The 57,671-nt window shown below is 59.4% G+C and carries 51 protein-coding genes and 1 tRNA gene (2 of these 52 only partly in view); 29 read left to right on the top strand and 23 right to left on the bottom strand.

Annotation, left to right across the window (positions count from 1 at the left end; genetic code table 11):
- A protein-coding gene (locus tag SLH49_RS05860) for an efflux RND transporter periplasmic adaptor subunit (protein WP_320268207.1) crosses the window boundary here: on the bottom strand, nt 1–265 show its start. 1,079 nt of this gene lie to the left of the window's left edge; the window shows 265 of its 1,344 coding nt (coding positions 1–265); the start codon lies at nt 263–265; its stop codon lies beyond the left edge, outside the window.
- 405 nt (nt 266–670) lie between these two features.
- The gene (locus tag SLH49_RS05855) at nt 671–2,899 is read right to left on the bottom strand and encodes an NADP-dependent isocitrate dehydrogenase (RefSeq protein ID WP_320268206.1); all 2,229 of its coding nucleotides are present in this window, start codon (nt 2,897–2,899) and stop codon (nt 671–673) included.
- A 235-nt stretch (nt 2,900–3,134) separates the two neighbouring features.
- On the opposite strand from SLH49_RS05855, the gene SLH49_RS05850 reads away from it, so the two are divergent.
- On the top strand, nt 3,135–3,398 hold the full coding sequence (locus tag SLH49_RS05850; RefSeq protein ID WP_320268524.1) for a DUF1289 domain-containing protein: 264 nt from the start codon (nt 3,135–3,137) through the stop codon (nt 3,396–3,398).
- Between the two features lie 7 nt (nt 3,399–3,405).
- Here SLH49_RS05850 and SLH49_RS05845 read toward each other — a convergent pair whose 3' ends face one another.
- From SLH49_RS05845 to SLH49_RS05820, 6 genes are all read right to left on the bottom strand, one after another.
- Entirely contained in the window at nt 3,406–3,876 is a 471-nt protein-coding gene (locus SLH49_RS05845; RefSeq protein WP_320268205.1) for a DNA starvation/stationary phase protection protein, read from the bottom strand.
- Between the two features lie 152 nt (nt 3,877–4,028).
- The gene (locus SLH49_RS05840; protein ID WP_320268204.1) at nt 4,029–6,125 is read right to left on the bottom strand and encodes a S9 family peptidase; all 2,097 of its coding nucleotides are present in this window, start codon (nt 6,123–6,125) and stop codon (nt 4,029–4,031) included.
- A 258-nt stretch (nt 6,126–6,383) separates the two neighbouring features.
- Nucleotides 6,384–7,019, bottom strand: coding sequence for a hypothetical protein (locus SLH49_RS05835; RefSeq protein ID WP_320268203.1), 636 nt, complete (start codon nt 7,017–7,019; stop codon nt 6,384–6,386).
- Nucleotides 7,020–7,106: 87 nt separating this feature from the next.
- Nucleotides 7,107–7,192: transfer RNA gene (locus SLH49_RS05830), tRNA-Leu, on the bottom strand.
- A gap of 45 nt (nt 7,193–7,237) precedes the next feature.
- Nucleotides 7,238–7,777 (bottom strand): hypothetical protein, encoded by a 540-nt coding sequence (locus tag SLH49_RS05825; RefSeq protein ID WP_320268202.1) that lies wholly within the window; start codon nt 7,775–7,777, stop codon nt 7,238–7,240.
- Between the two features lie 36 nt (nt 7,778–7,813).
- Nucleotides 7,814–8,287, bottom strand: a complete 474-nt coding sequence (locus SLH49_RS05820; RefSeq protein ID WP_320268201.1) for an Lrp/AsnC family transcriptional regulator — start codon at nt 8,285–8,287, stop codon at nt 7,814–7,816.
- Between the two features lie 103 nt (nt 8,288–8,390).
- Between SLH49_RS05820 and putA the strand changes: the two genes are divergently transcribed.
- Both putA and SLH49_RS05810 read left to right on the top strand, forming a co-directional pair.
- Nucleotides 8,391–11,849, top strand: coding sequence for a bifunctional proline dehydrogenase/L-glutamate gamma-semialdehyde dehydrogenase PutA (gene putA, locus SLH49_RS05815; protein WP_320268200.1), 3,459 nt, complete (start codon nt 8,391–8,393; stop codon nt 11,847–11,849).
- A 32-nt stretch (nt 11,850–11,881) separates the two neighbouring features.
- Complete coding sequence (locus tag SLH49_RS05810; RefSeq protein ID WP_320268199.1) at nt 11,882–12,655, top strand: rhomboid family intramembrane serine protease; 774 nt, start codon at nt 11,882–11,884, stop codon at nt 12,653–12,655.
- Here SLH49_RS05810 and SLH49_RS05805 read toward each other — a convergent pair.
- On the bottom strand, nt 12,621–13,409 hold the full coding sequence (locus SLH49_RS05805) for an inositol monophosphatase family protein (protein ID WP_320268198.1): 789 nt from the start codon (nt 13,407–13,409) through the stop codon (nt 12,621–12,623). The two genes, SLH49_RS05810 and SLH49_RS05805, sit on opposite strands and share 35 nt — an antisense overlap.
- Nucleotides 13,410–13,582: 173 nt before the next feature.
- On the opposite strand from SLH49_RS05805, the gene SLH49_RS05800 reads away from it, so the two are divergent.
- Nucleotides 13,583–15,526, top strand: coding sequence for a putative bifunctional diguanylate cyclase/phosphodiesterase (locus tag SLH49_RS05800; protein WP_320268197.1), 1,944 nt, complete (start codon nt 13,583–13,585; stop codon nt 15,524–15,526).
- Here SLH49_RS05800 and SLH49_RS05795 read toward each other — a convergent pair.
- Entirely contained in the window at nt 15,523–16,428 is a 906-nt protein-coding gene (locus SLH49_RS05795; protein WP_320268196.1) for a LysR family transcriptional regulator, read from the bottom strand. The genes SLH49_RS05800 and SLH49_RS05795 overlap by 4 nt on opposite strands.
- Before the next feature lie 91 nt (nt 16,429–16,519).
- Here SLH49_RS05795 and metF point away from each other — a divergent pair, with 91 nt between their 5' ends.
- The gene (metF, locus tag SLH49_RS05790; protein WP_320268195.1) at nt 16,520–17,386 is read left to right on the top strand and encodes a methylenetetrahydrofolate reductase [NAD(P)H]; all 867 of its coding nucleotides are present in this window, start codon (nt 16,520–16,522) and stop codon (nt 17,384–17,386) included.
- Between the two features lie 40 nt (nt 17,387–17,426).
- The gene (locus SLH49_RS05785) at nt 17,427–17,912 is read left to right on the top strand and encodes a PaaI family thioesterase (RefSeq protein ID WP_320268194.1); all 486 of its coding nucleotides are present in this window, start codon (nt 17,427–17,429) and stop codon (nt 17,910–17,912) included.
- Here the strand turns inward: SLH49_RS05785 and SLH49_RS05780 are convergent.
- Both SLH49_RS05780 and SLH49_RS05775 read right to left on the bottom strand, forming a co-directional pair.
- Nucleotides 17,874–18,941, bottom strand: a complete 1,068-nt coding sequence (locus SLH49_RS05780; RefSeq protein ID WP_320268523.1) for a DUF2235 domain-containing protein — start codon at nt 18,939–18,941, stop codon at nt 17,874–17,876. The genes SLH49_RS05785 and SLH49_RS05780 overlap by 39 nt on opposite strands.
- Nucleotides 18,928–21,228, bottom strand: a complete 2,301-nt coding sequence (locus tag SLH49_RS05775; RefSeq protein WP_320268193.1) for a xanthine dehydrogenase family protein molybdopterin-binding subunit — start codon at nt 21,226–21,228, stop codon at nt 18,928–18,930. The genes SLH49_RS05780 and SLH49_RS05775 overlap by 14 nt, the downstream gene beginning before the upstream one ends.
- Nucleotides 21,229–21,513: 285 nt before the next feature.
- Between SLH49_RS05775 and SLH49_RS05770 the strand changes: the two genes are divergently transcribed.
- The 6 genes from SLH49_RS05770 (at nt 21,514) to SLH49_RS05745 (ending at nt 27,360) form a co-directional block, all read left to right on the top strand.
- A complete protein-coding gene (locus SLH49_RS05770; protein WP_320268192.1) occupies nt 21,514–21,675 on the top strand; it encodes a hypothetical protein in 162 nt (53 codons plus the stop codon).
- Nucleotides 21,676–21,710: 35 nt separating this feature from the next.
- Nucleotides 21,711–22,088, top strand: coding sequence for a hypothetical protein (locus tag SLH49_RS05765; RefSeq protein ID WP_320268191.1), 378 nt, complete (start codon nt 21,711–21,713; stop codon nt 22,086–22,088).
- A gap of 168 nt (nt 22,089–22,256) precedes the next feature.
- Complete coding sequence (locus SLH49_RS05760; protein WP_320268190.1) at nt 22,257–25,358, top strand: valine--tRNA ligase; 3,102 nt, start codon at nt 22,257–22,259, stop codon at nt 25,356–25,358.
- Nucleotides 25,351–25,866, top strand: coding sequence for a GNAT family protein (locus SLH49_RS05755; RefSeq protein ID WP_320268189.1), 516 nt, complete (start codon nt 25,351–25,353; stop codon nt 25,864–25,866). Before SLH49_RS05760 ends, SLH49_RS05755 begins: the two co-directional genes overlap by 8 nt.
- Nucleotides 25,867–26,007: 141 nt before the next feature.
- Nucleotides 26,008–27,126 carry a pyridoxal phosphate-dependent aminotransferase gene (locus SLH49_RS05750; protein WP_320268188.1) on the top strand — a complete coding sequence of 373 codons (1,119 nt, stop codon included), beginning with the start codon at nt 26,008–26,010 and terminating at the stop codon, nt 27,124–27,126.
- 48 nt (nt 27,127–27,174) lie between these two features.
- Nucleotides 27,175–27,360 (top strand): hypothetical protein, encoded by a 186-nt coding sequence (locus SLH49_RS05745; protein ID WP_320268187.1) that lies wholly within the window; start codon nt 27,175–27,177, stop codon nt 27,358–27,360.
- A gap of 24 nt (nt 27,361–27,384) precedes the next feature.
- Here SLH49_RS05745 and SLH49_RS05740 read toward each other — a convergent pair whose 3' ends face one another.
- Nucleotides 27,385–27,756, bottom strand: coding sequence for a helix-turn-helix domain-containing protein (locus SLH49_RS05740; protein WP_320268186.1), 372 nt, complete (start codon nt 27,754–27,756; stop codon nt 27,385–27,387).
- Between the two features lie 108 nt (nt 27,757–27,864).
- Between SLH49_RS05740 and SLH49_RS05735 the strand changes: the two genes are divergently transcribed.
- Nucleotides 27,865–28,581 (top strand): glutathione S-transferase family protein, encoded by a 717-nt coding sequence (locus SLH49_RS05735; protein ID WP_320268185.1) that lies wholly within the window; start codon nt 27,865–27,867, stop codon nt 28,579–28,581.
- 28 nt (nt 28,582–28,609) lie between these two features.
- Here SLH49_RS05735 and SLH49_RS05730 read toward each other — a convergent pair whose 3' ends face one another.
- On the bottom strand, nt 28,610–29,803 hold the full coding sequence (locus tag SLH49_RS05730) for a pyridoxal-phosphate-dependent aminotransferase family protein (protein WP_320268184.1): 1,194 nt from the start codon (nt 29,801–29,803) through the stop codon (nt 28,610–28,612).
- Nucleotides 29,804–29,934: 131 nt separating this feature from the next.
- Between SLH49_RS05730 and SLH49_RS05725 the strand changes: the two genes are divergently transcribed.
- Both SLH49_RS05725 and SLH49_RS05720 read left to right on the top strand, forming a co-directional pair.
- Complete coding sequence (locus SLH49_RS05725) at nt 29,935–31,725, top strand: ABC transporter ATP-binding protein (RefSeq protein ID WP_320268183.1); 1,791 nt, start codon at nt 29,935–29,937, stop codon at nt 31,723–31,725.
- Nucleotides 31,718–32,452 (top strand): folate-binding protein, encoded by a 735-nt coding sequence (locus SLH49_RS05720; protein ID WP_320268182.1) that lies wholly within the window; start codon nt 31,718–31,720, stop codon nt 32,450–32,452. The genes SLH49_RS05725 and SLH49_RS05720 overlap by 8 nt, the downstream gene beginning before the upstream one ends.
- 34 nt (nt 32,453–32,486) lie before the next feature.
- Here SLH49_RS05720 and efp read toward each other — a convergent pair whose 3' ends face one another.
- Nucleotides 32,487–33,050 (bottom strand): elongation factor P, encoded by a 564-nt coding sequence (gene efp / locus SLH49_RS05715; RefSeq protein WP_320240665.1) that lies wholly within the window; start codon nt 33,048–33,050, stop codon nt 32,487–32,489.
- A gap of 219 nt (nt 33,051–33,269) precedes the next feature.
- Here efp and SLH49_RS05710 point away from each other — a divergent pair, with 219 nt between their 5' ends.
- Entirely contained in the window at nt 33,270–33,593 is a 324-nt protein-coding gene (locus SLH49_RS05710) for a DUF6280 family protein (protein ID WP_045998630.1), read from the top strand.
- Between the two features lie 54 nt (nt 33,594–33,647).
- On the opposite strand, the gene SLH49_RS05705 is transcribed toward SLH49_RS05710, so the two are convergent.
- Nucleotides 33,648–34,229 (bottom strand): cobalamin biosynthesis protein CobQ, encoded by a 582-nt coding sequence (locus SLH49_RS05705; protein ID WP_320268181.1) that lies wholly within the window; start codon nt 34,227–34,229, stop codon nt 33,648–33,650.
- Between the two features lie 52 nt (nt 34,230–34,281).
- Between SLH49_RS05705 and SLH49_RS05700 the strand changes: the two genes are divergently transcribed.
- Entirely contained in the window at nt 34,282–35,733 is a 1,452-nt protein-coding gene (locus tag SLH49_RS05700) for a cobyric acid synthase (protein WP_320268180.1), read from the top strand.
- On the opposite strand, the gene SLH49_RS05695 is transcribed toward SLH49_RS05700, so the two are convergent.
- The 4 genes from SLH49_RS05695 to SLH49_RS05680 form a co-directional block, all read right to left on the bottom strand.
- Entirely contained in the window at nt 35,730–36,467 is a 738-nt protein-coding gene (locus tag SLH49_RS05695) for a hypothetical protein (protein ID WP_320268179.1), read from the bottom strand. The two genes, SLH49_RS05700 and SLH49_RS05695, sit on opposite strands and share 4 nt — an antisense overlap.
- An 89-nt stretch (nt 36,468–36,556) precedes the next feature.
- The gene (locus SLH49_RS05690; RefSeq protein WP_320268178.1) at nt 36,557–37,930 is read right to left on the bottom strand and encodes a TolC family outer membrane protein; all 1,374 of its coding nucleotides are present in this window, start codon (nt 37,928–37,930) and stop codon (nt 36,557–36,559) included.
- Between the two features lie 58 nt (nt 37,931–37,988).
- Nucleotides 37,989–38,642: a protein-L-isoaspartate O-methyltransferase gene (locus SLH49_RS05685; protein ID WP_320268177.1), complete on the bottom strand. Its 654-nt coding sequence runs from the start codon at nt 38,640–38,642 to the stop codon at nt 37,989–37,991.
- A gap of 92 nt (nt 38,643–38,734) precedes the next feature.
- On the bottom strand, nt 38,735–40,141 hold the full coding sequence (locus tag SLH49_RS05680; RefSeq protein ID WP_320268176.1) for a helix-turn-helix domain-containing protein: 1,407 nt from the start codon (nt 40,139–40,141) through the stop codon (nt 38,735–38,737).
- 176 nt (nt 40,142–40,317) lie between these two features.
- Here SLH49_RS05680 and SLH49_RS05675 point away from each other — a divergent pair, with 176 nt between their 5' ends.
- From SLH49_RS05675 to SLH49_RS05650, 6 genes are all read left to right on the top strand, one after another.
- Complete coding sequence (locus SLH49_RS05675; RefSeq protein ID WP_320268175.1) at nt 40,318–41,295, top strand: tripartite tricarboxylate transporter substrate binding protein; 978 nt, start codon at nt 40,318–40,320, stop codon at nt 41,293–41,295.
- A gap of 78 nt (nt 41,296–41,373) precedes the next feature.
- Nucleotides 41,374–41,865 (top strand): tripartite tricarboxylate transporter TctB family protein, encoded by a 492-nt coding sequence (locus SLH49_RS05670; RefSeq protein ID WP_320268174.1) that lies wholly within the window; start codon nt 41,374–41,376, stop codon nt 41,863–41,865.
- 12 nt (nt 41,866–41,877) lie between these two features.
- Nucleotides 41,878–43,404 carry a tripartite tricarboxylate transporter permease gene (locus tag SLH49_RS05665; RefSeq protein WP_320268173.1) on the top strand — a complete coding sequence of 509 codons (1,527 nt, stop codon included), beginning with the start codon at nt 41,878–41,880 and terminating at the stop codon, nt 43,402–43,404.
- Between the two features lie 15 nt (nt 43,405–43,419).
- A complete protein-coding gene (locus tag SLH49_RS05660) occupies nt 43,420–44,949 on the top strand; it encodes an acyl--CoA ligase (RefSeq protein ID WP_320268172.1) in 1,530 nt (509 codons plus the stop codon).
- Nucleotide 44,950: 1 nt separating this feature from the next.
- Nucleotides 44,951–45,931: a 2-dehydropantoate 2-reductase gene (locus tag SLH49_RS05655; RefSeq protein WP_320268171.1), complete on the top strand. Its 981-nt coding sequence runs from the start codon at nt 44,951–44,953 to the stop codon at nt 45,929–45,931.
- Nucleotides 45,928–46,758: a universal stress protein gene (locus SLH49_RS05650; RefSeq protein WP_320268170.1), complete on the top strand. Its 831-nt coding sequence runs from the start codon at nt 45,928–45,930 to the stop codon at nt 46,756–46,758. The genes SLH49_RS05655 and SLH49_RS05650 overlap by 4 nt, the downstream gene beginning before the upstream one ends.
- 79 nt (nt 46,759–46,837) lie before the next feature.
- Here SLH49_RS05650 and SLH49_RS05645 read toward each other — a convergent pair whose 3' ends face one another.
- The 3 genes from SLH49_RS05645 to SLH49_RS05635 all read right to left on the bottom strand — a co-directional run bounded on the left by SLH49_RS05645 (nt 46,838) and on the right by SLH49_RS05635 (nt 50,143).
- The gene (locus SLH49_RS05645; protein WP_320268169.1) at nt 46,838–47,425 is read right to left on the bottom strand and encodes an NYN domain-containing protein; all 588 of its coding nucleotides are present in this window, start codon (nt 47,423–47,425) and stop codon (nt 46,838–46,840) included.
- A 112-nt stretch (nt 47,426–47,537) separates the two neighbouring features.
- The gene (gene cueR / locus SLH49_RS05640; RefSeq protein WP_320268168.1) at nt 47,538–47,924 is read right to left on the bottom strand and encodes a Cu(I)-responsive transcriptional regulator; all 387 of its coding nucleotides are present in this window, start codon (nt 47,922–47,924) and stop codon (nt 47,538–47,540) included.
- Nucleotides 47,921–50,143 (bottom strand): heavy metal translocating P-type ATPase, encoded by a 2,223-nt coding sequence (locus SLH49_RS05635; protein WP_320268167.1) that lies wholly within the window; start codon nt 50,141–50,143, stop codon nt 47,921–47,923. Before SLH49_RS05635 ends, cueR begins: the two co-directional genes overlap by 4 nt.
- A 218-nt stretch (nt 50,144–50,361) precedes the next feature.
- On the opposite strand from SLH49_RS05635, the gene SLH49_RS05630 reads away from it, so the two are divergent.
- The 6 genes from SLH49_RS05630 to SLH49_RS05605 form a co-directional block, all read left to right on the top strand.
- Nucleotides 50,362–51,744, top strand: a complete 1,383-nt coding sequence (locus tag SLH49_RS05630) for an aspartate aminotransferase family protein (protein ID WP_320268166.1) — start codon at nt 50,362–50,364, stop codon at nt 51,742–51,744.
- Between the two features lie 75 nt (nt 51,745–51,819).
- Entirely contained in the window at nt 51,820–53,280 is a 1,461-nt protein-coding gene (locus tag SLH49_RS05625; protein ID WP_320268165.1) for a PLP-dependent aminotransferase family protein, read from the top strand.
- Nucleotides 53,281–53,438: 158 nt separating this feature from the next.
- Nucleotides 53,439–55,211: a sulfoacetaldehyde acetyltransferase gene (xsc, locus tag SLH49_RS05620; protein ID WP_320268164.1), complete on the top strand. Its 1,773-nt coding sequence runs from the start codon at nt 53,439–53,441 to the stop codon at nt 55,209–55,211.
- A gap of 3 nt (nt 55,212–55,214) precedes the next feature.
- On the top strand, nt 55,215–55,961 hold the full coding sequence (locus SLH49_RS05615; RefSeq protein ID WP_320268163.1) for a TSUP family transporter: 747 nt from the start codon (nt 55,215–55,217) through the stop codon (nt 55,959–55,961).
- 1 nt (nt 55,962) lies between these two features.
- Nucleotides 55,963–56,898: a phosphate acyltransferase gene (locus SLH49_RS05610; protein ID WP_320268162.1), complete on the top strand. Its 936-nt coding sequence runs from the start codon at nt 55,963–55,965 to the stop codon at nt 56,896–56,898.
- Nucleotides 56,895–57,671 carry the 5' portion of an acetate kinase gene (locus SLH49_RS05605; RefSeq protein ID WP_320268161.1) on the top strand. 288 nt of this gene lie beyond the right edge of the window, so 777 of the gene's 1,065 nt are visible here — the first part of the coding sequence; it begins with the start codon at nt 56,895–56,897; its stop codon lies off the right edge, out of view. The genes SLH49_RS05610 and SLH49_RS05605 overlap by 4 nt, the downstream gene beginning before the upstream one ends.

Below are 57,671 nucleotides of genomic sequence, written 5' to 3'. Positions count from 1 at the left end.
CCACTGTACCAACAGACAAATCAGTATGCGTCTGGGTCACGCGCCCATCCACCTGAGAGATGGCCGACCACGACCGCACAGCCTCGACGCGGCCAAAGCCCGTCGCCGACACCACATGCGCCGAAGGTTCGACGGTCATCACACGGACCGCCAACTTCGCCTCTTCAACCGGTTGCGCAGCGGTCGCATCTGGTTGTGTCATCCAGATGTAACCCGCAACACCCAAGATAAGCGGTGGCAGGATCAGAAGCGGTTTCAAATTCATTCGTGGCTCCCCGGGAACGTGACCTGTAGACAGCGCAACGCAAGAGCGCTTTTGCAACGTTTTTTGATTGCTCGTTGCAAAAGCACCCGCATGCGCGTGGCGTTGGTTAGGTTTAACGCAGCAGCCAGCAAGTTCCGCCGCGAGAAGTGACGATTTATGAATTTGAAGCGCAGAGCGCGAGCTAGGTGGCAAAACCACATCTTCGCCCTGCGATCCACGCGAGTTCATTTGCATTATCGCGCCGTCCGAATTGTAGAGGCTTGCTGGCGCACTTAGTGCCTTTTGCAGGGTTCCATTTGCCCTGGTCCATGCGCACTACTGCGCAGCTTGCAGATATCGCGGCGACGTCGCCGGAAGGGAGATACGCCGGGGCAACCTTTCTTGGCTGCCCCAGCCGACGTGCGCTCAGCCGTCCATCAGGCCATTCAACGTTGAAGATGGGCGCATGATACTGGCCGTTTTCGCGTCCGATGTGTTGTAGTAACCACCGAGATCGACAGCGTTCCCGCGTGCCGATGACAATTCCGCAAGGATCGCGGCCTCGTTCGCCTTTAGCGCCTCAGAGAGGTCTTTGAACTTTGCCGCAATCTCGGCATTGGCGGTTTGGGTGGCGAGCGCCTCGGCCCAATACCGCGCGAACCAGAAATGGCTGTCGCGGTTGTCGGGCTGGCCGACCTTGCGCTGGGGAGAGCGGCCTTCGGTCAAAAGACGCTCGGTCGCGGTATCTACGGCATCGCCCAGCACGGCGGCGACCGCGTTGGATTGGGCTGCGGCGAGGAAACGCAGCGCCTCGCCCAAGGCGCAGAACTCGCCTAGCGAGTCCCAGCGCAGGTGGTTTTCTTCGACAAGCTGCTCGACGTGCTTGGGGGCAGAGCCGCCGGCGCCGGTTTCGAACAAGCCCCCACCCTGCATCAGTTTGACGACCGAAAGCATCTTGGCCGATGTGCCGACCTCCAGGATCGGGAAGAGGTCCGTCAGGTAATCGCGCAGCACGTTGCCGGTGACGGCGATTGTGTTCTCGCCTTTGTAGATGGTTTCAAAGGATGCGGTAGTCGCGGCTTCGGGGGCCATGATCCGCACCTTGTCGGCCACACCGGCTGCGGTCAGCGCCGGTTCGACATATTTCAAAAGCTCCGCATCATGGGCGCGGCTGCGGTCGAGCCAGAAGATCGTGTCGTAGCCGGTGGTCGCCATCCGGTCGAGCGCGAGGCCGATCCAGTTTTCAATCGGTGCCTTTCTGGTGGAAGCCATGCGCCAGATGTCACCGGCGGTGACGGCGTGTTCATGCAGCACATCGCCATTCGCGGCCACAACACGCACCACCCCATCAGCGGGGATTTCAAAGGTGGTCGGGTGTGAGCCATATTCCTCGGCCTTTTGTGCCATCAGGCCGACATTCTGCACGGTGCCAGAGGTGACGGGGTCAAGCGCGCCATTGGCTTTGCAGAACTTCACGGCGGCATCATAGACGGGCGCGTAAGAGCTGTCGGGGATGACGCAATTCGTGTCATCTTCGTTTCCGTCAGGGCCCCAGCCCTTGCCACCCGCCCGGATCACGGCGGGCATGGAGGCATCGATGATCACGTCTGAGGGGACATGCAGGTTGGTGATGCCCCGGTCCGAATTAACCATGTAAAGCGGCGGGCGTTCGGCGAGGAGCGCGTCAATCTCGGCGCGGATTTCGGCCCCGTTTGGCAGGGCGTCGATGGCGTCAAAAAGCGTGCCAAAACCGCCGTTTGGGTTGATCCCGGCTTTGTCGAAGGCCGGGCCGTGTTTTGCGAAGACGGTTGCAAGATAGGCGCGCACCGCGTGGCCAAAGATGATCGGGTCGGACACCTTCATCATCGTGGCCTTCATGTGCAGCGAGAAAAGCGTGCCATCGGCGAGCGTGTCTGCGATCTGGTCCTGATAGAACTGCTGAAGGGCGGCGACCGACATGAAGGTGGCGTCCACGATCGTGCCTTCGGGCATGCTGAGCCCGTCTTTGAGCGTTGTGACGCTGCCGTCAGCGGCTGTGTGCGTGATCTTGATCGGGCCTGCGGCCTGTGCGGCGCTCAGCGTGACGGATGTCTCGTTTGAGCGGAAATCATTCGCGCCCATGGTTGAGACTTTGGTCTTGCTGTCGGGTGACCAGGCGCCCATGCGGTGGGGGTTGGCCTTGGCATAGGCCTTGACGGAGGATGGCGCGCGGCGGTCGGAATTGCCTTCGCGCAGCACCGGGTTCACCGCAGAGCCTTTGATCGCGTCATAGCGCGCGCGGGCGTCTTTCTCAGCATCCGATTGCGGATCGGCGGGGTAATCGGGGATGTCATATCCCTGCCCCTGCAATTCGGTGATCGCTTCGACCAGTTGGGGCACGGAGGCCGAGATGTTGGGCAGTTTGATCACATTGGCCTGCGGTTCCTTCACCAGATGCCCCAGCTCGGCCAAATCATCAGAGATTTTCTGTTCTGCTGTCAGCTTTTCGGGGAAGGCCGCCAGGATCCGCCCGGCGAGCGAGATGTCACGAGTACCAACCGAGATATCCAGGGCCGACAGGAACCGCTTGATAATTGGCAAGAGCGAGGCCGCGGCAAGCTGCGGTGCCTCATCGGTTTTGGTGTAGATGATGTCGGGTGTGGTCTGGTCTGACATGGACATGTCCTTTGGCTGATCGTCTGAATTCGTGGCGATGGGCCTTCATGCAATACCATAAGCGACCCACCAGCGCTTGATCCAGATCACTAGAAGATCAGCGCGCAAAGGGGAATAGGTCAGATGCATTTTCTGCATACAAATGTGTACAATGGACATTTTGTAGCAGATTTTCGGGATTACCTTGAAAACTGACAAATTCTATCAGAAATATGATGTGTCAAGCGGAGTGACTATGAGCAAAACCCCGAATCCCTGCATCGATGTTTGCAAATACAAACGTGGCGGCCATTGCATTGGCTGCTCGATGACCAAGGCGCAGAAGGCGGCGTTCAAGGCGCTCAAGAAAGACAGCCAGCGCGAAGGCTTCGTGCAGATGCTGATCGCGCAGCAGCAGATTATGGGCAAATATAGCGGCTGGGCGGCGGCCTATGCCAAGAAGTGCAAGAAAAAAGGCGCAAAAGCGCCTTTTGATCAAGTTACCAAGAAAATCGCTTAAGGATCGCCTAGCGCAGATGCGAGCGTAGCATCCACGCAAACTTTTCATGGGTTTGCCCGCGCGCGATGCACAAATCCTCGGTCAGCGTATCGCCATGTGAGGCGGCGAGTTCGCCGCAGCCCGCCAGCGTTGTCGCCAGCGTTTCCTGTGCGTCCAGCATCGCCTTGATCATGTCGGTGTCGCTTGCATGTCCATCATGTTCGGACACTTTGGAGCGTTTGAGCATGCCCGCGAGCATCCCTTCCGCATGGGCATCAAGCGCCTTGATGCGTTCGGCCAGATCGTCTTGCGCGGTAAAGTGATCTTCGTAGATCGTCTGGAACAATTCGTGCAGCGGGCCAAAGGCCATGCCGGTGACATTCCAGTGGAAGTTTTGCGCCAGCATCGTTGTCACCGCCGTCTCGGCGACCGACTGGTTCAGCGCCTCGGCAATTGCCGTTCTGGCATCGGTGTTGAGTGCATTTGCTGTTTGGGTCATGTCCAAATCTCTCTGTCTCTCTGGTGTGGTGCTGGCTGGCTTCCGCTTGCTTGCTGTTCACAAGATAACTTCAGGTCAGCGCGGGACAAGAGAGTCTTTAGAATTATTCTAAAATAATGCGCATCGGCCGGCAATCCTCCGCAGCAGTGGTGTCAAACAAGCCCTACTGCCTTCAAGGCGAACGCATATGACCGCGCCGAATCCTCAAGCATCGCGAACCGTCCGGACTTGCCAAAATGGCCTGATGACATGTTGGTCTTAATCATCAGGATGTTTTCATCGGTCTTGGTCACCCGCAGCTTGGCCACCCATTTGGCAGGTTCCCAATAGGTCACGCGCGGGTCCGAAACACCTGCCGTGACCAGCATCGGCGGGTAATCCTGCGCCGTGACATTGTCATAAGGCGAATAGCAACGGATATCGTCGAAAGCCTGCCGGCTTTCGATCGGATTACCCCATTGCGACCATTCGCCGGGGGTCAAAGGCAGGGTTTCATCGAGGATGGTGTTGAGCACATCGACGAAGGGCACGTCTGCGATCACACCGGCAAGCAGGTCGGGGCGCATGTTGACCACCGCGCCTACCAAAAGCCCCCCGGCAGAGCCACCCTGGATCACGATCTGACCGGCATTGGTGTAACCGCCTTTGATCAGGGCCTCACCAGCCGCGATGAAATCATGGAACGTGTTGACCTTCTTGCCGAATTTCGCGTCCTCATACCACGCGCGGCCCTTTTCTTCGCCACCGCGAATATGGGCGATGACATAGACAAAGCCACGATCCACCAGCGACAGGCGGTTGCTGGAGAACGAGGCCGGCATGCTCGCCCCGTAAGAGCCATAGCCGTAAAGCAGGCAAGGGGCAGAACCGTCGAGAGCGGTGTCCTTGTGATACAGGATCGTCACCGGCACCTCTGCCCCGTCATGGGAGGGCGCGGTGATGCGGCGGGTCACATAATCTGCGGGATCATGGCCTGAGGGGATTTCGGTCGTTTTGCGCAAGGTCCGGCTTTCGTCAGACAGGTCGAAATCAAAGATCTGCGGCGGTGTCGTCGGTGACGTATAGGTAAAACGCAGCAGATCGGTTTCGTATTCGGGGCTGGGCTGCAGGCCGAGGGCAAAAGCCTCTTCATCGAACGTGATCTCCTGCCCCTCCGCCAGGGGCGTGCCGGTGCGGGCATAACGGATGCGCGGCAGGGCGTCCTGACGCTCCATCCAGATTGTCCAATCGGCGTAAGTGGCCACATCGATGACCATACGCCCCGCCTCATGGGGCAACACATCGGTCCAGTTGGCGCGGGATGGGGCCGCGACCGGGGTGGTCATGATCTTGAAATCGAGCGCGTCGTCGGCATTGGTCAGGATCAGGAATTGATCGCCCTGATGATCGATCTGATACTCCATGCCCGTCGTGCGGGGTTCGATCACCGCCGGCGCGGTCTCTGGTGCGGCGGTGGGGATCACCCAGACCTCGGTTTCGTCATTCATGCCGGTATAGATCGCGATGAAGGCGCCAGAGCGCATGCGGGTCACGCTGACATAATAGCGTTGGTCGGTTTCTTCATAAACCAGCACATCCTCGGCCGGGTCGCTGCCAAGCTGGTGGCGGAAAACCTTGTTCGGGCGGTGGTTTTCATCAACGCGAACATAGAAAAATGTCTGCGCATCGGCCCATGCGATTGATCCGACATCGGCGATGGTCTGGGCGGCGTCCTGCCCGGTTTCGGCGTTGCGGAAGCGCAGCGTGTAGTATTCCGCGCCGCTTGTATCGGCGCTCCATGCCATGATGTTATGATCGGGTGACATGGCCGTGCCGCCCAGCACGAAATAGTCGTGAGCCGCCGCCTCTTTATTCACGTCAAGCAGGATGGTTTCATCGCCGCCATCGCGCGGGGTGCGTGTGATGAGCGGATGCTCGGCCCCTTCGGTATAGCGGCGGGCATAAGCAAAGGGGCCGTCTTTCATCGGCACGCTGCTGTCGTCTTCCTTGATGCGTCCGCGCATCTCGGCCACAAGCGTCTCTTGCAGTTCTTCGGTACCGGCCATCGCCCGTGCGTAGTAAGCGTTTTCGGCCTGCAGATAGGCCTTGATGTCGTCGGGCAGCAGGTCCGGTTCGCGCATTGCCTCTTGCCAGTTATCGGCGCGCAACCACGCGTAATCGTCGTGCAGGGTCACGCCGTGGAACTCGGCGGTGGTCGGGCGTCTTTCGGCCATCGGCGCATCGGGCAAGGCAGGAAAATGGGATGTCATGTCAGGCTCCAATACGCCGGTTTTGGGGTGGTACCCGCAGCCAGAATCCTAGTCTGCTTTCTGTCATGGGTTGCATAGCCAATGCGTAAGTCTTGGGCACTGGGATAATAGACTTCTATCCGTTCACTTCCAGTCGGCATATCGGACAAATCAATAATCATACCAAACTTCATACTCACGAGATGTGGCAGCCGACCGAGCGCCTTTGTCCAAGTTGCATTCCGAACAAGTCAGTTGAAGGTTCGTAACACAGTTCATTCAACCAAGGTCCAACGGGATAATGTGATCATAGTGAACCTGTGACTGCTGGCTGAATAATCTGGTTAGGTCCTTTTGGCAGAGAACGCACCTGCCCTTGTCTCTGTGAAAAACCGCGCTTTTTGCCCATAATGGGACAGAAACTCTGTTGAGATGGCCTGAGCCGTTGAAGGCATCAGAAGCAAACGCAGAAGCCGTGTGAAGGACATAGTAGCTCACCATGTGCCCAAACGCCGACATTGTCCCACGGTTTGAAAACAAGACGTGGAAGACCTGTTTCGAAACCGTCTCGCAAAGTTGAGAGATCAAGTCCTCCTGCTGGAGGGCTTCAAGGTATTCGTAACCGTCGTTTCGTCCGAAATCGGAAGAGTTAACTGGTTGAGCGCTTATGCCGTTCGAACGAAGCAGATAATCAACCCAGTATCGCCCAGGCACGTTTTTGAACTTCTCGGCGTCTTCAAAAATGACGCTTGAGATCAGTTCCTCCACGAAAATGTGGAAGCACGTCCACTTAGGGTAAGCCCTGACTAGGCTTGACGAGGCCATATCTCCGAAAATGTCCTCTACGTTTCGCAGGTATGCACCCGGTTCCCGCGTTACGCCGTCCACCATTTGGCAGACGTAGTAGAGGTCCACCGTCGGCACACTTTGTAGCTGCGATACCAAGGTGCAGAACCCCTACCAGCCGGATGCCGAACACGCTAGGCCGACAAATCTGAAATTTGGTACCCGCGGCCGGACTCGAACCGGCACGGCCTTTCGGCCAAGAGATTTTAAGTCTCCGATGTCTACCATTCCACCACGCGGGCACGTCGGTATTCCTATGCCGTGGAACGCGCGGCGGCAAGCAGTGATCAGATGTCTTCCCCAAGGGGGCGGGTCAGAAGCGCCCGCTCACCCAGCCAAGGGTTCAGCGCAAGGGCTTCGCGCAGGGCAACCTGCGCGTCGTCCTGACGGCCAAGCCCCATCAGCGTGAGCGCCTTGCCGGACAGCGCGCCGATATGGCGAGGGTTGATTTCGAGCGTGCGGTCAAGGTCCACCAGTGCTGCTGCAAAATCCTGCCGCAGATAGTTGGCAAAGGCGCGCTGGTTATAGCCTTCGGCGTAGTCGGGGCAGTATGCGACCAGTTCATCGAGTACATCGCGCGCGCCCAGAAAATCAAATCCGGCGCGCCGCTGCATGCCTTCATCAAGAAGGTCCTGGGCCCGCGCATCCGGCGCATCGGTCCAGATTTCCCAAAGCTGCGCATTGAGCGGCTGCGCCTCGGCCTCACTTTGTGACCGCGCGAGATCGGCGTAGATCCCCGCCAATTCATCGGACCGATCAGCGACGGGCGGGCAGATTTCGGCGAGGGCGGCGGGGGCAGTGAAGAGCAGCGCGATAAACCATTTCATGGCGTTCAAACTGCGCTTTCGCGCGCGTTGGTCAAGCTAAAGCGGCGCCAGCCCTTCTTCCTTGACCGTCTGCATCGCGACATAGGTCGAGGTATTCGCCACGTTCGGCAGGGTTGAGATTTTCTCAGCCAGAACCGCGCGATAGCCGGGCATGCCCGCCGTTCGGACCTTGAGAAGGTAGTCGAACGCGCCCGCAATCAGGTGGCATTGTTCCACCTCCGGCACCTGGATCACCGCCTTGTTGAACGCGGCGAGCGCGGCCTCGCGCGTGTCGGTCAGCTTCACCTCAACAAAGGCCACGTGATCGCGGCCCAGCCGGATCGGGTCGAACAATGCGGTATAGCCCTGGATGATTCCCTGATCCTCCAGCCGTTTCAGCCGCGCCTGGGTGGGCGATTTTGACAGGCCGATCCGGCGGGCAAGTTCGGTGACGCTGATCCGGCCCTCGACGGCCATAATGTCGAGAATCTTGCGGTCAAAGCCATCAATCTGACGATCCATTTCGCCCATCCACTCCTCCAAATTTAGTCATATTCTTCTGCCATGGACGGGATAGCAGTCAAAATGCCCGCCAACAATCCGCTATTCTGGGAGAAAGTGAAAGGAGCCGTCAATGCCACGCGATGACACCAGCGACCTGCGCGCCCAGATCGATGCCGCCACCTATGCCGATGAATTGGCGGTGGTGCGGGATCTCGTTACGGCGGCCAATCTGTCTCAGGCGGATCGCGCTCGAATCCATGCCCGCGCGACCGATCTTGTTCGTGAAATCCGCGCCAGCGCCGATCCCGGGCTGATGGAGGTATTTCTGGCGGAATATGGCCTCTCCACCGATGAAGGCATCGCGCTGATGTGTCTGGCCGAGGCGCTGTTACGTGTGCCGGATGCGGATACGATCGACGCGCTGATCGAGGACAAGATCGCGCCGTCGAACTGGGGCAAGCATCTGGGTCATTCGGCATCGTCGCTGGTGAATGCCTCGACCTGGGCGCTGATGCTGACCGGCCGTGTGCTGGACGATGACAAGCCCGGAGTGACCGGCGCGCTGCGCGGCGCGATCAAGCGCTTGGGCGAGCCGGTGATCCGGGCCGCCGTCGCGCGTGCAATGCGTGAGATGGGGCGGCAATTCGTGCTGGGTGAAGACATTCACAAGGCCATGAAACGGGCCGAGGGGATGCAGGCGAAGGGCTTTACCTATAGCTACGACATGCTGGGTGAAGCCGCGCAGACGGATGCCGATGCCCGCGGTTATCATCTGGCCTATTCACGCGCGATCAGCGTGATTGCGGATCACTGTGTCCATGACAGTGTGGCTGAGAACCCCGGTATCTCGGTCAAGCTGTCTGCTCTGCATCCCCGCTATGAAGTGGCGCAGAAGGCCCGCGTAATGGAGGAACTGGTGCCGCGCCTGCGCGCGCTGGCGATGCTCGCGAAATCGGCGGGGATGGGGTTTAATGTTGATGCGGAGGAGGCGGACAGGCTGTCACTGTCGCTGGACGTGATCGAAGCGGTTCTGGCCGAGCCTGCCTTGGCCGGGTGGGATGGTTTTGGCGTCGTTGTGCAGGCTTATGGGCAGCGTGCGTCGCTTCTGATCGATTATCTGCATGATCTGGCCACGCGGTTGGACCGCAAGATCATGGTGCGGCTGGTCAAGGGCGCCTATTGGGACGCGGAGATCAAGCGGGCACAGGTCGAAGGCATCGATGGCTTCCCCGTTTTCACGGCCAAGCCGCACACCGACATCAGCTATATCGCGAATGCGCGCAAGCTACTTGGCATGACGGATCGGATTTACCCGCAATTTGCCACGCACAATGCCCATACGGTTGCCGCTATTCTTGACATGGCCGGGCAGATGGGTCGCGCGCCTGATGACTATGAATTCCAGCGCCTGCACGGGATGGGCGAGGTGCTGCATACGCTGGTGCTGCAGTCTGAGCGGACGCATTGCCGCATCTATGCCCCCGTGGGCGCGCATGAGGATTTGCTGGCTTATCTTGTCCGGCGGCTTCTGGAAAACGGCGCGAATTCGAGCTTCGTCAACCAGATTGTCGATGCGGATGTCCCGCCAGAAGTCGTCGCGGCCTGCCCCTTTGACGCGCTGGGTCAGGCACCGCGATTGGCCAAGGGGCCGGATCTGTTCGCGCCTGACCGTGTGAATTCAAAGGGGTGGGATCTGACGCATATCCCAACGCTGCAAGGCATTGAGGACGCGCGCGGACGTTTCGCGACAAGTGCGTGGCAGGGTGCGCCGATCCTTGCGGGCAACGTGGACGCAGGCCCGAAACACCCGGTGATCAACCCTGCCAAACCGGACGAGAGCGTGGGGATTGCACAAACCACCATGCCGCAGGACGTGGCGACCGCATTGGATGCAGCGCAACCATGGCAGGCGGACGTGACGGACCGGGCGCGTATCCTCAACGCTGTGGCCGATGCGTATGAGGCGCATGCAGAGGAACTTTTTGCGATCCTCGCCCGTGAGGCTGGCAAGGCCATGCCCGACGTGGTGGCCGAATTACGTGAGGCGGTGGATTTTCTGCGGTATTACGCGACGCAGGCCACGCCAGAGCAGCGCCCGCGCGGCATCTGGACCTGCATCAGCCCGTGGAATTTTCCGCTGGCGATCTTTACCGGGCAGATCGCGGCGGCGCTGGCTGCCGGCAATGCGGTGCTTGCCAAACCGGCCGAGCAGACGCCATTGATCGCCACACGAGCCGTGGAACTGATGCATGGCGCAGGCGTGCCGATCACGGCGCTGCAGCTTCTGCCCGGTGGTGGGGAGGTTGGGGCCGCGCTGACCGCCGATGATCGGATCAATGGCGTGGCTTTCACAGGCTCCACCGCCACTGCGCTGAAAATCCGCGCGAATATGGCCCGGCATTGCAGGCCTGGCACGCCGCTGATTGCCGAAACCGGCGGGCTGAACGCGATGATCGTCGACAGCACCGCCCTGCCCGAACACGCTGTGCGCGATATCATCAACGGGGCTTTCCGCTCTGCCGGGCAGCGCTGTTCGGCTTTGCGTTGCCTTTATGTGCAGGAGGATATTGCCGAAAACCTGTTGGAGATGCTGAAAGGTGCGATGGATGAATTGACGGTCGGCGACCCCTGGCACCTCTCCACCGATCTGGGGCCGGTCATTGACGCCACAGCCCATGAGACAATCGCCGATCATATTGCCGCAGCGCGTGCCGACGGGCGGATCATTCATCAGATTACAGCACCGGCAACGGGCCACTTCATCGCACCCACAGCAATCCGCGTGGAGAGTATCGCGGATATGACGCGCGAGATTTTCGGCCCCGTCCTGCATGTGGCGACGTTCAAAGGCGATGCGCTGGATCAGGTCATCGCTGACATCAACGCCACGGGCTATGGGCTGACATTTGGCCTGCATACGCGGATCGATGACCGCGTGCAGACGATTGTGGAGAGCATTGACGCGGGCAATATCTACGTCAATCGCGACCAGATCGGCGCGATTGTGGGCAGCCAACCCTTTGGTGGTGAAGGGCTTTCCGGAACCGGGCCCAAGGCGGGTGGCCCGCATTACCTGCCGCGCTTTACCGCAAACCCCGCACCCGCCGCCGCTGGCCATTGGGCGGGCGCCGCCAATCTCAGGGCATTGCAGGAGCGGCTGGAGAATGCCGCTTCACCGCCCCCACCACCGCCAAATGACCTGCCGGGGCCAACGGGTGAGTCCAACCGGCACAGCCTACGTCCGCGCGGCCCGATCCTTTGCATGGGACCCGGAGCGCAGGCCGCACAAGATCAAGTGAAGGCCGTCGGTGAACTTGGCGGTATCGGTATCAGCGCGGAGGGTGATCTGCCCTCTGAACACGTGGCCTATCTCGCCTCCCTCGCCGGTATCCTGTGGTGGGGTGATGAAGAGATGGCGCGCGCCATCGAAGCCGCGCTCAGCCAGCGCGCGGGGCCGATTATGCCGTTGATCACCGGCCTGCCCGACACGGCCCATGTCATGCTGGAAAGACACGTCTGCATCGACACGACGGCGGCAGGCGGCAATGCGGCCCTGTTGGCTGAGGTTGCGGGTGCCGCAATGACTTGACCCCTGCCCCCACATACACGACGGTCGCGCCCATGTTTCCGATCCGAGATCATAACCCGTCTGAACGTGTGCCTTACGTGACGCTGGCGTTGATTGCGATCAACGTCATCGTGTTTGTGTCCGAGATGGCGTTGGTCCAGACCGAAAGGCAGCTTGCGCAATACTATTTCGACTACGCACTGATCCCCGCGCGACTGGCGGAGGGCGAGAATTATGCCGCGCTTGTGACGTCGGTCTTTCTACATGGCGGGTTTATGCATCTGGCCGGTAACATGCTGTTTTTATGGATTTTTGGCGACAACATGGAAGATGAGATGGGGCATGTCCCTTTCCTCATCTTCTATCTGGCCTGCGGCGTCCTGGCGAGCCTTGCACAATTCGCGGCAGAACCAACTTCCGTCATTCCTATGGTTGGCGCATCGGGTGCGATTGCCGGGGTGATGGGCGGCTACCTGCTGTTGTTCCCCAAGGCGCGGGTGGATATCTTCATCTTCTTCATCGTGTTCTTCCGCATCTTCCCGATCCCGGCCTGGATCATGCTGGGCCTGTGGTTCGGCCTGCAATTGCTGAACGGCGTGACGGCAGATGTCTCAGGCGGCGGTGTCGCCTATTGGGCGCATGCGGGCGGGTTTGTGATCGGGCTTGTCGGCACGTTACCCTTGTGGCTGCGATTGGGCGGCCCCCAATTCTGGACCCGCACCGAAGGGCATCCGCCCCACCCCGAAGCCACCTATGGCCGCAGCAGCATTCCCACAGTGCCGCGCAGCGGCGCTAAGCGTCGCGGATCACCTTGGCAAAAGCGTTGAAAATCGGCTCATTCGCGCAGATGATCGAGCCGGTTTCCATCACGTCAGCATCGGGGTCGAGCGCCTCAACAATACCGCCCGCTTCGCGCACGATGATGATGCCGGCTGCAATGTCCCAGGCATTCAGTCTGCGTTCCCAAAACCCGTCATAACGGCCCGCAGCGACATAGGCCAAATCGAGTGCCGCTGCCCCGAAACGCCGCACACCAGCGGTCGCGGGCAAGAGCCGTGCGAGGTCCTGCAATGCGTCAGGCAAGTGCGCATGGCCGGCAAAGGGCAGACCGGTTGCGAAGATGCTTTCGATCATCCGGTGCCGAGCCGAGACGCGCAGACGGCTTTCGTTCATCCATGCCCCACCGCCCTTCTCGGCATAGAACATCTCGTCTTTCACAGGGTCGTAGATAACGCCCGCGACGATCTGGCCTTTGTGTTCCAACGCGATGGACACTGCCCAGTGCGGCAGGCCGTGCAGGAAATTCGTCGTGCCGTCAAGCGGGTCGACAATCCAGCGGCGCGTCGGGTCATCCCCCTCAATCTCGGAACCTTCTTCGCCCAGAAACCCGTAAGACGGGCGCGCATGCATCAGGTCCTCGCGGATCATCGCCTCTGCCGCCTTGTCAGCGCGGCTGACAAAATCACCGGGGCCTTTGGCGCTGACCTGCAGGTTCTCAACCTCGCCAAAATCCTTGACCAGCGCCCGGCCCGCCTTGCGCGCGGTTTTCATCATCACGTTCAGATTAGCACTGCCAGCCATTTTGGGGGTCTCCGTATCGGGATCAGGGGCGGCGTATAGGGGGAAGAGCGCGTTGGAACAAGGGGGTAACTGCACCTTAACCAACACCTCCGGACTATTCCTGGCTTAACGAGTTGTTGGTGTGATTTCGTCATAAGCAGCGCAGGAGGCTAAACGGCTGAATGCGTCGCCATATGATTGATCATTTTCTGCACCAGACGCAGATCGCGGGCCACATTTCGGGCCGCGATATTGCGAAGCGTGTGGCAACTGCCGGGCTGATCACGGGTATCTGTGTCTTTGCGGGATTCACGACGCAGGCGATGGCCGCCATGGCCTGCATCATCGCACTGGAAATCATCGCATATCCCTTGAACAAACGCGCCAGTGAATTCGACAAGCAGCTCAGCCTGTCCACTGCCATCGCCGTCTTTGCCGTCAATTGGGCGGCGATGCTGCCATTCCTGTCCTTCTCACTCATTTTGTCGCAAAGCGAGGCCACGCCCCTTATCCTATGTGGCTATGTCTGGACATTTGGCATCTTCGTGCATGTCACCAATACGTTCGGATTGCTCCCGTTTTATAATTGGAGCCAAATGATCCCCGCATTTGCGACGATTTTCCTGATGCTGTGGATCAAGTCAGAGAGCCCTTCTCATGCAGCGACGGAGATGGAATGGGTCATCGCGGCGGCAACATTTATCGTCTACATCGTCAATACGTCCGACACGATGAACCGGCAAAACGACACACATCAAGCACTGAAGCGTGCACGCGAAGAAGCAAATGCAAGACTCCTAGAATTGGAACGATTGTCGCGGCACGACCCGCTGACCGGGCTGATGAACAGGCGCGCCTTTGACGAACAGGTGGAAAGCCTGATGCGCCAGCATGCAAATCGCCTTGGCGTGACCGTCTTTCTTCTCGATCTGGATGGTTTCAAACCTATTAACGACAGTTACAGCCACACTGCCGGTGACGCGGTCTTGTGTGAAATAGCCGACCGACTGCAACGCTTGGCGGGTAAGGACGCACAAGTTGCCCGGCTGGGCGGCGATGAGTTTGCGATTGTTGCCACCGATATCACATCCAGCAAAAAGGCAACTGCATTTGCGAAACGGATTATCGCCGCCGTTGAAGAGCCGATTCCGTTTGAGCAGAAAAAACTGCAAGTCGGTGTCAGCCTTGGTATCGCAAGGCAGGGGCACGACGCATCAACGCTGGCCGCGCTGATGTCCGGCGCGGATCAGGCGATGTACCTGGCCAAACACGACCCCGATAAACGGATGATGATCTTTGACAAGAGCGCATTTCCCGTGCGCGCCAGTCTGGAAGATCGCAACATTCTCTCCAACGCGATGCGGCTGGGCGAAATCATCCCCTATTACCAGCCCAAAGTTTCCCTCGACACAAATCGCATCATCGGGTTTGAGGCCCTTTCGCGTTGGGAACATCCATCGCGTGGGGTGCTCTCGCCCGCAGAATTTCTGCCGCAGATCAACGAATTGGGTTTGCAGGGTGAGTTCATGATCCACACCGCCGGGCGGGTTCTGGAGGACATTCAGGCATGGACGGCAGAGGGTCTCAACCCGGGACAGATTTCCATCAATGTCTCTGAGGTTACCTTGGCCACTTTGTCGGGGCACAATGATCTTTTGGAGATCATCGACCGCTACCCACATCTGCGCCAGCATCTGACTTTTGAAATTACTGAGGACATCTTTATCGCCCGATCAAGTGATGTGATCCAGCGATCCATTGCAAACTTCCGGTGGTCCGGCGTACGGATTTCGCTGGATGATTTCGGCACGGGCTTCGCATCCTTCCAGCATCTCAAAGACCTCGAGTTTGACGAGTTGAAGCTGGATACCGGCTTTGTCCGCGATCTCGGGATCGATCCAGCAGCGCATGTTCTGGTTCAGGGATTACTGAGCATGGGACAAGGCCTTGGCGTGCAGGTTGTCGCCGAAGGTGTGGAAACACCTGAGCAGCGCAAGACGCTTCGGAAAATGGGATGTCATGTTGTTCAAGGATATCTTTACGGCGGCGCCATGCCGGCATCCGAGGTCATGATCCGCCTGGAAACGGAAGGGTACAACTTCACGATGCGCAGTTCCAAGCGCGACGATGTGGCTTAGGCCCGTTGCAGCTTCACCGCCTCTTGTCGTGCCAGCCGGATCAGATGGGCCATATAGGGCAATGTCGTGTCATTTGCCCGCGTCGCGGCATAAAGACGACGGGTCATGCCACCTTTCGTCAACGGGCGCGTGACATAATCCGAATTGTAATGCACCTGTCGGACCACCCAATCCGGCAAGACCGCGACACCGCGATTTGACGCGACAAGCAGCAGGATTACGGCCGTCAACTCGACCTGTCGTATTGCGGCGGGTTCCACTTTTGCCGGGATCAGAAGTTGTGAGAACACGTCGAGCCGTGCGCGCTCGACCGGATAGGTGATCAATGTCTGATCGCGAAAATCCTCGGCCTCGATCACCTGTTTCCTGGCCAGCGGATGTTGGGCTGCGGCGACAAAAACGGGCTCGTAGTCAAAGAGCGGGGTGAAGTCAGTTTCAGGCAAGTCTTCGGGATCGGACGAGACGACCAGATCCACCTCTTCCTTGTGCAGGGCAGGCAATGCGTCAAAGGCGAGACCGGGCCGGATGTCGACATCGACGTCGGGCCAGGTCTTGCGGAATTGCTCAAGCACCGGAAACAGCCATTCGAAACAGGCGTGGCACTCAATCGCGATATGTAGACGGCCGGCACTGCCCGCGACAATATCCGAAAACTCCGCCTCAAGCGAGGCGACACGCGGCAGGATCTCTTCGGCCGCCGCCAACATCTTCATGCCAGCAGCAGAGAGTTTCAGAGGTTTCGACCGCCTGACAAACAGCTCCACCCCCGCCTGATCCTCGATCCCCTTGATCTGATGGGACAGCGCGGATTGCGTGATATTGAGACTGTCTGCCGCACGCGCCAGCCCACCGGTATCATGAATGGCCTTGATTGTACGCAGATGGCGGAACTCAATATGCATTGTGAGCGGTCCTCATGACCTTCGTGAAGTTTATGAAGTTGCCTCAAGTATCTAAGGCTGCCACACAGCAGAGGCAAGCAAGAGGTGCCCCATGCCGACCCCATCCGTCTCGTTCGAATTTTTTCCGCCCAAGTCGTTGGAGGGATCATTTCGGTTGTGGGATTGCGTGAACACGCTCGCTCCGCTTGAGCCCAACTTTGTTTCGGTTACTTACGGTGCTGGCGGTGCCACTCGCAAACTAACCCATGAAGCCGTCAGCACCATTCACAAAACCAGCGGGCTGAACGTGGCCGCGCATCTGACTTGCGTGGACGCTACAAAGACCGAAACGCTGGCCATCGCGCAAAGTTATGCGGATGCGGGCGTGCGCGACATTGTGGCCCTGCGCGGTGATGCACCGCAGGGAACCGCGAAGTTTACGCCTCATCCTGAAGGTTTCGCCAGTTCTGTGGACCTCATCGCCGCTTTGGCGGAGACCGGGCGGTTCAACATCCGCGTCGGTGCGTATCCTGAAAAGCACCCCGAAGCGGTCGATCAGGCGGCCGATATCGCGTTTCTCAAGCGCAAGATCGATGCCGGCGCCAGCACCGCGATCACGCAGTTTTTCTTTGAGGCCGAGACCTTCTTTCGCTTTCGCGATGCCTGCGTGAAAGCGGGCATTGACGCCCCCATCATCCCCGGCATCCTGCCCATCGAAAACTGGGCCGGCACGCAGAAATTCGCGGCCAGATGCGGCACGCATATCCCGCAGGTGATTTGCGATGGCTTTGCCCATGCGACGCGTGACGGAACGACAGAGCTACTCGCCACCGCCATCGCGACGGAGCTGTGCGATGATCTGATCACCGGTGGGGTTGAGCATTTGCATTTCTACACGCTGAACCGGCCCGAGCTGACGCGCGATGTCTGCCATGCCCTTGGCGTCACACCAAAAGTGCGGTTGCAAAACGTCGCCTGACGGGCGAGCCTCCGGCGGAAATCACGCCCGGAGAAAGCCGATGTTCGCCGCCCAATCATTGTCAGAACTGCCAGATCAGGATGCGATCCTGTCCATGTCGGGCCTTGAATTCATGCAAGGGGTTCTGGAGGGGAAGATCGCGCGACCACCGATTTCGGCCCTGCTACACTATGAGCTCGACAGTGTGGAAAAGGGCAAGGTCAGCTTTCGCGGCACGCCGAGCTTTGATCACACAAACCCGATGGGCGGCGTGCATGGCGGCTGGTACGGCACGCTTTTGGACAGTTGCATGGCTTGCGCCGTCATGACGATGGTGCCGAAAGGGTCGGTTTACACGACACTGGAATACAAGGTGAACCTGACCCGCGCGATCCCACTGGATACCGAGATTATCGCCACAGGTGTGATCGACCATGCCGGGCGATCCACCGGTATCTCACATGGTGAGATACGTGGTGCCGCTGACGGCAAGCTTTATGCAACCGGATCAACCACTTGTCTGATTATGCAGATCAAGAGGGACTGACGGCGCCTTTCCCGCCTCCACGACACTTGGATGGATGCTTTCGGACATATCGCGCCCGATCAGGCGTTTGCGGCGCGACAGAAAGATTTTTGACCACCCGATCCAGTTCCCAACCGACCGGGCATTCGGGTCGCATGGAAACCTCCCCCGCCACCCATCGGGCAACGGGACCTGACACATTTCCAGCCTTTCCAGCATCCAGACCAGCGGGATATTGGCGAGCGGGCGCGCTGCCGGGCGCAGTTCGACCTGCCCGCCCACATCGCCATGGTTGCCGCGAAACCAGACCTGTTCCATATTGCCCTGCCAGCCGGGCGGGCAGGACCACATCACCGGCGCATAAGCCTCGCGCCGTTCGTCCATGGCGAGCGCATGAAATCCGTTACGGATATGGCCGCCCAAGGCATGGTTGTGAAAGTCATGCGTGGCCTGCGCCCAGCGCCAGATGATGGGCAGGCGCAACCCCAGCGCCTTGACCGTGTCCCAGACCGCCACCGCCTCGACCTGCACATCCGGATGGCAGTAGTGGTCGCGGAAATCCTGTGCGATGGGGCTGCGCGCGCCGGTGCGATAGTGGCGGTAGGCCTGCCGGACCGCGCGGACCGTCGCGCAATCCGCTTTGACCAGCCCAACGAGATCAATGACACCCGCCAGGGACCGCACGGCATAGGCCCCGCGCGAATAGCCGATCAGAATGATGTCATCGCCGGGCCGATAGCGGGAGGCGACAACGCCATAAGCACGTTCAATCTGTCGGTTGATACCCTTACCGGTCATCACGCCCCAGGTGCCGCGCCAGTCACGCCATTGGATGCCAGCCTCGTAATACACTGTCAGGTTGGCACTTTGGCTGACCTCACGAAGGAGCTTGAATGTCAGACCGGCATTGGTCTCGGCCCCCGGTTCCAGCGAGGACATCGTGCCATCCAGAATGACCACATGTACGGCCTTTCCGCGCCCGCGGACGCCGCCTTCTTCGGTGCGCGCACGGCGCCCGAAGAGGCCAAAGAACCAGTCACGCAGCGGCACTGTCATCCTTGGCCGCCTGAATGGCCTGCCAGATCCGGTGCGGCGTGAATGGCATATCGACTTGCCGCACGCCGATCTCCCACAGCGCATCAACCACGGCATTGCTGACAGCGGCGAGCGCGCCAACCGTGCCCGCCTCACCGCAACCTTTCATCCCCATAGGATTGTAAAGCGATGGGGTACATTCCGTCGAAAAACCAATCATGGGGATATCATCGGCACGCGGCATGCCGTAGTCCATAAACGTTGCGGTGAGAAGTTGTCCGTCTTCATCAAACACCACGCGTTCCGTCAGTGCCTGACCGATCCCTTGCGCCACGCCGCCATGTATCTGCCCCTCAACCAGCATCGGATTGATCAGATTGCCGAAATCATCCACGACCGTGTAGCGGTCGACGGTGACAACGCCGGTTTCGGGATCAATCTCAACCTCGGCCACATGGGCACCATTGGGAAAGCTGCGATTGTCCAGCTTGATCCGGGCGGAATGGGTGAGAAGATTATCGCGCCCGGCATCGCGCGCCATCTCTGCCGCCTCGAGCATGGTGGGGCTCAGGTTGGAATTGGCGATGCGAAAGCGCTCGTCATCAAAGCTGACATCCTGAGGGTCAACACCTTCGGCATCAGCAAGAAATGCGGAAAAGGCCGTGACCATCTTTTCGACCGTAGCAAGAGTGGCGGTATTCTGCACCGTGACTGAACGGGAGCCGCCTGTGCCCCCACCAACGGCAATGCGGTCGCTGTCGCCCTGGATAACCGAAATTCTTTCGGCGGGGATACCGGTCTGATCACTCAGGAACTGCGCGTAAACTGTCTCGTGCCCCTGCCCGTTGGATTGCGTGCCGACATAGATCACCGCACCATCGCCTGCGAACTCAACTGTCGTCGTCTCGGCGGGGTCGCCCAGAATGCTTTCGATATAGTAGCAAAGCCCCTGCCCGCGCAGCCGCCCCGCAGCCTCTGACGCGGCCTTGCGCGCGGCAAAGCCCGCACGATCCGCCTCGCGCGCGGCAGAATTCAGGACCTGCATGAAATCGCCCACGTCATAGGTCACACCGCTGACCGTGGTGTAAGGAAACTGCGCTGGCGCGATAAAGTTCTTTTCCCGCAACATCCAAGGGTCTACCTCTAACTGGCGGGCAGCCTCGTCCATGATGCGCTCTAACACAAAAATCGCCTCTGGCCGCCCGGCCCCACGGTAGGCATCAACTGGTGTTGTATTGGTAAAGATACCGCATGTGCGCATATAGGCCGTCTGCACATCGTAGGTGCCCATCAGGACCTTGGCGAAAAGATCGGTCTGGATTGCTTGCGCAAATTGGGAATTATAAGCGCCCATATTCGCAATCGTATCAACATGATAGGCGGTGATGCGATAGTTAGCATCAAAGGCAAGTGTTGCCGTCGTGGTCAGGTCGCGACCCGCATTGTCCGACAGCATGGCCTCGGTCCGTTCCGACATCCAGCGCACGGGCCGGTCCAGAACGCGGGCGGCGTGTGCGACGCAGAAAGGCTCGGCATAACGCATTGCCTTCATGCCAAAACCGCCCCCAACATCGGGGTTTGTGACGCGGATCTGATCCTCTGGCAGATCGAAATGCCGGGCAAGATCACTTTTGGTGCCCCACACGCCCTGCCCGTTGAAGGCGACGTGCAGCCGGCCATCGGTGACTTCAGCATAGCAGCCGCGCGGCTCCATCGCGTTGACGATGATGCGATTGTCGAAAATTTCGGCGGTGACGACATGGGCGGCACTGGCAATCGCGGATTGCGCGGCGTTCGCATCGCCCATGGCCCAATCAAAGGCGAGATTATCGGGCGCCTCTGGATGGATCGCGTCACCACCAATGGCGAGATCGACATGCACCGGCAGATCGTCGATCTCAAGCATCACGACCTCGGCTGCATCCTTGGCCTGTTCCGGGGTCTCGGCCACAATCATCGCCACAGCCTCGCCCACATGCCGCACGCGGCCCTGCGCGAGGATGGGACGCATGGGCGCGGCACCTCTTGAGCCATCGCGGTTTGTCACCGTCACGCCCGCCATGCCCAATTGGACACCGACGGCCACGAGGTCGTCTGCGGTGACTACAAGGTGCACGCCGGGCATATCTGTCGCCTCGGTGACGTCGAGTTCAGTGATCTCGCCATGCGCGACGGAGGCGCGCAGGAAGTAGGCACAAAGCGCACCTTCCGGCGCGATATCATCGACATAGCGGCCATGGCCGGTGAGAAACCGCAGATCCTCAACCCGTTTGACGGACTGGCTTTTGCCGAACTTTTCCATAGCATCCTCTTACGTCGCTGCGAGGCAGACCCTAGCGGGCATGCGCGCCAAGTCCAGCACGATCGGGCACATGCTGCCGACCGGTTTATGAAATTCGGCTGAAGCTCGGGTGGGGAGGTGTGTCAGCGAAAGAATCTGCGGATAACTTCGTGTACTTTTCAATAATTTATCAGAGGATTTTACATTTTTTACCAGACCTGAGGAATAAACCTCAGGCCGCCGGCGTAGACCTTGTGAATGGCGGATGCACCGCCTGCATATGACCACACAACAAGGAGATCGCACATGTTACGTACTGTCCTGATCGCTGCATGGCTTCTGAGCCTGACCGCCGGACACACAGCTGCGGCCAATCGGGCTGATGCCGGACAAGCCGCGTCGGCCCAGCAGCAAGAAGACGAACGTAGCCAGAACCGGCGCGTGGAATTCAAAATCGTATCCAACTGACCCGATCCGCCTCAACCTTTGCAAAGAGACATATTATGAGACTTTCCGCTATCGCACTTTCCCTCGTCCTTGGTCTTGCCGCCTGTGATGCTTACGCGAGCAGCAACCCCACACCGCCTGTTGCCGTGGTCAATGGCATCCTCGTCGATGCCAACCAGATGAGCCTTTACACCTTTGACCCCGACACCGCGATTGCATCCGCCTGCAACGCAAGCTGCGCGCGCAATTGGCCACCACTCACGGCGCCCGCAAATGCAGATGAGAGCGGCAAGTTCTCCACAATCACCCGCATCGATGGGACCAGGCAATGGGCCTATGACGGCCAGCCCCTTTATCTGTGGATCAACGACCGGCGGCCCGGCGACCGAAACGGCGACGGTGTTGGCGGCAACTGGCACCTCGCACGTCCATAAACCGAGATTTTCCCGAGCCCATTACCCCCAAAGTCATTTACTCACGCGCATGCGGCCTGTCGTTTCTTTTCCCGGCGACAGGCCGTTTTTTGTGGCCCGCTCCGCAAACCCTTTTCCTTCCCGCCCCCCTCGGCTATCTGAGCCCAAACCGAAATGGGACATCCGATCATGCCGATGGAAAAGACATTCAATGCCGCCGAGGCTGAGCCGCGCATCTACAAGATGTGGGAAGACTCCGGCGCGTTCAAAGCGGGCGCCAATGCGTCACGGGACGAGACGTTCTGCATCCAACTCCCGCCCCCCAACGTAACGGGTCACTTGCATGTGGGCCATGCCTTTAACCACACGCTGATGGATATCCTGACCCGCTGGAAGCGGATGCAGGGCTATGACACGCTCTGGCAGCCGGGGCTGGACCATGCAGGCATCGCGACCCAGTTGATGGTTGAAAAGGACATGGCCGCAAAGGGCGAGAACCGGAAGCGGTCAGAGATGCCGCGTGACGAATTCCTCGCCAAGGTCTGGGAGTGGAAAGCCGACAATGGCGGCGTGATCGAAAAACAGGCCCGCCGCCTGGGCGACTCGATGGATTGGGAGCGCTCCGCCTTCACCATGTCCGGCGCCGAGAGCGCGCCAGCGACCGAGAAGCCCGGCAATTTCCACGACGCGGCGCTCAAGGTCTTTGTCGAGATGTACAACAAGGGCCTGATCTATCGCGGCAAATACCTCGTCAACTGGGACCCGCATTTTGAAACCGCGATTTCCGACCTCGAAGTTGAGAATATCGAGGTTGACGGCCACATGTGGCACTTCAAATACCCGCTCGCGGGTGGCGAAACTTATGAATATGTGGAGAAGGACGAGGACGGGAACGTCACGCTCCGCGAAACCCGCGACTATATCTCCATCGCCACGACGCGGCCTGAGACGATGCTGGGCGACGGTGCCGTTGCGGTAAACCCGAAGGACGAACGCTACGCCCCGATCGTCGGCAAGCTCTGCGAAATCCCGGTGGGGCCCAAAGAACACCGCCGCCTGATCCCGATCATCACTGACCTCTATCCGGACCCCGATTTCGGCTCCGGTGCGGTCAAGATCACCGGCGCGCATGACTTCAACGACTACGAAGTCGCCAAGCGCGGCAATATCCCGATGTACAACCTGATGGACACGAAAGGCGCCATGCGGGCGGATGGGAAACCTTACGCGGAAGAGGCCGCAGTGGCCCAGCGCATCGCGAATGGCGAACAGGATTTCGACGAGAACATGATCGCCGCCATGAACCTTGTGCCCGATGAGTATCGCGGCCTCGACCGGTTCGAGGCGCGCAAACGCGTCGTCGCCGACATCACGGCCGAGGGCAACGCGGTGATGACCAACGTGACCAAGGAGGTCGAAGGCGAGGAAATCACTGAGACAATTCCTTTCGTTGAATCCAAGAAGATCATGCAGCCCTTCGGCGACCGCTCCAAGGTCGTGATCGAGCCGATGCTAACCGACCAATGGTTCGTCGACAGCGCCAAAATCGTCGGCCCCGCGTTGGAAAGCGTTCGCGAAGGGCGCGTCAAAATCATGCCCGAGAGCGGCGAAAAGGTCTTTTACCACTGGCTGGAAAATATCGAACCCTGGTGCATCTCGCGCCAACTCTGGTGGGGGCACCAGATCCCGGTTTGGTATGGGCCAAAAGCGCAAACCAGACCTGCCACAGAAGACGACTGCCGGAAATTCAAGACGGCCGATTGGCCATTCAAAAGTGGCGTAGAGATCAAGGTTGGCGAACCAATCCAAGAGTTTTCGGACGATGAGTGGATACCATTCTGCGCCCCAACATTCGATGAAGCGAAAGCACGTGCACGGGAATACTATGATGGCTTAGACATCGTCGTCGACCTAGACGCCTACGAAGGTGCTGCACCGTCAAAAGAAGCTGCGCAAAACGTCGATGTTTTTGACGTTTGGCTTTACCGCGACCCCGACGTTCTCGACACGTGGTTCTCCTCCGGTCTCTGGCCCTTCGGCACGCTCGGTTGGCCCGCTGACGACCCGGCGATGAAATACTTCCCCGGTGACGTGCTGATCACCGGACAGGATATCCTGTTCTTCTGGGTCGCGCGCATGATGATGATGTCCGAGGCGGTTCTGCACAAGGAGCCGTTCCACACCGTCTATCTCCACCAACTCCTCCGCGACGCGAAGGGCGAGAAGATGTCGAAAACGCGCGGCAACGTCATCGACCCCCTTGATATGGTCGACGCCTACGGCGCCGACGCCTTGCGCATGTCCAACGCCGCAATGGCAGCCCTCGGCGGCGTTCTGAAAATCAGCGAAGACCGGATCAAGGGCTACCGCAATTTCGGCACGAAGCTCTGGAGTGCAGTCAGCTTCGCCGAGCACTACAAAGTGCCCTACCCCGGTGATCCTGAACGCCCCAAGGTCAGCGAAACGATCAATGCGTGGATCATTGGCGAAACGGGGAAGGTCAGAGAGGCGGTCGATAACGCGCTGGAGGCTTACCGTTTCAATGACGCCGCCGACGCGCTTTACGCCTTCGTTCGGGGTAAAGTCTGTGACCGCTATCTGGAATTCGCCAAGCCCATTCTTCAGAGCGATGACGGCACTGCCAAAGCTGAAACGGAATTGGCTCTGCGCTGGGTACTTGACCAGTGCTTGATTCTTCTCCACCCAATCATGCCCTTCATTACCGAGGAGTTATGGGGCATGGCAGACAACCGCAAAGAAATGTTGGTTCATGCGGATTGGCCGACCTACGGAAAAGAACTGGTCGATTCTGCGGCAGATCGCGAGATGAATTGGGTCATCAATCTGATTGATGGGATTCGCTCCGCCCGCGCGCAAAGCCGTGTTCCTGCTGGCGACGATATCCCCCTTCTTGTGAAAGATCTGGCGGAAAATGGCCAATCTGCTTGGGATATCAACCAAGCGATGATCAAACGTATGGCCAAAGTCGCGAGCCTGACGCATGTTGACGGCTTCCCCAAGGGCTGCGTGACCATACCGATGGAGGGCGGCACGTTTGGCATCCCTCTGGCTGACCTGATCGACGTCGAGGAAGAAATCACGCGTCTGGAAAAGACACTCCAAAAGCTGAGCAAGGAACTCGGCGGGTTGCGGGGACGGCTGAACAACCCCAAATTTATCGCCTCCGCCCCGGATGAGGTCGTGGCGGAAGCGCGCGAAAACCTTGCCTTGCGTGAAAACGAGGAAACCCAGATCAAAGCCGCCATCGCGCGGTTGCAGGAAATTGGCTGACGTCACGCTTCGCCCGCCAGAGGCGGGTGATGCGGCCATCCACTTTGCGCATCCGCCGGAGCCAGAGATCGTGCGGATGTATGGCGGCGATCCCGCGCATCCTCCGCAGGCCAACATGGCGCGGTCCAAAGGGTGGCTGGCGTGGCTGCAAGACCACCGTTTTGGGCGGGTTATTCTTGCTGATGGCAAACCTGTTGGCGAGGTCCGGCTGCACACCTTCCGGGATGATGAAAAGGTGGCCAGCCTCGCGATTGGCCTTTTCGCGACGCGGTATTTAGGCGGGGGTATCGGGCGGCGGGCTATCCGCCTCACGCTCGCTGCAGCATTCGATACGTATCACCTCGACCGGGTCGATCTGAGGGTTCTGTCCTTCAATACCCGTGCCATTCGCTGCTACGCGGCCTGCGGGTTCAAGCATGTCGCGACCGAACGCGTCGCTATTCTGGGCGAGCCAGAAGATGAATGGCTGATGTCATGCGACCGGATCAATTGGGCGGGCGACAGGTAAAAGACGGGTTTCACCGGGCGTTTTCGACGAACAAGATGGACGAAATCGCGCGCCCTTTGCCCTGACTGCGCATTGCGGTCATGCAGGGGACATTTCCCTGCCAGCTTGCACCCGGTTCCCCGCCCGGCTTATCTACCGCCCATGACCAAGCCTCAACTCACCCCGCTCGCTCAATCACTGCCTGCCACTGTTCCCTTTGTCGGGCCTGAAAGTCAGGAGCGGCAGCGGGGCAAGCCGTTTCTGGCCCGGGTCGGGGCCAATGAAAGCCCGTTCGGCCCCTCGCCCAAGGCCATTCAGGCGATGCAGATGGCGGCGGCGGAAGAGGTCTGGATGTATGGCGATCCGGAAAGCCATGATCTGCGCCAGGCGCTGGCTATCCATCATCAGGTGCCGATGGACAATATCATCATCGGTGAGGGGATCGACGGGCTGTTGGGGCTGCTGGTGCGGCTTTATGTGGGGCCGGGCGACGCGGTTGTGACCTCTGCCGGTGCTTATCCGACCTTCAATTACCATGTCGCGGGTTTCGGCGGGCAGGTCCACGCGGTGCCTTACACGGACGATCATGAAGACCCGGTCGCCCTTGTCGAAAAGGCCATCGCGACGGGTGCGAAACTCGTCTATATCGCCAATCCCGATAACCCGATGGGCAGTTGGCACAATGCCGCGGTCATGACCCAAATGGTTGCAGCGATACCTGCCGACTGCCTGCTGATTATTGATGAGGCCTATATCGAGCTTGCGCCCGCTGGCACTGCACCGCCATTCGACCTGAGCTCGCCCAATGTCATTCGCCTGCGCACTTTCTCAAAGGCTTATGGAATGGCGGGAGCGCGCGTCGGTTACGGGATTGCGGCGGCAGAGGTGATCGCGGGCTTTCACCGGGTGCGCAACCATTTCGGGATGTCGCGGATCAGCGTTGCGGGCGCGATTGCGGCCTTGGAGGACGATTTCTGGCTCAGCCACGTGGGCGCAGAGGTCGCGGTGGCCAAACAGGCCATCGTTCAAGCGGTGGAGGCGAATGGGTTGACAGCACTGCCATCGGCCACGAACTTTGTCACGATCGATTGCGGGCGTGACGGGGCCTTTGCCAAGGCTGTTCTGGCAGAGTTGATTGATGCGGGGATCTTCGCGCGCATGCCATTTGTCGCCCCGCAGGACCGTTGCATCCGGGTCAGCTGCGGCAAGCCAAGCGCGATGACCGCCTTTGCGGGCGCCTTGCCACGGGCATTGTCCCGCGCACACGAAAAATTAGGGTGATTTTCAGCACCGCTCCGCTAGGGTTGCCGGGACAGCCAAGGAGGCCCCATGTCGCACCGCCAACCCATTCAGCGGGTCGAAGATTACACCGATGCGTTCCTGACCACGTTGGGCGTGCTGCTGTTCATGGTCTTTTGGATGATTGCCGCTGCGCTGGGTTATGTCTGGGTGGTGATCGCGGCCTATGGTTTTGATCTGGCTGTGAAATGGATTGGCCGTATCAAGAATGGCTGAGGTGTTGCCTTGGCAGCGAGGCCGTCAAGGCGCGTATTTCTGGTTTGGCAGGCCCTCGCTCCAACGGCGAAGCTCATCAAGAAACCCAAGCGCGGTGCGACCGAATGCGGTGATTTCATAGCGGACGGAAAGTGGTTTGGTCTCGCTGATTTCACGATGGACCAGACCTTGCGCCTCAAGCTGTCGCAACCGTTCGATGATCATCTTCTTGCTCGCCCCGCCGATCATGCGCGACAGATCGTTGAAACGCACCGGGCCGTCCTTGAGGTGCCAGAGGATGGAGCCCGTCCATTTCCCGCCAATGATCCGCATCCCCCGCTCAATCGCACAAGGGGTCATGCAGGCATTGTCGACCGACTTGCGGCCCTGCGGGTCTTGTCGAATGCGGGCATCCATCAGTGCTCTCCTTCCGCGGGTCAGGTTACAAAAAGTATACTAGTTGATCTTCATCAATGCACGTGCAGTTTGAAAGGCGCCTCACCTGCCCTTTGACTGGAGTTGAAGATGTCGCAACCTGCCATCCACCTTTACACCGCCGCCACGATGAACGGCTACAAGCCTGTGATCTTTCTCGAAGAGGCGGGCGTGCCTTATGACCTGACGCCCATCAACTTTTCCAAACAGGAACAGAAAGACCCTGATTATCTGCGGCTGAACCCGAACGGGAAAATCCCGACGATTGTCGACCGTGATGAGGACCGTGCGATTTTTGAAAGCGGCGCGATCCTGTGGCATCTGGCCGAAAAGTACGGGAAGTTCCTGCCCAAGGACCCGCTGGGTCGGTCAGAGGTGATGCAATGGATCTTCTTCCAAGTGGGCCATGTGGGCCCCATGATGGGACAGGCGATGTATTTTCAGCATATTGCGGCACCGAACGGGCATGAGGAACCGTTCTCGATCAAGCGTTATGTGGATGAATCACGTCGCTTGTTGGAGGTGCTGGATGGGCATCTCGCGGACCGCACTTGGCTCGCCGCGGGTGAGTACACGATTGCAGACATGATGACCTATCCGTGGGCGCGCGCCTATGTTTGGGCGCGGGCCAGCGTTGCGGGGCTGCCCAATCTTCAAGCCTGGTTTGACCGGATCGACGCGCGCCCGGCGGTGCAAAAGGCGCTGACCATCCCCAAGGCGAACCCGCAATTCTGGGATGCCAGCGCTGATGCTAGCGCCTTTGCCAAGGAGAACGCCGCGCGTTTTGCGAGCGATGTGAAATCCTGATTTCACCGGACGGCGATGTTCGCTGTCCTCAAACGACGGGGGCAGAACCGCCCTTCGCGATCACTTTTGTGGCCGCCTCCAATGCACCGCTGCCATGCGGGATCTCAAGCGCCTTCAAACCGGCATCAATCGTGCCCAGAACCCCCATGATCATATGGGCGTTCACGTGCCCCATATGACCGATGCGAAAAAAGGCGTCCGCGGGCTCTCGCCCCAGTCCGATGCCAAGGGTCAAGCCGCATGTATGCTCGCACCAGTAACGCAGCTTGTCGCCAAGCGGTGAGCCGATGGCCACTGCCGTCACGGCGTGAGACCGACAGGCAGGATCAGCGATATTCAGATGCATCGGGCCGTCAGACGACCATTTGTCAAACGCCGCCCAGATCGTTTGGGCAAGGGTTGCATGGCGGGCAAAAACGGCCTCTAACCCCTCATTCATGATGATGTCGAGCGCCTTGCGCAGCCCATAAAGATGATGGGTCGGGGCGGTGCCGTCGAAATATTGAAAATACATCTCTGGCTTGGTGCGCGGGCGCCAGTCCCAATAGGTGGTCACGCAATCGCCGCGTGCCGCATCGGCCTTGTCATTGTACCAGACAAAGCTGATCCCGGCTGGCGTCATCAGGCCCTTCTGGCAGCCCGACACCATGACATCGACACCCCAGGCATCCATCTCAAACCGGTCACAGCCGAGGGACGCGATGCAATCGGCCATCAAAAGCGCGGGGTGACCCGCCGCATCCATAACCGCACGGAGGCCGGCAATGTCGTTCTTAACGCTGGTCGAGGTGTCCACATGGACCGCGAGCACAGCCTTGATCCGGTGGTCCTTGTCGGCGGTGAGGTAATCCTGCACCTGGGCCAGATCGATGGGTGCCGCCGGACCGTAATCAATGGTCTCGACCTTGGCACCTATCCCGGCGGCCATCTCACCCCAACCGATGCAAAAACGGCCCGTGGCAAGCACCAGCACCGTGTCACCGCGCGACAGCACATTGGCAAGGGCGGCTTCCCACGCCGCATGCCCGTTGCCGATATAGATGGCCACATGCTGATCGGTCATCGCGACCTTTTTCAGGTCTGGTATCAACCCGTCGGTCAGGTCGTGTAACTCGCCCTCATAGATATTGGGCGAGGCGCGATGCATGGCTTGTAACACTGCATCAGGCATGACTGACGGGCCCGGAATGGCAAGATAGGCACGGCCGTTCGAAAGGGACATGAAGTGAGGGACTTTCGTTGTAATTTTTAGGGACAGTAACGCCCGCATGCGGCCCGTCAAGCGGGCCTCGCTTGCTCCTCCACCTGATTTGCGATTAGACGCATATAGCACGCGATGACAAAAGGCTTTCCATGGCACCGCCCGTCCCTGAATCCGGTAAAGAGCAGTCGCAATCTGCCACGTCGCTGTTTTGGTGGCTGTGGAAAGACTACCTGCGCGAACACAAATGGTTGCTTGTCGCGGCGATGCTGTTGATGGCCGTCGAAGGCTCTATGCTGGCATTGCTTGCCAGGCTTGTTGAGCCAATGTTCGATCAGGTTTTCGCCGCCGGAGACACCAATGCGCTTTATTGGGTCGGTCTGGGCGTGATGATGGTCTTCATAATCCGCGCGCTGACCTCATCCGCGCAAAAAATCCTGATGGCCTATATCAAGCAATTGGCCTCTGCCGCAATGCGGCGACACCTTTTGCGGCATATGCTGTCGCTTGACAGCTCATTTTATCAAACCCACCCGCCGGGACAGCTTATTGAGCGGGTACAGGGTGACGTGAATGTCATCAACTCGGTCTGGGGCAGCATCCTTACAGCACTTTCGCGCGACCTGATCGCGCTTGTGGGGCTGATGAGCGTGGCCATTTCGGTTGACTGGCGCTGGACGCTGATGGCGATCGTCGGTGTCCCACTTCTGATCATGCCCTCCCTGCTGGTGCAATCATATATCCGGCGTCGGTCGCGCAGCGCCCGGCAGATTGCCGGTCAAATCTCGACCCGGCTGGACGAGGTCTTTCACGGCATCAACCCGATCAAATTGAACGCGCTCGAAGAGTATCAGGCCAAGCGCTATGATGGTCTTTTGAAAAAGTCGATCGAGGTGAATGTGAAAACCGCCGCCGGGCAATCGGCCGTACCAGGCCTGATCGATATCATGACCGGTATCGGCTTTCTTGGCGTGCTGATCTATGGCGGGTCCGAAATCATAGCCGGCGAAAAGACCAGCGGTGAGTTTATGAAGTTCTTCACCGCGATGGGCCTCGCCTTCGATCCGTTGCGACGTCTGGGTGCGATGTCCGGCCAATGGCAAATGGCGGCCGCGAGTGTTGAGCGGCTGCAATATGTCCTCAATCTCAGGCCCACAATCCTGTCACCCGCCGAGCCCAAGGCACGTCCCGAAGGCTCGCCCGAGATCACGTTCGATGACGTGCATCTAAGCTATGGCGAATTGCCCGTTCTGCACGGGGCGAGCTTTACCGCCAAGGCAGGCAAGACCACGGCGCTTGTGGGCGCGTCCGGGGCGGGCAAGACGACGGTGTTCAACGTGCTCACACGGCTGGTCGAACCCTCAAGCGGTGAGGTGAAAATCAACGACCTGCCGGTTAACGCGATCAACCTTCAGGACTTACGCAGCCTCTTTTCGGTCGTCTCACAGGATTCCGCCCTATTTGACGAAACCGTGCGTGACAATATCCTGCTGGACCGCACAGATGTGGGCGAGGCAGAACTGGCCAAAGTACTGGATGCGGCCCATATCAGCGACTTCATCAGCAAGCTGGAAGATGGTCTGGACGGCCAGGCGGGACCGCGCGGCTCAAAGCTGTCGGGCGGCCAGCGGCAGCGGGTAGCGATTGGCCGCGCGCTTTTGCGCAATACGCCTATCCTGCTACTGGACGAGGCGACCAGTGCGCTTGACACGAAATCCGAGGCGATTGTGCAAGAAGCGCTGGAACGGCTGTCCGAGGGGCGCACAACGCTTGTAATCGCGCACCGGCTCTCGACCGTGCGCAATGCGGATTCCATCGTTGTGATGGATCAGGGTCGGGTTGTCGATCAGGGCACGCATGATGCGCTTCTTGAAAGGGGCGGCATCTATGCCGATCTTTACAACATGCAATTCAAGCGAAACGAGGACGACCCCAATGCATGACAGGACAGTCATCGCGCTGAGCGGCGCGGATCGCGTTTCGTTTTTGCAAGGCCTTGTCACCAACGATGTCGCGGGGGTCGAAAGCCGGATCATCTACACTGCCTTGCTGACACCGCAGGGCAAGTTCATTGCTGATTTCTTTGTGCTGGGCGAGGCAGAGCGCCTGCTGATCGACGTCGCCAAAAGCCACGCGGCACCGCTGGCGCAGCGGCTGATGATGTACCGGTTGCGGGCGGATGTGGACATTGCCGAGACCGACATCATCGTCTCACGCGGCCGCGGGGCAGCGCCCGAAGGCGCCCTGCCCGACCCGCGCCATCCCGACCTTGGCTGGCGCGCCTATGGCGACAGCAATATCAGCGATGACACCGACTGGGACGCGCTGCGCGTTGATCTGATGATCCCCGAGACTGGTTCGGAACTCACGCCTGACACCTACGTGCTCGAGGCCGGGTTCGAGGCGCTGAATGGTGTTGACTTCAAGAAGGGCTGCTTTGTCGGTCAGGAAATCGTGGCGCGGATGAAGCACAAGACAGAGCTGAAGAAGGGCCTCGCGCAGGTCAGTATCGACGGCGCAGCCCAGCCCGGCGATGCGATCACATTCAACGGCAAGCCTGCGGGAACGCTGCATACCGTGGCCGCAGACAAGGGGCTGGCCTATCTGCGCTATGACCGCGCGACTGGACCGATGCAGGCCGGTGATGCGACCCTGACGCGGCTGAAATAGCCTTGCAGCGATGCAATTTTAAGGCGAGCGGCGCTTAAGCGCGTTCCGTGTATTCGAAGGTTTCGGTGTTGACGACGATGTCCTCATCCTGCGCGACGAATGGCGGGATCATAACGCGCACACCATTATCCAGCACCGCTGGCTTAAAGCTGTTGGCGGCAGTCTGACCTTTGACAACCGGCTCGGTCTCAACCACCTTGCAGGTCACCTTCTGGGGCAAGCTGACATTCAGCGCCTCTTCACCGTAATACTCGATCTGCACGACCATCCCGTCCTGCAGGAACGGGCGCCGCTCACCGAGGATATCGGAGGGGAGTGCGATCTGTTCATATGTCTCGCTATCCATGAAGGTCAGCATGTCGCCGTCTTCAAAAAGGAACTGCTGATCCTTCTGATCCAAGCGCACACGCTCAACCTTGTCCGCAGACCGAAACCGTTCATTCAGCTTGCGGCCATCACGCAGGTTCTTCAGTTCGACCTGGGCAAATGCACCGCCCTTGCCGGGCTTTACGTGGTCGACCTTCACAGCCGCCCACAGGCCACCATCATGCTCCAGCACATTTCCTGGGCGAATTTCGTTACCGTTAATCTTGGGCATTGTCCGATCCTGGCCAAATTGTGGCAAGTGGTTGAAAAATTGGTTAATCCGGCCTATATCGCGACGGTGCGGTGCTGACAAGGCCACACAATAGCCACCAGGGACCCCTCGCTATGCACTGAATGCATGGCTGCTATGCAAAAAGAAAATCCCCGAATCGGTTCGGACACTGCATAAAGGCGGTCACGCGAGAACTACAAGAGCAAAAAGGGAAACAGAATGAGAGATTTTGTCGACGGTACAGCGTTCAATAACGAACAGGGCAACCGTGCACGCAAGCTGTTTGCCGCCGTCGTACTCGCTGCTCTCGACGATGCCATCGCCGATGACAAGAAATACGGAAACGGCCCCGAACAGATCGCCCGCTGGGCACGGTCGCGCGACGGTCGCGAGGTTCTGTCTTGCGCCGGGATCGACCCCAACGAACGGGTTGTCGAAGGATTGATGGAATTCGTAGGGAAAGGTGTGCGGACATCCGTCGCCCTGTCCCGCGAAGAGAGCGAGCGCCGGAATGCTGCCGAGCAGGAAGCGCGCGCAGCATAGGGCTTCCGGTCTGACCGAAGTGAAAAAACGCGGCTCTGGGTGGGCCGCGTTTTTTTATGCGGACCCGCCAAACATCAGCCAAAAGATGAGGACGGGTGCGGCCTCTGCGGCAGCAAGTGCGACGATCAGCACGCGCATCTTCCAGCCCGTGAACCGCTGCCAAAGCAGACGTGCTAGGAACAGGCACAATACAACCTCAAGCGGACCAACGATGTTGCCGTAATGGTCACCGTCCCAGTAGCTGACGGGGCTTTCAAAAATCCACGTACTGATCGGCCAGAAATGGGCGCGGCCGTCATCATTGTGCAGCAGAAAATCCAGACCCAGATGCAGCATGGCCGCTCCGCAAAGGGCGATGACAACCGGCGCCCGCCAGATCAGCCCCATCACAAGCGCGATACCCCACAGCACCATGGAATTGTCGATGCGAAAGACACTTTGCCAGGCGTCCGAGAAATAGAGCTGGCCAAAGACCGTTTCGGGAGATGTGCCGAGCACCAGAAGGTGCCAGCTCGACAGCAGGTAAAGCGACAGGTCCGGCAAAAGCGCACCTGCGAGCGCTGCGGCAGTCACCTTTGCGGCATTGGGTTTGCCAAAGGCCGCGAGACCAATAATCAGATGCGCTGGCGTGTTCATGCTCTTCCCTCACGCTCGATGCGCGCCTATGAAACTAGCTGAGGGAGAGCGGATGACAAAGGCCATCATGATACAAGGCGCCGGTTCCAATGTCGGCAAATCCATTCTGGTGGCTGGTATTGCGCGGGCATGTGTGAGGCGTGGATTATCCGTTGCACCCTTCAAACCGCAAAACATGTCCAACAATGCCGCTGTGACCACCGATGGGGGCGAGATCGGGCGCGCGCAGGCGCTGCAGGCGCTGGCCTGTGGGCTAGAGCCGCGCGTGGATATGAACCCGGTCCTGTTGAAGCCGGAGTCGGATATTGGTGCTCAGGTGATCGTGCAGGGCCAACGCTTTGCCACGATGAAGGCACGCGATTACGGCAAGCAGAAATCGACCCTCTTGCCGCCGGTGCTTGAGAGTTTTCGCAAGATCGGCAAGGGCCGCGATCTGGTGATTATCGAAGGCGCGGGCAGCCCGGCAGAGGTCAATCTACGTGCTGGTGACATCGCGAATATGGGCTTTGCCGAAGCCGCAGATGTGCCTGTCGTGCTGATCGGCGACATCGACCGGGGTGGTGTGATTGCGCAGATGGTGGGCACCCATGCGGTCCTGCCAGAGAATGACCGCGCGCGGATCAAGGGCTTTGCCATCAACAAGTTTCGCGGTGACACGACGCTATTTCATGACGGAATGGCGATGATCGCGGAGCGGACCGATTGGGCGCCCCTGGGGATCGTGCCCTGGTTCACAGATGCCTGGAAACTGCCGGCCGAAGACGTGATGGACATCGCCAGCAGAACGGGTGGCACGCTCAAAATCGCCGTTCCGCGTCTGAACCGGATCGCGAATTTCGATGATCTTGACCCGCTTTCGGCCACGCCCGGTGTCTCGGTCGAAATAATCTCCGAGGGGCGGCCCCTGCCCGGCGATGCCCATCTGATCCTGATCCCCGGTTCCAAATCCACAATCGCCGATCTTGCGCATTTCCGCGCGCAGGGCTGGGATGTTGATCTGGCCGCGCATATCCGTCGCGGTGGGCATGTGCTGGGCGTTTGCGGCGGGTATCAGATGCTGGGGCATGAGATCGCTGACCGAGAGGGGATCGAAGGGGTGCCGAGCATTGTGCAGGGGCTTGGGCATCTCGACATAAGCACTATCATGAAGCCGCAGAAGCGGCTGGCCCGGTCGCGGGCCGTTCACGTCGCAAACGGCGAGGCGCTGGAAGGCTATGAGATCCATATCGGTGAAACAACCGGCCCCGATTGCGAGAATGCCTGGCTTGAGATTGATGGCCGCGCCGAAGGGGCAGCAACACGCAACGGGCAGATCAAAGGCTGTTACCTGCACGGGCTTTTCAGCAGCGATGGGTTCCGTCAGAGCTTTCTAAGTGCCTTGGGCCAGCCCGTTGCCGCACATGATTATGCCGCTGGTGTGGACGAGACGCTCAACGCACTCGCACAGCATCTGGAAACGCATCTCGATTTAGACGGGTTGCTCGCTCTGGCGGGAGAAGTTTAGTCCAACCCACGTGCCATAAAGGCGCGGTTAATCTCACGCCGGACCAGCTTGCGCACGTTGCGGGTGATCTTTTCGCCCAATTCGCCTGCCAACTCATCACGAATGATTTCCGTCACCATCACGCGCAAGGTGTCGTCTTCCATATCGTTCATGATGTTGTGCGCCACTTCGCGCACGCCAAAGGCCTTGGCCACCTCATGCGCGATTTGCGAGGCGATATCGGGCGGGCTTAACGTAGGGTCAGCATCTTTTTGCTCAACTTCGGGCGGTGCTGTTGACGCATCAGGTTCGGCCACGCCGGTAACGTCCGGCTCAGGCGCTTCTTCAACCGCTTTAGACGAATCGGAATCGTCGCTTTCGGTGATCTCCTCGTCCCAAACCTCAACCGGGAAATCCTCGGCATCGTCGTCGTCCCAAGCATCTTCGGGCGACGTTACGGCAGCTTCAAGCTCGGCTATCGTCGCCTCAAGGTTTTCGCGTTCCGGCTGCTTACCGACATCCAGATGGTGGACATTCGACACCGGCTCCTGCGCGATGCGGCTATATTCCATTGGGGTTTCCGCTGTCTCCATAGCGTCGCTGTCGGCCTCATCGTCGACGCGATTGGCCGGTGTCAGCACCAGCAATTCTGACTTCACACGGCGGCGCTGCGGCGCTGCTGGTTGACTGCTTACAAAACCACGGACTGAAGAGAGAAATTTCTCGATTTCATCTGTGCGTATACTATCGGACATAAAAACATCACCGTTTCCGCACCCCACCTGGTTAACGCTAGCGCATACGCAAGGCGCAAACAACAGGTGGCTGCAGAACGGAACGTTGCTTATTCGCGACCAATCGCCTCAAGCACACGTTCAAGCGCTTGGCCTTGCGGCGACAGAAGCTCTGGCGAGTCTTTGGCCAGATTGTAGTAGACCGATGGATCGTATTGCTGGATCGGAAGGTTCAAGTGATCTGCGGTGAGTAGGCCCAAGGCTGACAGGAGCTGATATGATGCGAACACCTCATCCGCCTGCGCAGAAATGAGGTTCGTTTCGGCATCGAGAAGCTCCTGTTCGGCATCCAACACATCCAAGGTGGTGCGCGCGCCCAATGTCGCCTCTTCGCGCACACCCTGAAAGGCAACGCGCGACGCCCGAATTTGCTCGTTCGAGGCCTGCCTTGCCGCCCGCGCCACCTGAAGTGATGCAAATGCATTCGTCACTGCCTGTTCAACGCTCAGAACCGTCAGGTGCAGACCGGCGCGGGCGGAGTCGCGATTGGCCTTCAGCTGTCGGATCTGACTGGTCAGCGCCCCGCCGCTATAGATCGTCTGCCCGACATTGACACCGAGTTGCACGGTTTCATTGGAATCCAGATCCGTGGACACAAAACTGTTGAGCGATACGCTTGGCCCCAAAGCGGCCTCTGCACGGCGGATACCCAGTTCGGCTGCGGCAACGCTATGCTGAACCTCGAGCACGCTGGGATTGTTGCGCACCGCAAAAGCGCGCGCGTCGGCCAGGTTGCGCGATACGGGTGCCGGGCTCACGGCAGAGACAGTGCCCGGCGCGCGGCCGACAGCCACACGGAAGCCTTCAATCGAGATTGCCAGCGTGCCTTCGGCGCTAGCCAATTGGCTGCGGGCGGACGCGAGCCGTGCCTCGGCCAAGGCGACATCTGTGCGCGTGACTTCGCCCACGTCAAAGCGGTCTTGTGCAGCACGAAGTTCCTGGGTGATCAGACGCACATTGTTCTGGCGAAGCTCCACAAACTCACGATCCCGCAGAACGTTCACATAAGCCTGCACCGCATTCAGAAGCACATCCTGCTCGATCCCGCGCAAGGTCTGGCGGGTGCTGAGCACAATCTCCTTTTGGGACTCGATTGCAAACGCGTTCACGCCAAAGTCGTAAAGCGTCAAAGCCGCGTTAAACTGCAAGGTGCGGGAATTGACGACGGCGAAATCACCCGATGGCTGAGCATTGTTCCACGTACGATTGGCCCGAAGCGACCAATCCACGACTGGCAGCGTGGCGGCAACTGCTTGCGCCACGTCTTCATCTGCCGCACGCAGCAGTGCCTGATTTTGCTCTAAAAGGCCTGAATTGTTGTAAGCAGACGTCAGCGTATCAGCGAGCGTCTCGGCTTTGGTCATCGAAGCTGATAGCAGCGATGCGACAATGGCCGCCGCCGCAAGTCCGGTCCGTTTCATCATGTTCTGCTCTCACCTACATCGTTGTTATTGAAACGTACCAACGCACAAAGTGGATGACCTAGAGTGCGAATACGTCCTGTTTTTCGAAACCCGGTAAGACTGGCGCACCTGCATTGAAGCTAAAGCGCCAGTTGACCACACCATCAATCTTGTAACCGATGCGGACGACACCCAATGTCCCTTCCGCAAAAACACAGGCGATCCGACCGCCTTCACGTAACTGATCTTCTAAAGCAGCGGGTACTTCGGCCACACCACCCTGAATGATAATCACGTCATAGGGCCCAGACTTTGCCGCACCCTCTGACAGGGTGCCATGCATGACGGCTGCATTATCAACCCCGTGTTCGGATAACAGCGCCTGCGCCTCTTCCGCCCGGCCTGCATCATCTTCGACCGCAACGACGAAATCGCAAAGATGCGCCAGAAGCGCTGTCGAATACCCAAGCCCACATGCAATATCGAGACTGACCTCGTTTGGCTGGATATCCAAGGCGTCAAGCATCTTTGCCAATGTCCGCGGCTCCAACAGCACGCGGTCGCCACCGATATCCAGATTTTCCCCGATATATGCGGCCTCGCGCAAACGGTCCGGCACAAAGGGTTCGCGTGGCACCGACAGCATCGCATCAATGATCGGAAACTTCGTGACATCCGAGGGACGCACCTGCGTATCAACCATCATCGTGCGGCGGGCGGTGTAGTCGGTCACGATCTAAACTCTTTCGTTCAGTAGCTTTGATCTCGTCATGCCACAGAACTCGTCAGTCAGCAACAATTGATGCACGGGCGGGCCGGCAGAACTCAGCTTTCATATCGGGTCGAGCCGCGTCGATTGGCATCGACCGGCAAATGCACATGTAAGGGCTCATGCGCACGCTGTGCACAAGCCTGGCGCGGGCAAATGTGACAGTTAATTCCAATCTTGGCGATCTGCGTCTCATCGCTCAGATCAAACGGATCGGCATAGCCGACACGTTTGACATGCGCCCGCTCACAGCCAAGTGCGACGACGAGGCGACGATGCGCCGTCCTGCGATCCATGCGCGGACGATCCGTAGTGCGACTGAAGGTAAAGAATTGGCCGGAATCAGGCAGCTCTACAAACTGGGTCACAATCGTCCCGGGTGCGGCAAAGGCTGTGTGAATGTTCCAGACCGGACAAGACCCGCCCTGTTCGGCCAGTGTAAAGGGTGTTGCGTTGAACCGTTTGGTGACGTTGCCGGCCTCATCAATCCGCAAAAAGAAGAAAGGCACGCCTTGCGCACCCTGTCGTTGCAATGTCGTCAGGCGCTGGCACGCCATCTCGAACGTCACGCCAAAGGTTGCGGCGATGCGATCCACATCATAACGACATGCCGCCGCCTGTTTGAGGAACGGGTCGTAGGGCATCAGGACCGCCGCGGCAAAGTAATTGGCCAGTTCCACACGGCACCGCGCCCGCCCCGCTTCTGACGCCGCGCCAAATGTGGCCACCAGATCATCGAGCAGATGGGCACAGCTGACCAGCGCCACAATATGGGCCAACTGAAAGCAGCGGTTGATCGGGTCCAACATCTCCGACAGGGTGACGACACCGCGTTTGCGATCAAAGACCCGCAATGTATCTGGCATTTCATCATACGATTTGACGGCCACATCGATGTGATAACGGTCATGCAGATACATCTTCAGATTGGCATATATATCGTCACGCGCCCCGCCAATCGCGTCGCGTGCCGCGTCCGCCGCCGCCTCAAGCGCCGGGAAGTGATTGCTGTTCTGGCGGAAGAAGTCGTGGATGGCTGCCTCGGCCGACGTGGCCAAGAGATCGGATCGTGCGCCGGGCTGATCCATATGCTGGAGATTTCCCAACATAGCCCGATGGTTTTGGTGCAACTCAAGAAACTGCGCGACAAGACGCGGAGCATGATCAAGTGCGGCACGCAGTTCCTGCAAATCCGGACGGTCAGTTGACAGGGCCGGGTCCCGGACCGCTGCGCGCAAATCGGCCAGTTGCGTCGCACTATGATCGTTCACCAGGGCGCGCCAATCGACCCCATATGATTCTGTCAGCGCGAGCAGAACCTTGACTGACAGACTGCGCTGATTGTTCTCAAGCAGATTCACATACGACGCACTCACGTTCAGGTTGCGCGCCATTTCAGCTTGTGTTTGGTTGTAAGAACGGCGCAATTGTCGCAATTGCGGGCCAACAAGCGTTTTTGTCATGTTTACAACATTACAATACTTCTGATTGTAGACGCAACAATTAACATCCGAACGCTATTTTTGGTGAAGTTTTGCTGCTGCGGCCTAGCTTCAAAATCGTAGAGGCGTTGTTTCCCGTTATCCCCGATTGATTCGTATTTCTGCTACTCGCCTCTGAAGTCTAAGGGAGTAACAATATGACTTATCCAATCACCCGTCGTTTCGCCATTGCTGCTGCTGCATCACTCGGCCTTCTGTCTGCAGCGCCAGCCGCGGCCGAAGGGTGGACGCCTGAACGTCCTGTCGAAATGGTCATCATGGCAGGCACAGGTGGCGGTGCTGACAGGCTTGCACGGCTGTTCCAATCCATCATCCAAAAAGAAAACCTGTCGACAATGCCTATTCTGCCCGTGAATAAGGGCGGCGGTTCTGGTGCGGAAGCACTGCGCTATCTTGCCGATAACGAAGGTGAGAACCACCTCATCATGGCAACGCTGAACAGCTATTACACAACACCTCTGCGCAACGATATCGGCGTTGATATCGAAGAATTCACACCCATCGCCCGCATGGCGCTTGATACATTCGTCCTTTGGGTGAATGCCGATAGCGACATCGAAACGCTGGACGACTATGTTGCAGCCGTACAGGCGTCAGGTGGCACCTGGAAAATGGGTGGCACGGGAACAGGCCAGGAAGACAGCCTTGTCACAGCGATGCTTGAGAACGAATTCGGCATCTCGGTGACCTATGTACCGTTCTCAGGCGGTGGTGATGTGGCCCGCAACCTTGTGGGTGGTCATATCGACTCCTCTGTAAATAACCCATCCGAGGCTCTGGGCTTCTTCCAGGCTGGACAGGTGCGCCCAATTGCGGCCTTCACACCAGAGCGTATCCCGGCGCTGCCCGACACACCGACCATGGGCGAGCTTGGTCATGATCTGGTTTACTGGATGCAGCGATCCTTCGTGGCACCTGCGGGCATGGCTCCAGAGGCCGTGGCCTACTACACGGAGATGTTCGAGAACCTGAGCGCTTCCGAAGAGTGGCAGACCTACACTGCAGAGAAGGCTTTGATGGCTGATTTCCTGACCGGTGAAGAACTGCAGGCCTACTTCCTCGAAGAGCGCGAGAAGCATGCCGACCTTCTGAACACGATGGGTGAAGGCTCTTAATCCTTCCCCTCCCAAGCGGGCATGGCGTCCCTCGCGCCATGCCCATTTCAAGAATACTACCAAGAAACGAGACATTTCATGCTGCTGGCTGACCGTCTGATCGCCGTGGGCCTGATGGCCCTGTCCGCTTACTTTATGTGGCATGCCTATGCGCTGCCCATCGGCTGGAACGGGATGACGGGCGGTCCTGGTGGCGGAGCGTTTCCATTCTGGCTGTCGGCCATCATGTTCATCTGTGCGGCAGGCATTCTGATCAGGTCTTTCCGCGGCGCCATGCCCGATACCGGCGCGTTTTTCGACACCGAAACACTTGGCTCCGTTGTCAGCGTGGTTGTCGCACTGACCGTCACGGTTGCCCTCATGTCATGGCTCGGCGCCTACATCGTGCTGCCGCTTTTCCTGTTCTGGTACCTGAAGATCTTTGGCAAACACAGTTGGCTTCTGACGCTCTGCGTGACCATCGGCACGCCGATCTTTCTGTTCATGTTTTTCGAGGTGACACTGAAAATCCTGCTGCCGAAGGGGCTGACCCAGCCGCTTTTCGTGCCGCTTTACGCTTACTTCTTCTAAGGGGCGGCGCGCATGGAACTCCTTGGACATCTCGCCGACGGCTTTGCCACCTCCCTGTCACCATTGAACCTGATGATCGTGATCCTCGGCGTCACGGCGGGCCTTTTTATCGGGGCGATGCCGGGCCTTGGGTCGGTCAATGGCGTGGCCATCGTGCTGCCACTGACCTTCATCGTGCCGCCCTCATCGGCGATCATCCTGCTCGCAGCGATTTATTACGGCGCGATGTATGGCGGGGCGATCAGTTCGATCCTGCTCGGCATACCCGGCGCTTCGACCGCTGTTGCCACCACCTTTGACGGGCGACCGATGGCGCAACAGGGCAAGGCGGGCCTCGCGCTGATTGCCGCCGCAACGGCTTCATTCGTGGGCGGTACGATCTCCGTCGTCCTCTTCACCCTTTTTGCGGCCCCACTGGCCGATGTCGCACTCGCCTTTGGCCCGCCGGAAGAATTCGCCCTTGTGCTGCTGGCCTTCACGACCTTTGTCGGCCTTGGCGGCGATGACGTCTTGAAGACGATAATTATGATTTGCCTTGGGCTGGTCCTGTCGACCGTCGGCCTTGATCTGATCTCTGGCCAACCACGGCTCATCTTCTTCGATCAGCCCGGCTTCTATGCCGGTATCAGCTTCCTTGTACTCGCGATCGGGATCTATGGTGTAGGCGAAATTCTTTACACGATCGAAACATCCAAATCCGCCCCATCCGTGACGCCCGCAAAAATCACGTTCAAAGAGCTGAAATACGGCTTCAAAGAAATGAACAAGCTCTGGCGAACCATGAGCTTTGGGTCCTTCATGGGGTTCTTTGTGGGGATGCTGCCTGCGGCGGGTGCCACCCCGGCGGCATTGATGGCTTACGGTTTGGCCAAACTGACCTCAAAAACCTCCGCCACATTCGGAAAAGGCAATATCGAAGGGGTTGCTGCACCTGAGACTGCGAACAATGCAGCCTCAACAGGCTCATTGTTGCCAATGTTGACACTCGGCATCCCCGGATCGCCCACAACGGCCCTCCTCTTGGGCGGCATGGTGATGTGGGGCCTTGTCCCCGGACCGATGCTCTTCATCGACCAGCCTGATTTTGTCTGGGGCCTGATCTCATCCCTTTACACCGCAAACCTCGCGGCGGTGCTTGTAAACCTCGCGCTGATCCCGATCTTTGTCTGGGCCCTACGCATGCCGTTCACAGTGCTTTGCGCCATCGTGCTGATCCTCTGCCTCGTCGGCGGCTTTGCCCCCAGCCAAAAGCTGCACGACGTCTGGCTGATCGTAGGCTTCGGCGTTGTGGGCTACTTGCTCCGCAAAGCGGATTACCCAATGGCCCCGCTGGTCCTGGCCCTCGTCCTTGGCCCGCTGATGGAGCGTAGCTTCCGCCAGACCCTCATCTCCGAGCAAGGCAACATCATGGCATTTGTCGAACGTCCGCTTTCCGCTACCTTCATTGCGTTAAGCGTGATCTTCTTCCTCTTGCCCTTGCTCAATGTCCTGCGCCGCCGGATGCGCCCCAAAACGACCGCCGGAAACCCGGCTGAATAAGATAGGAATACCCCAATGCACACAACGATGAGCGCACTTTTGACCGGTCACCGGGGCGACAGCCCTGCCATCGGCGCCCCCGGACGGCCCTGGCTGGATTACGATGGCTTGCGTGAACTGAGCTGCGACGTGATGGGCGCCCTGCACGGCTTGGGGATCGGTGCCAGCGACCGTGTGGCCATCGTGCTGCCGAACGGGCCGGAAATGGCGACGGCCTTCATCACCATTGCACAAACCGCGACAACGGCACCGCTAAACCCCGCGTACCGGGAAGAAGAGTATGACTTCTATCTCTCGGACCTGCAGGCCAAGGCACTTGTCGTCACCGCCGAAGATGACGGCCCGGCCGTGGCCGCAGCGACCAAGGCGGGCATGGCAATTATCCGGCTACACGTGGCCGAGGGCGCACCAGCGGGTCATTTCACACTCGCCTCAGACACGACGGGCAGCGCAAGCACTGACGCCCCAACAGCCGACAACGTCGCCCTGATCCTGCACACCTCCGGCACAACGTCACGGCCCAAGATCGTCCCGCTTCTGCAATCAAACGTCGCCGCCTCGGCCGAGCATATCCGCGCCTCGCTGGAGCTCACCAGCGCCGACCGCTGCATGAACGTGATGCCGCTTTTCCACATCCACGGCCTGATCGCCGCCGTCGCGGCCTCCCTCGCCGCCGGTGCCTCGATCTGGTGCGCGCCCGGCTTCAACGCCCTGCAATTCTTCCCCTGGATGAAAGAGGCGCAACCAACCTGGTACACCGCCGTCCCCACGATGCATCAGGCGATCCTATCGCGCGCTACCCGCAACGCCGACATCATCGCCGCGAACCCACTCCGGTTCCTGCGCTCCTCCTCCGCCTCCCTGCCCGCCCAGATCATGGTCGCGCTCAACGAAACCTTCAAGGCCCCGGTCGTCGAGGCGTACGGCATGACCGAGGCCGCCCACCAGATGGCCTGCAATCCGCTCAGCGCCGGTCGCCAGAAACCCGGTGCCGTCGGCATGCCCGCAGGCCCCGCGATCCGCATCGCGCATGAGACAGATAACGCGCTGATCGATGGCACCGGAGAGGTCGTCATCTCCGGCCCCAATGTGACCCCCGGCTACGAATCCAACCCCGACGCCAATGCCAAGAACTTCTTTGAGGCCGAAGGCGCCCGCTGGTTCCGCACCGGCGATCAGGGGGCCTTTGATGACGAGGGCTATCTGCACCTGACCGGTCGCCTGAAAGAGATCATCAACCGCGGCGGCGAAAAGATCAGCCCGCTTGAGGTGGATGGCGTCCTCCTCGACCACCCTGACGTCGCACAAGTCGTCACCTTCGCCCTGCCCCACCCGAAACTGGGTGAGGAAGTCGCCGCCGCCATCGTCCTGACCGAAGGGTCCGAGGCCACCGAAAAAGACATCCGCGCCTTCGCCGCCGAACGCATGGCGGATTTCAAGGTGCCGCGCAAAGTCGTCATAATGGACGAAATCCCCAAAGGTGCGACCGGCAAGATGCAACGCATCGGCCTTGCCGAAAAACTCGGGCTGGTGGAAAGCGCATAAAATGAAGATCTGTATTTTCGGCGCCGGCGCCATCGGTGGCTATATGGGCGTGAAGCTCGCACAGGCCGGGGCGGATGTGAGCCTCGTCGCACGCGGCCCGCATCTGGCGGCGATGAAAGACAAGGGTCTGACCCTGATCGAAGAAGATCAGGACCCGGTCACCGTCACGGTCACGGCCAGCGACAACCCCGCCGACCTCGGCCCACAGGATTATGTGATCGTCACGCTCAAGGCGCATTCCGTCCCGCCCATCGTGGACAAGATGCAACCGCTCATCGGTGATGACACAACCATCGTCAGCGGTGTGAACGGCGTGCCGTGGTGGTACTTTCACAAGATCGGAACGGATCTTGAAGGCACACGCCTCGAAAGCGTCGATCCTGGCAACGCGCAATGGGACGGGTTCGGCCCCGACCACGTGCTGGGCTGCGTGGTCTATCCGGCGGCAGAAGTCTCTGAGCCGGGCACGATCAAACATATCGAAGGCAACCGGTTCTCCTTGGGCGAGCCGGACGGTAGCAAATCTGACCGCGCCATGGCGCTCTCCAAAGCGCTCGCCGCCGCCGGGCTCAAAGCGCCTGTCAGGCCGCGCCTGCGCGACGAAATCTGGGTCAAACTCTGGGGAAATCTGTCGTTCAACCCGATCTCCGCGCTCACCCATGCCACGCTCGATGTCCTCTGCACCGATCCCGGCACGCGCGCTGTCGCACGCGGCATGATGGTCGAGGCGCAAGAGATCGCCGAGAAGCTGGGCGTGAAATTCCCCATCGACGTCGACCGCCGGATCGATGGAGGCGCTGCCGTCGGCGCACACCGCACCTCCATGCTGCAAGACCTCGACGCGGGCCGCCCGATGGAGATCGACGCCCTTGTCGGCTCTGTGCAGGAACTCGGTCGGGTCACCGACACACCAACGCCCACCATCGACACTGTGCTGGCGCTCATCCAACTGCGCGGCAAATCCGCCGGGCTTTACGGGTGAGTATCAAGAACATCCTCGTGGCCTATAATGGCCTGCCCAGCGCGGATGCAGCACTTCAGGGCGCCATCGCGATGCAAAAGCATTACGACGCGCATCTGACCTGCCTTTTTGCCTATGGCGATTCAAACCTCGCGGGTCGCATCCAGCCCTGGATGCCGCAAAAGGTGCAGGACGCGCTCTTGGAGGTCGACACGCAGGCCATCCAGATGATCCGCGACAAATTCATGGAACGCTGCGCCGATATCCCCGAGGACAAACGGCACTGGATCGAGAACAAGGGACCGGTCCACCGCACCCTGGCAGCTTACGCCCGTCTTTACGATGTCACGGTGCTGGGAATGCATGAGGATCCGGCTTACGGACAAGAGCATCTGGAAATCCGCCCCGAGAAGGTCACGCTCGACAGCGGCAGGCCTGTGATCAGCTTCCCCGCCGACTATAGTGGTGCGCTGACCGGGCGCCATGTGGTCATCGCATGGGACGGAGGCCGGGCCGCCGCACGCGCACTCGCAGATGCGATGCAAATCTTGGACCCGAGCGACAAGATCGAAATCGTCTCGGTCGGCAGACTGCCCTTCGCACAGACCTTGCCCGATTTCGACATCGCACAATTCTTCGAACGCCACGACCTGCGCGTCACGCTGACTGAACTTACCCGCGACAGCCGGTCAATCGCACACACACTGATGGATCATTGCGAAAGCGTCGGCGCCGGTCTGCTGGTCATGGGCGCCTACGAACACTCACCGCTGCGCGAAGGGCTGATCGGCGGCGTTACGCAAGAGATCGCGTCACGCGCAACAATCCCCGTTTTGATGAGCCATTAACCCGCGAAAGTGCCGTACAACTGTACGTACAGGTTCTGTACAGCATCTGTACGGGTTCTGTACGCCCCTTCGCAGCGTCTCAAGCGGCGGATGGCCGCCCCAATCCGAGCAGGATCACATTGCCGCCTTTCCACATTCCCTTGATCAGGAAACCGGCCTCGGCCACCTTCGGGAACTTCTGGGCAAGATCACCGAATGTGTCATTGGTGACGACGCGCAGATTGTCATTCACCGCGTGTTCCAGCAGCACCTCATCCGCCGTCATCCGCTTAGGCGCAAAGACAATCTGCTCTTGCGGCAGGCCCAGTTCCGCAGCCATTGCCGCAGGGCGCATGCGCTTGCCGGTGAGCTTCCGCGCCGCTTCATCATCGAAATAAACAACCGGGCTCAGACCGCGATAACCCAATTCTTTCAAAACTTTAGAGAGAACCTCAACGGATGGTTTGCCACCCCAATTCATCACATTCGCGCCGTCGACGATAACCGCCTGACCGCTCACCCGGACCTCCGGCTGCGGTGCAGGTTTGGCCGCACGCCAGCGCATGAAACGCACCACATATCCGACAAACAACAACCCGAAACTGACGAAAACACCCTTGCCGATCATATCGATGACCATGGCTTTTTGTGCGTCTTCCGGCAGGATCACGGCCGCCAGAACCATCATTACCACAAGTCCAAAACAAAGAGATTTCAAAACCGTCATCATACGCCTCTTGTCGTTCTGATACGTTGATGAAAGGGAATCTTTACCAGCCAAAGGCAGGATCAGGACAATTTCATGACCCCGCCAAATCCGCCAGGATCGGACAGTCGGGCCGGTCGTCACCGCTGCATTTCCGCACGAGGTCCGACAGGGTGTCGCGCATCGCCGCTAAATCATTGATTCTGCGATCAATATCATCCAGATGCTGCGCCGCGATCCGGTGCACATCCGCGCTCGCGCGGCTGCGATCCTCCCACAGGGCGAGCAGATTGCGGCAATCTTCGATCGAAAAGCCCAAGTTCCGCGCTCGCGCGAGGAAGGTCAGCTTATGCGCATCACTTTCGGCAAAGACGCGATATCCATTTGCGCTGCGCCGCGGCGTGACAAGCCCGATCTCTTCATAGTAGCGGATCGTCTTCGCTGGCAATCCGGTCCGTTCCGCAACATCAGAGATGTTCATCCGCCCACCTTCCGCAGCCGCAAGGCGTTGGTCACGACCAGCACGCTTGAGAGCGCCATCGCCCCCGCCGCAAGTGCGGGAGACAACAAAATCCCCCAGACCGGGAAAAGAATACCCGCCGCAACCGGGATCAGCAGCACGTTATAGCCAAAGGCCCAGCCAAGGTTCTGCCAGATATTCCGCAAGGTCGCACGGCTGATCCGGATCGCTTTGACCACGCCAAACGGGTCGCCCGACATCAGCACGACATCCGCGCTTTCGACTGCCACATCCGTTCCGGTGCCCAGCGCGATGCCCACATCCGCTGTCGCCAGAACCGGCGCGTCATTGATGCCGTCGCCGACGAAAGCAACCTTCTTGCCCGCCGCCTGTAGATCGCGGATGGCTTCGACCTTCCCTTCTGGCAGGACCTCGGCCACCACGTCGCTGACACCCAAACTCTCACCAATCGCCCTACCGGCCGCATGCGTGTCACCGGTGACAAGGACAACATCGCGCCCCAACTCGCGCAGCGCCATCACTGTATCAGCAGCACTGTCGCGCAAGCTGTCCGCAATCGCGATTATGCCCACAGCGCGCTCATCAATCGCAACATAGACGGGTGTTTGGCCACTCGAAGCGGCTTCTTCCGCAATCTCTGCAAGGTCTGATGGATCAATGCCAAAGCGCTGCAACAGCGCAGCATTGCCAACCAGCACGACATGGCCCTCAACCCGTCCGCGCAAACCATGACCCGGAATAGCGGTGACATCTTTCGCATCAGGCAAGGGACCTGTCGCCTCTGCCAAGATGGCCTGCGCCAACGGATGCTCTGATTGCGCCTCTACGGCTGCAACGAGACGCAGCATGCTGGATTGATCACCGTCCAGCACCGCGACATGCGCCACCACTGGCTCACCCTTGGTCAATGTCCCAGTCTTGTCGAAGGCGACCACATCGACACCCTGCAACGCTTGCAGCGCATCGCCTTGCCGGAACAGCACGCCCAAATCCGCCGCGCGCCCGGTGCCGACAATAATCGACATGGGCGTCGCCAGACCCATCGCGCAGGGGCACGCGATAATCAGGACCGAGACGCCCGCCACCAATGCATAGGACAAAACCGGATCGGGCCCGAAGGCCAGCCAGATCAGGACCGCGACCACGGCAAGAACCATGACAGCGGGCACAAACCAGGCCGTGATACGGTTCACGATATCCTGCACAGGCAGACGCGCGCCTTGGGCGTCCGCCACCATCGCGATGATGCGGGCGAGCATCGTCTCTTCCCCAATGGCCGTTGCGCGCAGGAGAATTGCAGCATTGCCATTGACCGTGCCGCCCACCAATGAATCGCCGGGGGATTTTTCAATCGCCACAGGCTCGCCCGTGATCATGCTTTCATCGACAAAGGCATGGCCCTCAACGAGTTCACCATCGGCCGGGATGCGCTCGCCCGGACGGACTCGCAGGACGTCACCCACCGCAACCGCGGCCAGCGGGATTTCAATCTCCTGCCCCTCTCCTACCACGCGCGCGGTCGTGGGACGCAGCCCCAAAAGGCGCTTGATCGCCGCACCCGTCCGCCCCTTGGCCCGCGCTTCGAGCCAGCGACCCAGCAGGATCAGTGTGACGATCACCGCCGCTGCCTCAAAGTAAACCGCGCGCGCAGCGGCTGGTAGCCATCCTGGGGCGAAAAGCGCGACGGTAGAGAACAGAAATGCAGCCCCCGCCCCCAGCACCACCAGCGCATTCATGTCCGGTGCGCGTTTGATCAGCGAGGGCACGCCTTTTTCAAAGAACACCCGTCCGGGAACGGCCAGCACCAGCAGGGTCAGAACGAACTGAATGGTCCAACTGACCTCCATCCCGATGGTGCGGGCGATCAAATGGTGCAGGCTGGGAAAAAGATGCCCGCCCATCTCAAGCACGAAGACCGGCAGGGTTAGGATCGCCGCCAGCAGAAAACGCTGCAGCGCGATTTTCGTCTCGGCATCCTGTGCTTCGGTTTTGTCCGTCACCGTCTCTACCGGCGACGCCGCATAACCGATCTCGGCCATCGACCTGAGCGGTGCCGCGTGGTCGCCTGTCGTCGTGACGGTCGCGACGCCGCTGGCCAGATTGACATTCGCCGCGATCACGCCGGGTGTCTTGCGCAAGGCCGCTTCCACACGGCCCACGCAAGAGCCGCAATTCATCCCCTGGACGTCAAATTTCAGGTCAGCTGTCTGAGCCATCATGCACCTCTACTCTCCAGATAAGGGTTCCAGTTACAGGAAGGTCAAGGTGCAATCGCTACGACCTGACCTGTCGCTGCACAAGCGGCACCCGTTTGGACCTAAACATGCCTTGCGCCTGGCCCTATTGTCTCCGTCTGCCGTAGAGGCAAGCTGATACGAAATGCGGTATACTTGCGAGGATTCGCGCCACCGCTGATTTTCTTGCAGGAGCATTGGATATGGACACGCAACACTTCGCAAATGATCCCGAACATGTGGTCGAGGCCGACCGCGCCCATGTCTGGCATCACCTGATCCAGCACAAACCGTTTGAGACGACCGACCCGCGCATCATTGTTGAGGGCAAGGGCCTGCGTGTCTGGGACATCAAGGGGAAAGAGCATGTCGACGCCGTGTCGGGCGGGGTCTGGACGGTGAATGTGGGCTATGGTCGCGAACGCATCGGCAAGGCCATTGCCGAGCAGGTGACCAAGATGTGCTTTTTCGGCGGCACGGCAGGGTCGATCCCTGGTGCGCAGTTTGCCGAGATGTTGATGGACAAGATGCCGGGCATGGACCGTGTCTATTACGCCAATTCGGGGTCTGAGGCGAATGAGAAAGCCTTCAAAATGGTCCGCCAGATCAGCCACAAGCATTATGGCGGCAAAAAGCAAAAGATCCTCTATCGCGAGCGTGATTATCACGGCTCCACCATCGCCGCGATGTCCGCTGGTGGGCAGGACGAACGCAACGCGCAATATGGCCCCTTCGCCCCCGGCTTTGTGCGGGTGCCGCATTGCCTGGAATATCGGTCGCAAGACGGCTCAACCGGTGAAGAATATGGTGTGAAGGCGGCGCAAGCGGTCGAAGATGTGATCCTCGCCGAGGGCCCGGACACCATTGGCGCGCTCTGTCTTGAGCCGATCACAGCAGGCGGCGGCATCATCGTGCCGCCCAAGGGCTATTGGGAGCGTGTGCAGGAAATCTGCCGCAAATACGATATCCTTTTGCATATTGATGAAGTCGTCTGCGGGCTTGGCCGCACGGGCACTTGGTTCGGCTATCAGCAATTCGGCGTGCAGCCCGACATCGTGACGATGGCCAAGGGCGTCGCCTCTGGCTATGCCGCGATTTCTTGCTGTGTCACGACGGATCGCGTCTTTGAGATGTTTAAAGACGACACCGACAAGATGAGCTATTTCCGCGATATCTCGACCTTTGGCGGCTGCACTGGCGGCCCGGCGGCGGCCATCGAGAACATGAAAATCATCGAAGAGGAAGACCTGCTGGGCAATTCCGCCGCGATGGGGGAACACCTGATGGGTAATCTCTCGGAACTGATGGCTAAACATGCTTGGGTCGGTGACATCCGCGGCATGGGGCTTTTTGCCGGGATCGAACTGGTCAAGGACCGCGACACCAAAGAACCCGTTGACGAGAAGCATTGCGCAGCGATTGTAGCGGATTGCATGGCTCAAGGCGTGATCATTGGCGCCACGAACCGCTCGCTGCCCGGATACAACAACACGTTGTTGTTCGCACCGGCCCTGATCGCGACCAAGGATGATCTGGACCACGTGACCGACGCGGTGGATCAGGCGATTACCCGCGTTCTGGGGTAGATAAAGCAATAAGCCGGTGGTGCCTTGCATTGCCGGCGCATTATATCCAGTCTGGCGCACAGTTAAGGCCAGACCATGTCGATCTCTGTCGAAACCTTTTTTCTTGATCCCTCTGGCGAGGGCACGTTGCAGGCGCGCATTCAGCAGATGATTGCGCAGGGCATTCTGGCGGGTCGCTTTCGCCCGGGTGAACGCCTTCCATCCTCGCGCAAGATGGCCACACATCTGGGTGTCAGCCGGATCACCGTCACGCTGGCCTATACCGAACTGGTCGCGGATGACTACCTGCGATCGCGCGGGCGCTCGGGGTATTTCGTCTCCGAAAACGCGCCGGAACCACCCGCCTTTCCCGCGCAGCGTGCCACAATAGGAACAGTCGACTGGAGCCGGGCGATTGGGCAACGGTTCACACCGGGACTGAGCCTCGACAAGCCCGCGGACTGGGCCAGCTTTCGCTATCCGTTCATTTACGGACAGGCGGATAAGACGCTTTTTGACAGCGCCAACTGGCGGCTTTGCGCCCTGCGCGCCTTGGGCATGCGCGATTTCGGCGCCCTCACCTCCGACTATTTTGACGGCGACGACCCGCAACTGGTTGAGTTCATCGCCAGACAGACCCTCCCGCGCCGTGGCATTCTGGCGGGTAGCGATGAAATTCTGGTAACGATGGGCGCGCAGAATGCGTTGTGGCTGTCGGCACAGGTGCTGCTGAACAGCCGCAGACGGGCCGCGATTGAGGATCCCTGCTATCCTGCCTTGCGCAACATCCTCACCCAATCGCGCTGCCAGCTGAGCATGGTGCCGGTTGACAGGGACGGGCTGCCGCCTGACGCATTGCCCGCCGATACCGACGTGGTCTTCACCACGCCCAGCCATCAATGCCCCACCACCGCAACAATGCCATTGTCGCGCCGTCAGGCGCTTCTGCAAAAGGCCGAGGCGCAGGATTTCGTGATTGTCGAGGATGATTACGAGTTTGAGATGTCGTTCCTCAAATCTCCGTCACCATCGCTCAAATCGCTCGATGAGAATGGCCGGGTGATCTATGTCGGGTCATTCTCGAAATCGCTGTTTCCGGGGTTGCGCCTTGGTTATCTGGTCGGCCCTGCCCCCTTTATCCGCCAGGCGCGGGCGCTGCGTGCGACAGTGCTGCGGCACCCGCCGGGGCATATCCAGCGCACGGTCGCCTATTACCTGTCCCTTGGACATTATGACGCGCTTATCCGCCGGATGAGCAAGGCATATCATGAGCGGCAGCAGGTTATGGAAGATTCACTGCGCAATCAGGATCTGACCGTGGCGGGTCAGGGGACCTATGGCGGGTCATCCGTTTGGCTGCGCGCGCCGGACGATATTGATACGACGATTTTGGCCGAAAAACTGCGCCATGACAGCGTCCTTGTCGAACCGGGCGCTCCGTTCTTCGCGGCAAGCATGCCGCCGAAAAACTACCTGCGCCTCGCCTATTCCTCAATCCCCGCATCACGCATCCCGGAAGGGATCCGTTTGCTGGGCGATGCGATCCGATATGGATGATTTTTGAGACTTATGGTATCAAAAATTATCACTCTGGCCATAAAGCATATCACCAATTGGACCTAACGATCCGCAGCAACTCTTTCTAGTTTCCGAGCCAAGCTGCAAGCCGCATGACGTGCGGTCAATCATCGTATTAACTGAGGAGGATCGCATCCATGAAGATGACCACCGAAGAGGCTTTTGTCAAAACACTTCAGGCCCACGGCATCCGGCACGCCTTCGGGATTATCGGATCGGCCATGATGCCCATATCCGACATCTTCCCCGCTGCCGGCATCACATTCTGGGACTGCGCACATGAAGGCTCCGCTGGCATGATGGCCGATGGCTACACCCGCGCAACTGGCGAGATGTCGATGATGATCGCGCAAAACGGCCCCGGCATCACCAATTTCGTCACGGCAGTGAAAACGGCCTATTGGAACCACACGCCATGCCTCTTGGTCACTCCGCAAGCGGCTAACAAGACCATCGGTCAGGGTGGTTTTCAGGAAATGGAACAGATGAACCTGTTTGCCGATTGTGTGGCGTATCAGGAAGAGGTGCGCGACCCGTCCCGTGTCTGCGAAGTGCTGGCCCGCGTGATCGCGAAGGCCAAGCGTCTCTCTGGCCCCGCGCAGCTGAACATCCCTCGAGACTTCTGGACGCAAGTGGTCGACATCGAAATTCCGGAACCGATTGAGTTTGAGGCCAGCCCCGGCGGCGAAAGCTCCATCGCGAAGGCCGCCGACCTGCTGTCGACCGCCAAATTCCCCGTGATCCTGAACGGCGCCGGCGTTGTGCTCGCCGAAGGCGGGATTGAAGCCTCTAAAGTGCTGGCCGAAAAGCTCGATGCGCCGGTCTGCGTGGGCTATCAGCACAATGATGCATTTCCCGGCTCCCACCCGCTCTTTGCAGGTCCCTTGGGCTACAATGGCTCCAAGGCCGGGATGGAGTTGATCAGCAAGGCAGATGTGGTGCTGGCGCTTGGCACCCGTCTGAACCCATTCTCCACCCTGCCCGGCTACGGCATCGATTATTGGCCGACCGAGGCCAAAGTCATTCAGGTCGATATCAACCCCGACCGGATTGGCCTGACCAAAAAGGTCACAGTCGGCATCGTCGGCGATGCCGCGAAGGTTGCAAAAGGCATCACCGAAAAGCTGGCCGATACCGCAGGCGATGCGGGCCGTGATGAGCGCAAGGCCGTGATCGCACAGACCAAATCGGCCTGGGCGCAGGAATTGTCGTCGTTGGATCACGAGCAGGACGATCCCGGCACCACATGGAACGAGCGCGCCCGTGCCGCCCGCCCCGACTGGATGTCGCCCCGTCAGGCGTGGCGCGCCATTCAAGCCGCAATGCCCGAAAACGCAATCATCTCGTCCGATATCGGCAATAACTGCGCCATCGGGAACGCCTATCCAAGCTTCCCAACGGGCCGCAAATACTTGGCCCCCGGCCTCTTCGGGCCTTGCGGGTACGGTTTGCCCTCAATCGTGGGTGCCAAGATCGGCCAGCCGGACGTGCCAGTGATTGGCTTTGCTGGCGACGGTGCATTCGGCATCGCGGTCAACGAACTGACTGCCATCGGACGTGACGAATGGCCCGCCATCACCCAGATCGTCTTCCGCAACTACCAATGGGGCGCGGAAAAGCGGAACTCGACCCTGTGGTTTGACGACAATTTCGTCGGGACCGAGTTGGACATGAAAGTGTCCTATGCGGGGATCGCAGAAGCTTGCGGCCTGAAAGGCGTGCAGGCCAGGACAATGACCGAGCTGACCGAGATGCTGAACCAGGCGATCAAGGATCAGATGGAAAACAACAAAACCACGCTGATCGAGGTTATTCTCAACCAGGAACTGGGCGAACCCTTCCGCCGCGACGCGATGAAGAAACCTGTGCGTGTGGCGGGCATCGACAAGGCGGATATGGCAGCCGAGTAATCGTTGCCATTCGACCTTGGCCCCGGAATTGCGGCGGCGCTCGCCTTTGCTTTGCTAGGCGCTGCTTTTGTCCGTGGCTATTCGGGCTTTGGGTTTTCGGCGATTTTCATCGCTTTCGCCGCGCTGGTGACAAACCCTTTGCCGCTGATCCCGGTGGTGTTCTTATGCGAAATGCTCATGACCCTCTTTCAGGCACGCGGCATCGCAGGCCATATCGATTGGCGGCGTGTTTCCGCCTTGCTGGTGGGCGCGGCGCTGGTATTGCCGGTCGCTGTAGCGCTGATCCTGTCTGCCGGAGCCGAGAATGTCCGCGTGATCGTGTCGCTGGTCGTCGGCATCATGGCGCTGGTGCTTCTTTCAGGTTGGACACTGCAGCGTTCGATTGGCATGGCCGGCCATGCAGGCGTCGGCGCGATATCGGGTGCGATCAACAGCGCGGGCGTGGGTGGATTGCCGGTTGCCGCATTCCTGTCGGCACAACCGGTTGCACCACCCGTTTTTCGCGCAACGATGATCGTCTATCTGACCGGACTCGATCTGATCACTTTGCCGCTCATGTGGGCCGGAGGTTTGGTGACATGGGACACGGCGCTGGCCGCTGCAATGGCGTTCCCGATCCTCGGCCTCGGCGTGTGGCTGGGCGGGCGGCAGTTTTTGGCTGCGTCCCCCTCCACATTCCGGCGATTTGCGGTGATGTTGCTTCTGACGCTGTCCGCGCTCGGAGTGCTGCGCGCCTTGATGGGGATCTGACATGACATCACCGTTTCTTTCCACCCGCGAGGCCGAAGTCCCGCAAGACCTGATCGACCGCGCCAAGCGGTTCAGCCCGCCGCGTGTGGCCATTGCCCGCGCGGGCGCGCCGCTGCCGATGGAAGCCGCGGAGGATGCAACGAAGGCAGGCATCATGGTGCCGGTCTTTGTCGGCGAGGCAGACATGATCCGGGCGGAGGCGGAGAAACTCGACTGGGATATCTCTGGCTACGCCCTGCACGACACCACCGGCGAGGAAGAAGCAGGCCGTGTCGCTGCTGCGCTTTGCGGTGCGAGTGAGGCCGATGTGCTGATGAAGGGGCAGTTGCACACGGATGTGTTCATGAAAGCCGCCGTCAGCCGCGATGCCGGGCTGCGCACTGGCCAGCGGTTTGTGCATATCTTTCACATCACACATCCCGATGGCGGGCGGCCGATCCTGATCTCGGATGCGGCTGTCAATGTGGCCCCTGATCTGGAAACACGGCAATCATCCATCGTTGAGGTCAAGAAGCTGCTCTCCAAGCTGGGCAATGATCGGCCCAAAGTCGCCATCCTGTCCGCGACGGAAAGCGTCATTCCATCCGTACCCTCCTCTGTCGATGGCAGGGCGCTGGCCGAGTGGGCCGCCGAAAACGTAGACGGTATCGATGTGTCTGGCCCGCTGGCCTTTGATCTGATCATGTCGCCCGAGGCAGTCGCCACCAAGAAACTGACGGCAGACCGGGTGGCCGGACAGGCCGATGCGATCATCGTGCCCGATATCGTGACCGGCAATGCATTGTTCAAAGCCTTTGTCTATCTGACCGGCGGTTGTGCGGCAGGCGTCGTAACAGGTGCCAAGGTGCCCATCCTGCTGACATCGCGCGCAGACCCGCCTGCCGCCCGCATCGCCTCTGCCGCACTCGCGGCGATCAGTTGCGGGTTGCCCAAATGATTCTGGTGCTGAACGCCGGTTCCTCCTCGCTGAAGATCGAGGTGTTCGATGAAACGCTCGGCTCAATCATCTCAGGGCGGGTGACCAATCTTGGCACCGTCGGTGAGCTGAAGCTGGGAGAAAGCATCACCGAGGTCGAAACGCGCGACCATGCCGATGCGCTGACGCGCATGCTGGGCGCGTTAGCCGATGCCGGTTTTCCGCTGAATGCATTCACCGCCGCCGCACACCGGGTTGTGCATGGTGGAACGATACTGACCCAGCCTGCGCGCCTGACACTACCGGTAATCAAGACAATCGAAAGCGTGATCCCGCTGGCGCCGCTGCACAACCCCAACAATCTGGCTGGTATCTATGCGTTGCGTGAAACTGCCCCGGACATGCCGCAATATTGCAGCTTTGGGACCGCGTTTCACGCCACCAATTCCGCCGTCGCCGTGCGCTACGCAATACCGCAAACGCATCATGATGCGGGCATCCGGCGCTATGGGTTCCACGGACTGTCTTACGCGAATATGGTCGCCGATTTTGGAGAGGCGCTGCCTAAACGCCTGCTGGCATTTCACCTTGGCAACGGCACCAGTCTCTGCGCGATCCACAATGGTCGCTCTGTCGCCACCTCGATGGGATACTCACCGCTTTCCGGTCTGACCATGGGCACAAGGTCGGGCGATATCGATGGGGCGGCTGTGCTGCGGATGTCGAAATCGCTGGGTGAGGATGAAACGGACCGGATGCTCAACAAGAACTCCGGCCTGCAGGCACTGGCGGGC

Origin of the sequence: Cognatiyoonia sp. IB215446 (genome assembly GCF_033963825.1) — a bacterium.
Lineage (GTDB): Bacteria > Pseudomonadota > Alphaproteobacteria > Rhodobacterales > Rhodobacteraceae > Yoonia.
Note: the sequence above shows the minus strand (reverse complement) of the source record. Positions and strands in the feature narration are given on the sequence as shown.

Coding starts and splice junctions, on each gene's coding strand:
- SLH49_RS05855 (WP_320268206.1), bottom strand. CDS start 2,899: ATGTCAGACCAGACCACACCCGACATCATCTACACCAAAACCGATGAG.
- SLH49_RS05850 (WP_320268524.1), top strand. CDS start 3,135: ATGAGCAAAACCCCGAATCCCTGCATCGATGTTTGCAAATACAAACGT.
- SLH49_RS05845 (WP_320268205.1), bottom strand. CDS start 3,876: ATGACCCAAACAGCAAATGCACTCAACACCGATGCCAGAACGGCAATT.
- SLH49_RS05840 (WP_320268204.1), bottom strand. CDS start 6,125: ATGACATCCCATTTTCCTGCCTTGCCCGATGCGCCGATGGCCGAAAGA.
- SLH49_RS05825 (WP_320268202.1), bottom strand. CDS start 7,777: ATGAAATGGTTTATCGCGCTGCTCTTCACTGCCCCCGCCGCCCTCGCC.
- SLH49_RS05820 (WP_320268201.1), bottom strand. CDS start 8,287: ATGGGCGAAATGGATCGTCAGATTGATGGCTTTGACCGCAAGATTCTC.
- putA (WP_320268200.1), top strand. CDS start 8,391: ATGCCACGCGATGACACCAGCGACCTGCGCGCCCAGATCGATGCCGCC.
- SLH49_RS05810 (WP_320268199.1), top strand. CDS start 11,882: ATGTTTCCGATCCGAGATCATAACCCGTCTGAACGTGTGCCTTACGTG.
- SLH49_RS05805 (WP_320268198.1), bottom strand. CDS start 13,409: ATGGCTGGCAGTGCTAATCTGAACGTGATGATGAAAACCGCGCGCAAG.
- SLH49_RS05800 (WP_320268197.1), top strand. CDS start 13,583: ATGATTGATCATTTTCTGCACCAGACGCAGATCGCGGGCCACATTTCG.
- SLH49_RS05795 (WP_320268196.1), bottom strand. CDS start 16,428: ATGCATATTGAGTTCCGCCATCTGCGTACAATCAAGGCCATTCATGAT.
- metF (WP_320268195.1), top strand. CDS start 16,520: ATGCCGACCCCATCCGTCTCGTTCGAATTTTTTCCGCCCAAGTCGTTG.
- SLH49_RS05785 (WP_320268194.1), top strand. CDS start 17,427: ATGTTCGCCGCCCAATCATTGTCAGAACTGCCAGATCAGGATGCGATC.
- SLH49_RS05775 (WP_320268193.1), bottom strand. CDS start 21,228: ATGGAAAAGTTCGGCAAAAGCCAGTCCGTCAAACGGGTTGAGGATCTG.
- SLH49_RS05770 (WP_320268192.1), top strand. CDS start 21,514: ATGTTACGTACTGTCCTGATCGCTGCATGGCTTCTGAGCCTGACCGCC.
- SLH49_RS05765 (WP_320268191.1), top strand. CDS start 21,711: ATGAGACTTTCCGCTATCGCACTTTCCCTCGTCCTTGGTCTTGCCGCC.
- SLH49_RS05760 (WP_320268190.1), top strand. CDS start 22,257: ATGCCGATGGAAAAGACATTCAATGCCGCCGAGGCTGAGCCGCGCATC.
- SLH49_RS05750 (WP_320268188.1), top strand. CDS start 26,008: ATGACCAAGCCTCAACTCACCCCGCTCGCTCAATCACTGCCTGCCACT.
- SLH49_RS05745 (WP_320268187.1), top strand. CDS start 27,175: ATGTCGCACCGCCAACCCATTCAGCGGGTCGAAGATTACACCGATGCG.
- SLH49_RS05740 (WP_320268186.1), bottom strand. CDS start 27,756: ATGGATGCCCGCATTCGACAAGACCCGCAGGGCCGCAAGTCGGTCGAC.
- SLH49_RS05735 (WP_320268185.1), top strand. CDS start 27,865: ATGTCGCAACCTGCCATCCACCTTTACACCGCCGCCACGATGAACGGC.
- SLH49_RS05730 (WP_320268184.1), bottom strand. CDS start 29,803: ATGTCCCTTTCGAACGGCCGTGCCTATCTTGCCATTCCGGGCCCGTCA.
- SLH49_RS05725 (WP_320268183.1), top strand. CDS start 29,935: ATGGCACCGCCCGTCCCTGAATCCGGTAAAGAGCAGTCGCAATCTGCC.
- SLH49_RS05720 (WP_320268182.1), top strand. CDS start 31,718: ATGCATGACAGGACAGTCATCGCGCTGAGCGGCGCGGATCGCGTTTCG.
- efp (WP_320240665.1), bottom strand. CDS start 33,050: ATGCCCAAGATTAACGGTAACGAAATTCGCCCAGGAAATGTGCTGGAG.
- SLH49_RS05710 (WP_045998630.1), top strand. CDS start 33,270: ATGAGAGATTTTGTCGACGGTACAGCGTTCAATAACGAACAGGGCAAC.
- SLH49_RS05705 (WP_320268181.1), bottom strand. CDS start 34,229: ATGAACACGCCAGCGCATCTGATTATTGGTCTCGCGGCCTTTGGCAAA.
- SLH49_RS05700 (WP_320268180.1), top strand. CDS start 34,282: ATGACAAAGGCCATCATGATACAAGGCGCCGGTTCCAATGTCGGCAAA.
- SLH49_RS05695 (WP_320268179.1), bottom strand. CDS start 36,467: ATGTCCGATAGTATACGCACAGATGAAATCGAGAAATTTCTCTCTTCA.
- SLH49_RS05690 (WP_320268178.1), bottom strand. CDS start 37,930: ATGATGAAACGGACCGGACTTGCGGCGGCGGCCATTGTCGCATCGCTG.
- SLH49_RS05680 (WP_320268176.1), bottom strand. CDS start 40,141: ATGACAAAAACGCTTGTTGGCCCGCAATTGCGACAATTGCGCCGTTCT.
- SLH49_RS05675 (WP_320268175.1), top strand. CDS start 40,318: ATGACTTATCCAATCACCCGTCGTTTCGCCATTGCTGCTGCTGCATCA.
- SLH49_RS05670 (WP_320268174.1), top strand. CDS start 41,374: ATGCTGCTGGCTGACCGTCTGATCGCCGTGGGCCTGATGGCCCTGTCC.
- SLH49_RS05665 (WP_320268173.1), top strand. CDS start 41,878: ATGGAACTCCTTGGACATCTCGCCGACGGCTTTGCCACCTCCCTGTCA.
- SLH49_RS05660 (WP_320268172.1), top strand. CDS start 43,420: ATGCACACAACGATGAGCGCACTTTTGACCGGTCACCGGGGCGACAGC.
- SLH49_RS05655 (WP_320268171.1), top strand. CDS start 44,951: ATGAAGATCTGTATTTTCGGCGCCGGCGCCATCGGTGGCTATATGGGC.
- SLH49_RS05645 (WP_320268169.1), bottom strand. CDS start 47,425: ATGATGGTTCTGGCGGCCGTGATCCTGCCGGAAGACGCACAAAAAGCC.
- cueR (WP_320268168.1), bottom strand. CDS start 47,924: ATGAACATCTCTGATGTTGCGGAACGGACCGGATTGCCAGCGAAGACG.
- SLH49_RS05635 (WP_320268167.1), bottom strand. CDS start 50,143: ATGATGGCTCAGACAGCTGACCTGAAATTTGACGTCCAGGGGATGAAT.
- SLH49_RS05630 (WP_320268166.1), top strand. CDS start 50,362: ATGGACACGCAACACTTCGCAAATGATCCCGAACATGTGGTCGAGGCC.
- SLH49_RS05625 (WP_320268165.1), top strand. CDS start 51,820: ATGTCGATCTCTGTCGAAACCTTTTTTCTTGATCCCTCTGGCGAGGGC.
- xsc (WP_320268164.1), top strand. CDS start 53,439: ATGAAGATGACCACCGAAGAGGCTTTTGTCAAAACACTTCAGGCCCAC.
- SLH49_RS05610 (WP_320268162.1), top strand. CDS start 55,963: ATGACATCACCGTTTCTTTCCACCCGCGAGGCCGAAGTCCCGCAAGAC.